Annotated in this window: 51 protein-coding genes (2 of these 51 cut by a window edge); 46 read left to right on the forward strand and 5 right to left on the reverse strand. The window is 33.6% G+C overall.

All coding sequences use genetic code 11. The features are described 5' to 3' along the window. The 34 genes from nadE to AABB81_RS14855 all read left to right on the forward strand — a co-directional run. Window positions 1-380 carry the 3' end of an NAD(+) synthase gene (gene nadE / locus AABB81_RS14690; protein ID WP_342161312.1) on the forward strand. 601 nt of this gene lie to the left of the window's left edge, so the window shows 380 of its 981 coding nt (coding positions 602-981); its start codon lies off the left edge, out of view; the stop codon is at window positions 378-380. Window positions 381-439: 59 nt separating this feature from the next. Next, window positions 440-1,906 carry a class I adenylate-forming enzyme family protein gene (locus AABB81_RS14695; RefSeq protein ID WP_342161313.1) on the forward strand — a complete coding sequence of 489 codons (1,467 nt, stop codon included), beginning with the start codon at window positions 440-442 and terminating at the stop codon, window positions 1,904-1,906. 205 nt (window positions 1,907-2,111) lie between these two features. Then, entirely contained in the window at window positions 2,112-3,080 is a 969-nt protein-coding gene (locus AABB81_RS14700) for an NAD-dependent epimerase/dehydratase family protein (protein ID WP_342161314.1), read from the forward strand. A gap of 29 nt (window positions 3,081-3,109) precedes the next feature. Beyond that, window positions 3,110-4,423: an NAD(P)/FAD-dependent oxidoreductase gene (locus tag AABB81_RS14705; protein WP_342161315.1), complete on the forward strand. Its 1,314-nt coding sequence runs from the start codon at window positions 3,110-3,112 to the stop codon at window positions 4,421-4,423. A gap of 16 nt (window positions 4,424-4,439) precedes the next feature. Further along, complete coding sequence (locus tag AABB81_RS14710) at window positions 4,440-5,411, forward strand: polysaccharide deacetylase family protein (protein WP_342161316.1); 972 nt, start codon at window positions 4,440-4,442, stop codon at window positions 5,409-5,411. Window positions 5,412-5,472: 61 nt separating this feature from the next. Continuing rightward, window positions 5,473-6,813 carry a glycosyltransferase family 87 protein gene (locus AABB81_RS14715; protein WP_342161317.1) on the forward strand — a complete coding sequence of 447 codons (1,341 nt, stop codon included), beginning with the start codon at window positions 5,473-5,475 and terminating at the stop codon, window positions 6,811-6,813. A gap of 34 nt (window positions 6,814-6,847) precedes the next feature. Then, window positions 6,848-7,720, forward strand: a complete 873-nt coding sequence (locus tag AABB81_RS14720) for a carbohydrate deacetylase (RefSeq protein ID WP_342161318.1) — start codon at window positions 6,848-6,850, stop codon at window positions 7,718-7,720. After that, entirely contained in the window at window positions 7,717-8,664 is a 948-nt protein-coding gene (locus AABB81_RS14725; RefSeq protein ID WP_342161319.1) for a glycosyltransferase family 2 protein, read from the forward strand. The genes AABB81_RS14720 and AABB81_RS14725 overlap by 4 nt, the downstream gene beginning before the upstream one ends. A 140-nt stretch (window positions 8,665-8,804) precedes the next feature. Further along, window positions 8,805-9,656: a class I SAM-dependent methyltransferase gene (locus tag AABB81_RS14730; protein WP_342161320.1), complete on the forward strand. Its 852-nt coding sequence runs from the start codon at window positions 8,805-8,807 to the stop codon at window positions 9,654-9,656. A gap of 168 nt (window positions 9,657-9,824) precedes the next feature. Further along, on the forward strand, window positions 9,825-10,880 hold the full coding sequence (locus AABB81_RS14735; RefSeq protein ID WP_342161321.1) for a glycosyltransferase family 2 protein: 1,056 nt from the start codon (window positions 9,825-9,827) through the stop codon (window positions 10,878-10,880). Between the two features lie 253 nt (window positions 10,881-11,133). Then, complete coding sequence (locus tag AABB81_RS14740) at window positions 11,134-12,456, forward strand: ArnT family glycosyltransferase (RefSeq protein WP_342161322.1); 1,323 nt, start codon at window positions 11,134-11,136, stop codon at window positions 12,454-12,456. A gap of 44 nt (window positions 12,457-12,500) precedes the next feature. Then, entirely contained in the window at window positions 12,501-13,961 is a 1,461-nt protein-coding gene (locus AABB81_RS14745) for a lipopolysaccharide biosynthesis protein (RefSeq protein WP_342161323.1), read from the forward strand. A gap of 156 nt (window positions 13,962-14,117) precedes the next feature. Next, complete coding sequence (locus AABB81_RS14750) at window positions 14,118-15,209, forward strand: O-antigen ligase family protein (RefSeq protein ID WP_342161324.1); 1,092 nt, start codon at window positions 14,118-14,120, stop codon at window positions 15,207-15,209. A gap of 349 nt (window positions 15,210-15,558) precedes the next feature. Continuing rightward, window positions 15,559-16,683, forward strand: coding sequence for a CapA family protein (locus AABB81_RS14755; RefSeq protein WP_342161325.1), 1,125 nt, complete (start codon window positions 15,559-15,561; stop codon window positions 16,681-16,683). After that, complete coding sequence (locus AABB81_RS14760; protein WP_342161326.1) at window positions 16,680-17,732, forward strand: ATP-grasp domain-containing protein; 1,053 nt, start codon at window positions 16,680-16,682, stop codon at window positions 17,730-17,732. Before AABB81_RS14755 ends, AABB81_RS14760 begins: the two co-directional genes overlap by 4 nt. Window positions 17,733-17,735: 3 nt before the next feature. Continuing rightward, a complete protein-coding gene (locus AABB81_RS14765; RefSeq protein WP_342161327.1) occupies window positions 17,736-18,818 on the forward strand; it encodes a glycosyltransferase family 4 protein in 1,083 nt (360 codons plus the stop codon). Next, entirely contained in the window at window positions 18,811-19,749 is a 939-nt protein-coding gene (locus tag AABB81_RS14770; RefSeq protein ID WP_342161328.1) for a glycosyltransferase family A protein, read from the forward strand. Before AABB81_RS14765 ends, AABB81_RS14770 begins: the two co-directional genes overlap by 8 nt. Window positions 19,750-19,795: 46 nt before the next feature. After that, window positions 19,796-20,971: a polysaccharide deacetylase family protein gene (locus AABB81_RS14775; protein WP_342161329.1), complete on the forward strand. Its 1,176-nt coding sequence runs from the start codon at window positions 19,796-19,798 to the stop codon at window positions 20,969-20,971. Next, a complete protein-coding gene (locus tag AABB81_RS14780) occupies window positions 20,937-22,280 on the forward strand; it encodes a phenylacetate--CoA ligase family protein (protein ID WP_342161330.1) in 1,344 nt (447 codons plus the stop codon). The genes AABB81_RS14775 and AABB81_RS14780 overlap by 35 nt, the downstream gene beginning before the upstream one ends. Window positions 22,281-22,306: 26 nt before the next feature. Further along, window positions 22,307-23,470, forward strand: a complete 1,164-nt coding sequence (locus tag AABB81_RS14785) for a glycosyltransferase (protein WP_342161331.1) — start codon at window positions 22,307-22,309, stop codon at window positions 23,468-23,470. Window positions 23,471-23,666: 196 nt separating this feature from the next. Further along, entirely contained in the window at window positions 23,667-24,428 is a 762-nt protein-coding gene (locus AABB81_RS14790) for a polysaccharide deacetylase family protein (protein ID WP_342161332.1), read from the forward strand. Further along, a complete protein-coding gene (locus tag AABB81_RS14795; RefSeq protein WP_342161333.1) occupies window positions 24,425-25,069 on the forward strand; it encodes a hypothetical protein in 645 nt (214 codons plus the stop codon). Before AABB81_RS14790 ends, AABB81_RS14795 begins: the two co-directional genes overlap by 4 nt. Then, a complete protein-coding gene (locus AABB81_RS14800; protein WP_342161334.1) occupies window positions 25,050-26,024 on the forward strand; it encodes a hypothetical protein in 975 nt (324 codons plus the stop codon). Before AABB81_RS14795 ends, AABB81_RS14800 begins: the two co-directional genes overlap by 20 nt. 82 nt (window positions 26,025-26,106) lie before the next feature. After that, window positions 26,107-26,391: an LbetaH domain-containing protein gene (locus tag AABB81_RS14805; RefSeq protein WP_342161335.1), complete on the forward strand. Its 285-nt coding sequence runs from the start codon at window positions 26,107-26,109 to the stop codon at window positions 26,389-26,391. Then, window positions 26,366-27,511, forward strand: coding sequence for a glycosyltransferase family 4 protein (locus tag AABB81_RS14810; protein ID WP_342161336.1), 1,146 nt, complete (start codon window positions 26,366-26,368; stop codon window positions 27,509-27,511). Before AABB81_RS14805 ends, AABB81_RS14810 begins: the two co-directional genes overlap by 26 nt. 1 nt (window position 27,512) lies before the next feature. Next, window positions 27,513-28,685, forward strand: coding sequence for a glycosyltransferase (locus tag AABB81_RS14815; protein ID WP_342161337.1), 1,173 nt, complete (start codon window positions 27,513-27,515; stop codon window positions 28,683-28,685). 17 nt (window positions 28,686-28,702) lie between these two features. Beyond that, window positions 28,703-28,921: an acyltransferase family protein gene (locus AABB81_RS14820; RefSeq protein ID WP_342161338.1), complete on the forward strand. Its 219-nt coding sequence runs from the start codon at window positions 28,703-28,705 to the stop codon at window positions 28,919-28,921. Window positions 28,922-28,993: 72 nt separating this feature from the next. Then, window positions 28,994-30,175 (forward strand): glycosyltransferase family protein, encoded by a 1,182-nt coding sequence (locus tag AABB81_RS14825; RefSeq protein ID WP_342161339.1) that lies wholly within the window; start codon window positions 28,994-28,996, stop codon window positions 30,173-30,175. An 18-nt stretch (window positions 30,176-30,193) separates the two neighbouring features. After that, on the forward strand, window positions 30,194-32,332 hold the full coding sequence (locus AABB81_RS14830; RefSeq protein WP_342161340.1) for a bi-domain-containing oxidoreductase: 2,139 nt from the start codon (window positions 30,194-30,196) through the stop codon (window positions 32,330-32,332). Further along, on the forward strand, window positions 32,307-33,509 hold the full coding sequence (locus AABB81_RS14835; RefSeq protein ID WP_342161341.1) for a delta-aminolevulinic acid dehydratase: 1,203 nt from the start codon (window positions 32,307-32,309) through the stop codon (window positions 33,507-33,509). The genes AABB81_RS14830 and AABB81_RS14835 overlap by 26 nt, the downstream gene beginning before the upstream one ends. Before the next feature lies 1 nt (window position 33,510). Continuing rightward, the gene (locus tag AABB81_RS14840) at window positions 33,511-34,209 is read left to right on the forward strand and encodes a WecB/TagA/CpsF family glycosyltransferase (protein ID WP_342161342.1); all 699 of its coding nucleotides are present in this window, start codon (window positions 33,511-33,513) and stop codon (window positions 34,207-34,209) included. Between the two features lie 45 nt (window positions 34,210-34,254). Further along, window positions 34,255-35,226, forward strand: a complete 972-nt coding sequence (locus AABB81_RS14845; protein ID WP_342161343.1) for a hypothetical protein — start codon at window positions 34,255-34,257, stop codon at window positions 35,224-35,226. Window positions 35,227-35,240: 14 nt separating this feature from the next. Further along, complete coding sequence (locus AABB81_RS14850) at window positions 35,241-36,092, forward strand: polysaccharide deacetylase family protein (RefSeq protein WP_342161344.1); 852 nt, start codon at window positions 35,241-35,243, stop codon at window positions 36,090-36,092. A 402-nt stretch (window positions 36,093-36,494) separates the two neighbouring features. Next, window positions 36,495-38,867: a GumC family protein gene (locus AABB81_RS14855; RefSeq protein ID WP_342161345.1), complete on the forward strand. Its 2,373-nt coding sequence runs from the start codon at window positions 36,495-36,497 to the stop codon at window positions 38,865-38,867. 135 nt (window positions 38,868-39,002) lie between these two features. Here the strand turns inward: AABB81_RS14855 and AABB81_RS14860 are convergent, their stop codons facing one another. Next, window positions 39,003-43,004, reverse strand: a complete 4,002-nt coding sequence (locus tag AABB81_RS14860) for a T9SS type A sorting domain-containing protein (RefSeq protein WP_342161346.1) — start codon at window positions 43,002-43,004, stop codon at window positions 39,003-39,005. A gap of 804 nt (window positions 43,005-43,808) precedes the next feature. Here AABB81_RS14860 and AABB81_RS14865 point away from each other — a divergent pair. Together AABB81_RS14865 and AABB81_RS14870 are read left to right on the forward strand one after the other, a co-directional pair. Beyond that, window positions 43,809-44,117 carry a hypothetical protein gene (locus AABB81_RS14865; protein WP_342161347.1) on the forward strand — a complete coding sequence of 103 codons (309 nt, stop codon included), beginning with the start codon at window positions 43,809-43,811 and terminating at the stop codon, window positions 44,115-44,117. A 206-nt stretch (window positions 44,118-44,323) separates the two neighbouring features. Then, window positions 44,324-45,853, forward strand: coding sequence for an SDR family NAD(P)-dependent oxidoreductase (locus AABB81_RS14870; RefSeq protein ID WP_342161348.1), 1,530 nt, complete (start codon window positions 44,324-44,326; stop codon window positions 45,851-45,853). A 329-nt stretch (window positions 45,854-46,182) separates the two neighbouring features. Here the strand turns inward: AABB81_RS14870 and AABB81_RS14875 are convergent, their stop codons facing one another. Then, window positions 46,183-46,974, reverse strand: a complete 792-nt coding sequence (locus AABB81_RS14875; protein WP_342161349.1) for a DUF2797 domain-containing protein — start codon at window positions 46,972-46,974, stop codon at window positions 46,183-46,185. 228 nt (window positions 46,975-47,202) lie between these two features. On the opposite strand from AABB81_RS14875, the gene AABB81_RS14880 reads away from it, so the two are divergent. Beyond that, window positions 47,203-48,345 (forward strand): hypothetical protein, encoded by a 1,143-nt coding sequence (locus tag AABB81_RS14880; protein ID WP_342161350.1) that lies wholly within the window; start codon window positions 47,203-47,205, stop codon window positions 48,343-48,345. Between the two features lie 115 nt (window positions 48,346-48,460). Here the strand turns inward: AABB81_RS14880 and AABB81_RS14885 are convergent, their stop codons facing one another. Both AABB81_RS14885 and AABB81_RS14890 read right to left on the reverse strand, forming a co-directional pair. After that, on the reverse strand, window positions 48,461-49,603 hold the full coding sequence (locus AABB81_RS14885) for a 5-(carboxyamino)imidazole ribonucleotide synthase (protein WP_342161351.1): 1,143 nt from the start codon (window positions 49,601-49,603) through the stop codon (window positions 48,461-48,463). Window positions 49,604-49,618: 15 nt separating this feature from the next. Beyond that, complete coding sequence (locus AABB81_RS14890) at window positions 49,619-50,044, reverse strand: Rieske (2Fe-2S) protein (protein ID WP_342161352.1); 426 nt, start codon at window positions 50,042-50,044, stop codon at window positions 49,619-49,621. A gap of 227 nt (window positions 50,045-50,271) precedes the next feature. Between AABB81_RS14890 and greA the strand changes: the two genes are divergently transcribed. Continuing rightward, window positions 50,272-50,745 carry a transcription elongation factor GreA gene (gene greA / locus AABB81_RS14895; protein ID WP_342161353.1) on the forward strand — a complete coding sequence of 158 codons (474 nt, stop codon included), beginning with the start codon at window positions 50,272-50,274 and terminating at the stop codon, window positions 50,743-50,745. Between the two features lie 39 nt (window positions 50,746-50,784). Beyond that, window positions 50,785-51,180, forward strand: coding sequence for an HIT family protein (locus tag AABB81_RS14900; protein WP_342161354.1), 396 nt, complete (start codon window positions 50,785-50,787; stop codon window positions 51,178-51,180). A 621-nt stretch (window positions 51,181-51,801) separates the two neighbouring features. Here AABB81_RS14900 and AABB81_RS14905 read toward each other — a convergent pair. Further along, window positions 51,802-52,995, reverse strand: a complete 1,194-nt coding sequence (locus AABB81_RS14905) for a sensor histidine kinase (protein WP_342161355.1) — start codon at window positions 52,993-52,995, stop codon at window positions 51,802-51,804. Between the two features lie 100 nt (window positions 52,996-53,095). On the opposite strand from AABB81_RS14905, the gene AABB81_RS14910 reads away from it, so the two are divergent. The 7 genes from AABB81_RS14910 to AABB81_RS14940 form a co-directional block, all read left to right on the forward strand. After that, window positions 53,096-53,953, forward strand: a complete 858-nt coding sequence (locus tag AABB81_RS14910) for a flavin reductase family protein (protein WP_342161356.1) — start codon at window positions 53,096-53,098, stop codon at window positions 53,951-53,953. 22 nt (window positions 53,954-53,975) lie between these two features. Next, a complete protein-coding gene (locus AABB81_RS14915) occupies window positions 53,976-54,347 on the forward strand; it encodes a DUF3127 domain-containing protein (protein ID WP_342161357.1) in 372 nt (123 codons plus the stop codon). Window positions 54,348-54,417: 70 nt separating this feature from the next. Further along, entirely contained in the window at window positions 54,418-55,053 is a 636-nt protein-coding gene (gene aat, locus AABB81_RS14920; protein ID WP_342161358.1) for a leucyl/phenylalanyl-tRNA--protein transferase, read from the forward strand. A gap of 664 nt (window positions 55,054-55,717) precedes the next feature. After that, window positions 55,718-56,044 (forward strand): nucleotide pyrophosphohydrolase, encoded by a 327-nt coding sequence (locus AABB81_RS14925; protein WP_342161359.1) that lies wholly within the window; start codon window positions 55,718-55,720, stop codon window positions 56,042-56,044. 1 nt (window position 56,045) lies between these two features. Then, window positions 56,046-56,282 carry a hypothetical protein gene (locus AABB81_RS14930; protein WP_342161360.1) on the forward strand — a complete coding sequence of 79 codons (237 nt, stop codon included), beginning with the start codon at window positions 56,046-56,048 and terminating at the stop codon, window positions 56,280-56,282. A gap of 1 nt (window position 56,283) precedes the next feature. Beyond that, window positions 56,284-57,492: a 3-phosphoshikimate 1-carboxyvinyltransferase gene (locus AABB81_RS14935; protein WP_342161361.1), complete on the forward strand. Its 1,209-nt coding sequence runs from the start codon at window positions 56,284-56,286 to the stop codon at window positions 57,490-57,492. Between the two features lie 43 nt (window positions 57,493-57,535). Continuing rightward, a protein-coding gene (locus tag AABB81_RS14940; RefSeq protein WP_342161362.1) for a mechanosensitive ion channel family protein crosses the window boundary here: on the forward strand, window positions 57,536-57,671 show its 5' portion. The gene runs 695 nt beyond the window's last position; only the first 136 of its 831 coding nucleotides appear in the window; it begins with the start codon at window positions 57,536-57,538; the stop codon falls past the right edge of the window.

Raw genomic sequence — 57,671 nt, forward strand, 5'->3', positions numbered from 1 at the left:
TTGGTACTCCTAATAAACATGAAGTAGAACAGGGATTTTTTGTAAAACATGGGGATGGTGCAGCCGATGTGATGCCAATAGCGCATTTATATAAGACCCAGGTTTATCAGTTAGCAGAATTTCTTGGTATCCCACAAGAAATCATTGAACGAACGCCAACTACAGACACTTTCTCTGCTGAACAAACTCAAGAGGATTATTTTTATCAAATGCCTTTTGAAAGTATGGATTTAATTTGGTATGGTTGGGAAAATGAATACCCCGCAGCTGAAGTCGGAAAAGTAATGGATAAAACTGAAGAAGAGATTGAAAATATATACAGGAATTTTGAACGTAAAAGAAAAACAACTGATTACTTAAGAATGAGGCCCATATTTTAATAAATTTATTTAATTGACAGTTAATTGATGATAATTTCTAATCCCAGACATAATTTATAGTGAACGTTTTTGATTACTTTTTTAAAGAAACAAAAGGTCTTGAAAAAGATTTTGTTCTTGGGAATAAGGAAACTATTTCGTTTAAAGAACTGTATAATAATAGTTTGAAGATTGCATCCTTTTTAAAGGAGAATTATGGGACGAACCAGAATATTATATTAATCAATCAAAATTCGGTTTTTTTTATAACCGTCTATTTGGGGATTATTAAATCAGGTAATGTTTGTGTCCCATTAGATTTTTCTATTGAACAAGGAAATTTTAATTTTATCGCTAACACAACCGAAAGTTCAATTATATTTTGTGGCAAACGAATTAATTCAAAACTAGAATTAAATATATTTAGGAGTATTATTGATGAAGACTCTTTTGAAAAGATTGTTAAAAATAATTCAATAAGCGATTTCTTAATTGATTTTGACAGTGAAAATCTGGCAGAAATAATTTTTACTTCCGGATCAACAGGGAAACCAAAAGGTGTGATGATTTCTCACCAAAACATTATTTCAAATACAGATTCTATATTAGGCTATTTGGATTTAACAGAGGATGATATTTTACTTGTAGTATTGCCGTTTTATTACTGTTATGGATTGTCACTTTTGCATACACATTTAAAAGCAGGAGCATCTATAGTTTTGAATAATACATTTATGTTTTTAGGAACAGTTTTCAGTGATTTGTCAGCCTATAAATGTACCGGTTTTTCTGGAGTTCCAAGCCATTTTCAGATGATGTTAAAAAAATCAAATATATTTAAATCAAGGGATTTTCCAGATTTAGTTTATGTGACACAAGCAGGTGGCAAACTAAATAATGTTTTTATTGAAGAATTTGTTTCTTTGATGCCAAACGTTAAGTTTTTTACAATGTATGGACAAACCGAAGCAACTGCTCGCTTGTCATATTTACCTCCTGAAATGGTTCTGAGAAAAATAGGTTCGGTTGGAAAAGCAATTACAAATGTAGTTTTGAAATTGATGAATGAGGAAGGTGAAGAAGTTAAAATAGGTGAAACTGGGGAAATTGTAGCAAAAGGTGGAAACATTATGTTAGGATATTATAAAGATCCTCAAGGAACAAACGAGATTTTGAACGATGGTTGGTTGAGCACTGGAGATTTAGGAATTATAGATAGTGAAGGGTATATTTATATCGTAGCTCGTAAAATGGAGATTGTTAAAATTGGCGGGAAAAGAATAAGTCTTAGAGAAGTAGAAGAAGTTGTTCTTTCTGTGGCTGAGGTTCAGGATTGTAAGGTTGAAACTATAGAAGATGACTTGTTAGGCGAATCGCTCAAATTAGTTGTTGTTATTGATGAATTATTAAATCAAAAATCAGTCGAAAAGAAAATATTGGCTAGATGTAGGAGTAAGCTTGCATTATTTAAGATTCCAAGATTAATCGAATTTGTTGCAAGCATATCAGTTTCAAAAACAGGTAAAAGAATTCGGTCAACAAATTAAATGGGCATGAATATGATCCATTTTTAGATGAATTATTTTAAATAAAGATATGGTCATTTTTCAATTTTCGAGAATTGTATAATTAATATTGAGGAACTTACAATATTTACAAGAGCTCCGAATTTAAAAGAAGAATTATAGAATATTTAAAAATGGGAATTATATTTTAAGTCCTGATTCCAATATAACACTTAATAAACCCCTCATGAAAATACTTATCACAGGTGCTGCCGGATTTATTGGTTCAAATTTGGCTGCCAGACTATTAGAAGGAAACCATTCCGTTATTGGAATTGATAATTTGGCTTATGGTTTTATGCGAAATGTTGAACCACTTATGAATAATCCAAAATTTGAATTTATATTGGGAGATATCGCAAATCCTCTTATTTTGAACGAAATAAAAGTAGATATTATTATTCATCTGGCTTCTCAAAAAATTCCCAGATATTCAAATGCTTTACGCACTCTCGACGAAAATTATCTTATGCTAAGAAATATAGTTCAGAAATGCCTCTTGGACAAATCAAAATTAATTTTCGCATCAACATCAGATGTTTATGGGAAAAATCCTAAAATTCCATTTAGTGAAAAGTCTGATTTATTATTGGGTCCAACAACAGTAAAAAGATGGGCATATGCGCTTTCAAAAATGTATGGTGAACATTATATTATTGCTAATCACGAAGAACACAATTTAAATTATACCATAACCCGCTTTTTTGGGTCATATGGACCAAATCAAAATCTCACTTGGTGGGGAGGACCACAGTCAGTATTTATTGAAAAAGCGATAAAAAATGAACCAATAGAGTTACATGGTGATGGATCTCAAACCAGAACATTCACTTATGTTGAAGACACAGTCAGTGCATTGGTTTTATGTGTTGAGAATGAAAAATCAAATAACGAAATATTCAATACTGGTTCAAAATCCTCTGCAGAAATCACAATAAGAGATCTAGCAATATTAATTTGGAAACTAATAAATGGCGAAGATTCAGAACCAAAATTAAATCTTATTCCTTATTCTCAATTTGGTAATTATGAGGATGTAATGCGTAGGGTTCCTGATATATCAAAAATACGTAAAACCCTTAATTTTAAATCTTTATGGGAACTCGAAGAAGGATTGAAAGTTACCATTGACTGGCAAAAAAAGTTCTACCAATAAGCGTATAATCTAAATTTTAAATGGCACAAATGAAAATTGGTATAGTTGGTGGTGGTTTTATGGGCCTTGTATTAGCACACAAAATCTCAAAAACCAAAGCTAAGGTCAAAGTTTTTGAGCGCGATATTCAACCCGGTGGATTAGCTACATACCATAACTTCGGATCTTTTATCTGGGATAGGTTTTATCATGTTATTTTACCTTCTGACAGTCATTTGATCGACTTACTGGAAGATTTGGGATTAGAGGAAAAATTGCGGTGGAGACGTTCCATGACCGGATATTATGTGGAAAATAAATTCTATTCGATAAGCAGTTCTAAGGAATTCTTACTTTTTCCGCCCTTAAGTCTTTTAGACAAATTTAGGTTGGGGTTTACCATCTTCTACGGCTCAAAGATCAAAAATTGGAAAAACCTTGAAAAAATATCCGCCAAGGATTGGTTGATCAAAATTGGTGGAAGAAAGACATATGAAAAATTTTGGTCTCCCTTATTACTGGCAAAATTAGGAAAAAACCATGAAAGCGTCTCCGCAGTATTTATCTGGTCATATATTACGAGACTCTTCAAGGCCCGCAGTTCCGCCGCTCAAAAAGAGCATATGGGCTACGTTTCAGGAGGTTATAAAACTGTTTTCGACCGATTGAAAGAGATACTACTTCAAAAAGGCTCTGAATTGGTATTAAGCTGTTCCGTGGTGAAAATAGTTCCGGATGCATCAGGAGGAATAAGAATTTTTTATAACAATAAAGAGGAACATTTTGACAAGCTAATATTTACTGCTCCTTTAAGTGTTTTGGGAAAGATAGCTTCACCTGATTTATTTGAAATTTCTAAAAATAACCAAGCCGTGGAATACCTTGGTGTAATTTGTATGGTGATGATTACAGATACCCCTTTAACACCTTATTATGTATTAAATATTGCCGATAAGGAAATACCATTTACTGGTGTAATTGGAATGAGTACAGTCGTTGACCTGGAAGAGACTAATGGCGAGTACATCACTTACTTTCCGAAATATGCCACAGCAGATGACCCGTTTTGGTCACTTACTGATGAAGAATTAGAAGTAATATTTTTGAAAGGAGTACAAAAATTGTATCCTGATTTTGATAAGAAAGAGATACATTCAATCCATATTAATAAAGCATTTAAAGTACAACCACTGCAGGTATTAAATTATTCCGAAATTATCCCTGAAATTAGGACCAGACATCCTGATTTTTATGTGCTCAATACCTCACAGTTTGTAAATGAAACGCTTAACAATAATACGGCAACACAACATGTCAACCATTTTATGACTAATTTCAATATAGAATTGCAAACCGAACTGTAAAATAATTAAAGCCAATATGAATAAACCACTTGCCAGCATGTCACTAGACCTTGATGATCAATGGTCGTATATGAAAGTACATGGAGACGATGGCTGGGATTTATATCCTTCCTATTTAGATATAGTTGTCCCATTTTTTCTCGATTTATTGGATGAAATGGATATCAAAATCACCTTTTTTATTGTTGGACAGGATGCTGTATTTGAGAAAAATCAAAAAATACTAAAAAGTATTATTGATCGTGGACATGAAATTGGCAATCATTCATTTCATCACGAATCCTGGCTAAAAACTTACACAAAAGAAAAAATAGAGAAAGAAATTATTCTTGCCGAGGATGCAATTCTGAAAGCTACCGGTCAAAAGACCAGGTGTTTCAGAGGACCGGGATTTAGTTGGAGTAATGATTTGTTGGAAGTATTAGCGAAAAGAGATTATATTTTTGATGCATCTATACTTCCAACTTATATTTCACCGCTTATGAGGAGGTATTATTTCTGGAAATCTAAATTGAGTAAAGAAGAACGTGAAAGCAGGAAGGAACTTTTTGGTTCTTTTAAAGAAGGATTTTATTCTCTGAAACCATTTAATTGGAAATTGGAGAATGGGTCTAGTTTACTCGAAATTCCCGTGACGACAATACCTGTATTTAAAATTCCATTCCATTTGAGTTATTTAATTTTCATTAGTGGATTTTCAATGTTGTTGATGAAAGCTTATCTGAATTTTTCACTTTTAATGTGCAAAATCACTAAAACATCGCCAAGCATTTTACTTCATCCCTTAGACTTGATAAGTGGAGATAAAGTTCCGCAATTGGCATTTTTCCCGGGAATGAATCTTCCGACAGAAAAAAAAATTGACGTATTTAAGTACACACTGAATCGAATCAAGAAAGACTTTGAAGTTCTTCCAATGTTAAATTTTGCTGATGGTTTAATCAGACAGAAATTAAATATTAAGGACGTGCCCGCAGGGAAAAGTTAATTAACTTATAATTACAAAATTCTTCATAAGTTAAATATAATTTCAAAAAACTAAAAATAGTATGTATAAGTATTTGAAACCAACTTTTGCACATATCACCTTAGGACTTATACTTATTCTTGGATTTGGTTATTGTAGACTTTTTAACGCAGATAGTTTTATACCTGTATTTACACTAATTGCATATGTTAGCTTTCATAAATTCAAGAATGAAGGTAAGATAGGTAATTTATCAAGGGTTTCATTAATTTCTATATTCGCTGCTTCGATATTTGCTTTTATAGCCTTTAGTTATATACAATATGGGCCTAGACATTGGGATTTTACTTGCTTTTTTCTTTATGGTAATGTTGCCGCAAAAGGAATGAATTTTTACAATCCAAGTGATTACCATACCATACTTACAACTCTTAACATACCTTTTCAGCTAAATGCCGAATTTATTCGAGAAGTAATTGACGTTGGTTGTCCTTATCCACCTCCAACTCTATTATTATTCTCAATACTAGGATCCTTTTCTTATGATAATGCTTTGATAATTTGGACTTTAATAAACAATCTTTTTTTATTGGGAAGTATTTTTTTAATAAGAAATTTATTTTTTAAAAGAATAGGATTCGAAAGTATTATGATATCAACAATCCTGGTTTTGACATACAGTTGGACAGCTAATATTATTTTTTACACCCAAATTTTATTCATTCTTTTGTTCTTTCTTTTGCTTTTTTATAAATACAGGGATCAGCCATTTGGGGGTGTATTTCTTGCTGTTGCTATATTTGTCAAACCATTCGCAGCAATACTTTTCATGTATCTGATTATCAAAAGACAGGATAAGGCCATCTTGTTTTTCATTCTAAGTTGTTTGATTATTTGCTCAATAACAGCAATGGCTTTTGGAATTGATCCATTTATCGAATACTTTTTAAATAATCCAACACTTAGAGAACCTGCGTGGCTTTTTACGGAAGGTAATAATCAGTCATTACTTGCTCAATTATTTAGGGCAATGCCTGAAAATAAGTCATTTGCCAAAATCATTTATTATATTGCATCAGGGGTGTTAGTATTTATTTTTGGTGGCATTATCTATCAAAATAAAAATAGTCAGAAAATGTTTGGAATATTTTTCGTGATATTACTCACTGTTGCGCTTATAATATATCCAAGTGGGCAACGTAATTATGCTATTGTGCATTTATTAAGTATTTTAATTTTGCTTAAATATTTAAAAAAATTAGACACTTCTGCTTTATTGATTTTTCTCTTTTATCTTGTCAGTTACGCAGGATTGTTTTATATAAATATATTTCTTCTTATTACCTGCTTAATAATAATTTACTGGGAAAGGGTTGATTTTATTTATTATGACCTAAGAGATTCAATCAAAACGGGAACCTGAATTACCTCAGATAAGAAGAGAAATATTCAATTCAATGAAGTCGATTATAGTTACTGCTGATGACCTGGGATTAGACCCTTCTATAAACAGGGGAATATTAGAAGCATATAAAAATGGGTTAGTTACGTGTTCAGCTTTGCTTATGAACGCACCTTCTACAGATGAAGGTATAGCAATAGCTAAAGATAACCCTGGCTTAGAAGTTGGCATTCACCTTTCAATTGTTGAAGGCTTCTCTTTAAGAAATATTCATTCAACTATAACTTCTAAAACCGCATATTTTGAAAATGGAATTTGCCTAAGGCGAGATTGGCATGATTTCTTAAAATGCTATTTAAAAGGGAATATTAATTTCAAAGAACTGGAGGAAGAGTTTGAGCTTCAAATTGGCAAATTTAAATCACATTTTAATACGATACCATTTCTTAATTCTACTCAGCATCTTCATTTGCTTCCCGGAATATGGAAAATCGTATTGAAATTATGTAAGCGTCATGAAATTAATTATGTTAGGCTACCTAAAATGACCTTTCCTGACCGTTTATGGTTAAACAAAAGGATGTTTTATCTTCTGCCGTTTTCCATTTTAGGATCTTATTGCCGTTTTTCACTTAGAAATACGCAGATTCAAACTACTGATTTTATGGTCGGAATGCAGTTTTCAGGAAGTGTAACTGTTGATAGATTAAAATTTATACTTTCAAATTTAAGAACTGGAACGAGTGAAATCATGTTGCATCCGGGATATCATAGTGATTACCTGGTTAAGCAATTACCAACTTCATATAACAATTTCCTCTGGGAAGATGAACTCAAAGCTGCAACATCTTTAGATACTAAATTCTATATCGAATCAAACAAAATTAATTTACTTAAATTTTCCGATGTTAATACCACTGAAGTATGAAAACAATTAGCATTGTAATTCCTGCATACAATGAGGAAGAAAGTCTGCCCTTTCTTTTGGATTCATTATTAGCACTATTTGAAAAGAAAGAATATATATTAGAAATAATTGTTATTGATGATGGGAGCAAGGATAATACATTTGATGTAGTCCGGAAATATAACAAGGTCAACAATTATATAAAAGGAATAAAACTGTCAAGAAATATGGGTCATCAAGCAGCATTAGATTGCGGGTTACGTCATACTATCGGTGATGCAGTAATCAGTATGGATGCAGACATGCAGCATCCACCGGAAATGATTCCCAAAATGCTTGATTTATGGGAGAATGAAGACTTTGAAGTTGTCTTAACTTCTAAGATGGAAAATAGAGATACAGGTCTTTTTTATATGATATGGTCAAAAACATTTTATTCTGTTTTTAATAAATGGTCAGAAGTAAAATTGACACCTAATGGATCTGACTTTAGATTAATGGGAAGAAAGAGTTTAGATGCTATCCTAAAAATGCCTGAATATCATAAATTTTATCGGGGATTAGTCCATTTTGTAGGTTTTAAAACAGTCACGATTCCATCACATGTAGATAAACGAATTGCCGGTACAAGGTCTTATACTTTCAGTAAATCACTTCGTCTTGCTTCTGATGGATTATTTTCATTTTCTAACTTCGCTCTAAAGCTCCCTTTTTTCTTTGGGCTGATACTTTTATGTATCGTTATTTTCTACTTGGCATATGTGGTCATAGGCATGTTTGCATTTAATTTCCAGTTTGTCAAAGGCTGGCCTTCAACAATAACACTGATTATACTGTCTATGGGCCTTCAACTTGTTTTTATGGGAATTATTGGTTTGTATATCGGAAAAATATTTAATGAAGTTAAGAGTCGCCCTCAGTACTTTAAAGATGAAGAGGTTGGAATTGGCAAAACCAGTGACTGATTATTTGTTTGAAAGTTCTAGACTTCACTAGACAGCAATATGACAGTTAAGCTTTTTAACTAATTCGTCTTTATAATCACTTAAATAGAAAGTATCCAAAATGAAATTATGGATTAGTAAAAATATTAAAACCTGATAAAATGAATTGTCCCGTTTGTTCGAAAAATAATGCAGAATTCAGGTTTATTAAAAATGGCTATTCAATTTTACACTGTAAAGATTGTGATCATTTGTTCACTGACTATGAGCCAACAGCTCAGGGAGTGGATCATATATATTCAGATGATTATTTTTTTAAAGGTGGCGTAGGATACGATGATTATACCTTAGAAAAGGACATGCTGATAAAAAGAGGTGAATATTATGCGGATAAAATTAGTAAACATATTGCTCCAGGTAAAGTTTTGGACGTAGGTTCTGCCGCAGGCTTTATTTTAAAAGGCTTTGAAAACAAAGGGTGGAATGGGACTGGAATAGAACCAAACAAATCTATGGTAGATTATGGGAGGCAAAATTTGGGATTAAACTTACAACAGGGTACAATTGAAACCATAGAACTAAAAGAAAAATTTGACTTAATTATTATCATCCAGGTAGTGGCACATCTTTATGACCTTAACTGTTCAATGAACAAAATTTCCAATTCTCTTAATCCAGGAGGCCTCATACTCATTGAAACATGGGACAAAGACAGTTGGACCTCTAGAATATTTGGAAAATACTGGCATGAATACTGCCCTCCGAGTACCTTAAACTATTTCAGCAAAAAAATTTTAAATCATTATATGAGTAGTCATAAGAATTTACTTATTGATCAGGGAACACCGAAAAAAAAGATTCATTCTAAACATGCAAAATCACTAATAAGTCATAAACTTATGGAAGTTAAAGGAATGAATTGGGCTACTGTATTTTTAAAATTAATTCCTGATAATGTGATGCTACCCTATCCTTCAGAAGACTTATTTTGGGCGCTATATAAAAGATATTAAACCTCAGAGCAAGCCCTGAACTCAATAACAGGAATCGACCTAAGGGACGTGATATTCACCTAGATCCCGCTAAAAAATGCAGGATTACTTCAACTTACAATTTTGAGGAGTTTTTAAAACGAGCTCAAAATTGAGTTTCACTAATAAAAAAATAATAAAATCTTTATTATGCAACAAACACTTCTTAATAAAACGACAATACCGTTTATATCAATAATCTTACCCTGTTATAATGAAGAGGCCATTCTTGAGGTAAATGTTAATGCTATTATCAATTATTTAGAAACCAATACTAAATACAAATGGGAAATTGTTATTGTTGATGATGGGAGCAATGATAAAACAGGAGAAATTGCGGATAATCTTGAGAACAATTATAGCAACATAAAGGTAATTCATCACCCATGCAATTTAAATCTGGGCAGGGCATTACAAACCGGATTTTGTAATACCAAGGGAGATATTATAGTTGTGATGGATATTGATCTTAGCTATTCTGTTGAACATATTGGCAGCATGGTTGATAAAATTATGGAGACTTCCTGTGATATGGTTTTAGCTTCACCTTATATGAAAGGGGGCAAAGTTACCAATGTTCCGTTTCTTAGAAAAGTAATGAGTTTATGGTTGAATCGTTTCATGCGTTTTTCTGCACAGCAGAAGTACCATACTTATACTGGAATGGTAAGAGCTTACAAAGCTGATTTTATTCGAAATATAAACCTAAAAACGACAGACTACGAGATAAATCCTGAGATCATGTATAAAGCAATGATTGTTCGGGCCAGAATAATAGAAATACCGGCACATCTTGACTGGACAGAACAGAATAAATTTTTGGACAAAAGAACTTCAAGTATTCGAATAATTAAAGCGTTCTTTTCTGGAATTATGGCTGCCTTTATTTTTAGGCCATACATCTTTTTTCTTGGTATTGGAAGTGTTTTAATGTTTCTCTCTTTGTTTGAACTTATCTGGTTACTTATTGATACTCTAAAAGATTTTAAACAATCAATTACTTTAGAGGGTTCAACATTAAATTCTTTTTCTCTTAGTTTGGCTAAACAATTTGCGAATAATCCTCAAACATTCATAGTTGGAGGAATTACATTTCTGGCTGCTATACAAATGCTATCCTTAGGTTTTCTGTCACTTCAAAGCAAAAGATATTTCGAAGAACTATTTCACTTGTCGACATCGATAAAAAAAAACAGCGATAATTGAGCGATGATAAATATCTTATTAGTGCCGACAAGAAAACTACATAATTTTCAAGTCTTTGATAAGAAAGCTTCAAGTACGAGGATTGTGAAGTTTTGAATCCCGATTATTCTCGGGACAAGGTTCCGATAATAATCGGAATCACTTTTGTAAATGACTGTTTTTAAAACGAGTATAACAAAGTAATTGACTTTTTCTTGCAGAGACTAATTATAAAAATAAATCAAAGATATTTTAACTTTAATATATTAAAATAATGAGAAGCATAAAATTCCCTAAAAACCCATATGTGCTTTTTTTCCCTTTTTTAATTTTGTACATTATTTATGTATCGGTATTTTCTAGAGATGTCAATTATGGGGATCAAGGTATGTACTTAAAATGGGCTGAGTATCTTTTAACCGTTGATTTTAAAGAGCCATTGAACGATAATGGATCGATCCCCAATGGTCCTGGATATCCAATCATATTAATACCATTTGTACTTTTTAAGTTACCTCTAATTTGCATTACTCTCCTTAATGCATTGCTTTACTATTTTTCTATTATTCTAATATTTAAATCTCTGCAACTGCTTGTTCAACAAAGGATTGCAGTTTTAACAAGTCTGTTTTGGGCTTTTTATATTAATTCTTTTATTAGTATGAGAGCAATTAGCCCTGAAGTATTTACTTCATTTCTTGTGGCATTGCTCACCTATAGTGTGGTAAAGACTTTTACTTCTATTGAAGTAGAAAAAGTCAAAAAATATCTTATTATTTCAGGAATCACTTTAGGTTTTATAATATTAACAAAAGTTATTTTTGGTTATGTTGTTTATTTTTTGCTTTTTGGTTCAGTTATTTTATGGTTGATAAACAAAAAGTCTGCTAACTTATCCAGGGTGTTGATGATTTTATTGATTTCAATTGGATTAACTATCCCGTATTTAACGTATACTTATTATCACACAGGCAAGATTTTTTATTGGGCTACTTCTGGGGGTGTTAATTTATATTGGATGAGTACGCCTTACGAAGGAGAATATGGAAGTTATATATCCTTTGAGAGCTTGAAACAGAAATCAACTTTTGAACAAAACGGAATATATGTATACAATGATTCAAATATTTCCAATCATCTTAAAGTTTGGGAGGAAATTGAGAATTATAATAGAATCCAACAAGATGATAAATTAAAAAGTATAGCGATTAACAATATAAAAAAACATCCGGTGAAATTTTTACAAAATTGGATCAGCAACGTTGGACGAATACTTTTAAATAATCCATATTCTTACAATTTGCAAAAGCCACGTTCACTATTCTTTACTCCATTAAATGGAATTATCATCGTCCTGCTTTTATTTTCTCTTGTTCCAACTTATAAATATTGGCATAAAATAAATTTTGGAATTCGTTTTTTAATACTCTTTTCTTTGGTTTATTTGGGAGGAAGTACTTTAGGATCTGCAGAATCCAGGATGTTTGCAATTACGGCTCCAGTATTACTTTTATGGATAGCATTTATTTTGCAAAATACAATAAAGATTAATCTCAAATTTAATACAGTATTGCCAAATACCCATGAAAATCATTAGAAAGTTTCAGGAACCAAATTTGGTAAATTTCTTATTGGATAAATATGTCAGAGCTTAATAAAAAGGTTGCCAATGCCACAAAATGGTCATCATTAACTGAAATAGCGGCAAAACTTATAGCACCAATTACAACCATGGTGTTGGCTCGTTTGCTAACGCCGGAAGCTTTTGGTGTTGTAGCAACTGTAACCATGATTATCAGTTTTACTCAAATTTTCAGTGATGCTGGGTTTCAAAAATACTTAATCCAGTACGAATTTGAGAATGATGATGATAAATATAAAACAACTAATGTTGCATTCTTGTCCAACTTGGCCATATCTCTGATTTTATGGGGAATAATTATTGTTTTTAGGGAATCACTTGCTAATATGGTTGGGAACCCGGGATTAGGAAATGTAATTGCAATAGCATGTGTTTCCATTCCACTTGCGGCATTTTCAAGTATTCAAGTTGCTTTATACAAACGGAGTTTTGATTTTAAAACATTGTTTTATGTGAGGTTAGCAGGAATTTTAATTCCCCTCGTAATAACTATCCCTTTGGCCATATTTTTAAAAAATTATTGGGCTTTAATTATTGGAACAATTTTAGTACACACATCAAATGCAATTATATTAACTATAAAATCAAAATGGAAGCCAAACGGGTATTATAGCATTAAACGATTAAAAAAGATGCTTTCATTTAGCAGTTGGGTGTTATTTGATACTGTATTGGTTTGGGCAACAAGTTATATAGACATCTTTATAATAGGTGTTACCTTAAACGAATACTACTTAGGCCTATACAAAACTTCAATAACAACTGTTGGCCAAATTACAGCCATTATTACAGCAACTATTCTACCCATAATGTTGCCTACTTTGTCCAGATTGCAAAATGATAAAGAAGAATTAAAAAAAATGCTGCTTAAATTCCAAAAAATGACAAGTATAATTTTAATTCCATTGGGTGTTGGGATTTTTATGTTTAGCGATTTGATAACACTGATTTTGTTAGGAGAGCAATGGACTGAGGCATCTGACTTTATTGGCATATGGGGTTTAATGAGTGCAATAACTATTATTTTCTCTCGTTTTAGTACAATTATTTATCCAGCTGTAGGAAAACCAAGAATGTCTGTTGTTGCTCAGTTATTACATTTAGTCGTATTAATTCCAGCAATCATTTTTTCAGCAGATTATGGTTTTGAAGTTCTATTTTGGGTGCGTTCCTTGGTAAGATTTGAATTAATATTCGTTAACCTAATAATAACCTATTATCTGGTAACACTTTCACCTTGGAAGATGTTAAGAAATATAGCCCCTGAACTTTTGGTTTCTGTTTTTATGGGGATAGTGGCATATCTTTTACTACAAATTCATAGCTCTATTGTTTGGTCATTCTCAACAATCTCGATATGCATTGTTGTATATTTCATGAGTCTAGCTATTTTCCCAAAAGAAAAACAAATAATATTAAAACTAGTTAATCAAGTTTATAAAAGAATTGGAAGAAAATGATTAAAATAATTGTAGCAGGTGATTTCTGTTCGAGAAAGACTTATTTATGTTCTTAAAAATATGAAGTAAAGTATGCGAAACTTAACTTATTTGCTTAATTATTTTTATATCATATTTGTCCTTTTATGGGGACCAATACATGAAACCATATTCACTTTGGATTCCAAAGGACGTCTTGTTGTCTATTTAACAATCTTTGTTTTTCTCCTAAATTTTATTACAAATTCAAGATTTCAACGATTTTCTTTATCAAAGCCAATTATTTTCTGGGGTGTTTGGATTATTTACTCAGCTATTAATTTAATAATTACAGGTTATAATGGAGATTTACCTTTTTTATGGTACCTTGTCTTAAGACTCTTTACACCCTTCACAGTAATGCTAATCGTTTCTGTCGAATTGTACTATGCTCCCAAGAAAATTTTATATGTTTTACTAAGCACATTCATAATATACGGACTGTTCATATTAATATTGGTTGATAATTATTCTGGATTTAGTGGAGAACAAAATGTTGGTGCCTTTGGTAATATGGGACCTTTAAATATCATGTTTATTATTTTTTATTCGGGTTTGCTATTTGCACATAAATGGTTAAAACAACAAAATCTATTTTTTTGTATTCTCTTTGCATTTCTTATAATCGTGTTAAGTGCCACTCGTAAAGCTTTTGGTGCAGCAGTAATAATGTTAACATTCATAATCCTTTCGCAAATTAAACTATCACCTAAGAAACTTGTACAAGTAGCGGTTTTGAGCTTAATTACAATCTGGAGTATCAATTTTGCCTTGAACAATACAACTATGGGTAAACGCTTTACTACCATTGAGGAATCAGGTATGGAATATAATACAACTGATAACGAAACACTAAATTTATTGGGGGATAGAGCCTATTTTTATATTAAAGGTTGGAGCATCTTTCTTGAAAAACCAATTGCTGGAATTGGATTAAATAATTTCCCAAAAATAGCAGAATCTTCTTATCGTATTCATAGTGAGTATATTGTTCAAATTACCGAGGGAGGCATTATTGGGAGCTCACTGTTTTTATTTTTCTATTTATGGATTTCACTAAATCTTTACAATAGTTGGAGAAAAAATAAAAATAATCGAAGCATAATACTTGTATTAATCGGTGGGTTTGTTGCAATTATTTTTATAAACATAACAGCTTGGACATATGAATTTTCTCATTACTTCGCTTGTTTTGGGATAATTATAGGGTATCTAAAAAAGATGAAATAATTCAGCTATGGTGCAAAAACTTCTGAAGAACATTCGGTGATAGGTTTACGTAATCAAAATGAGTATTTTAAAATACGGCTCAATTCCCATTCTGAAAAGATATCTATGTTCGCTGAAACTAGAGCTATGGGTTTTATCTTATATTTCTTAGCTAACATACTTATTACAAAAGAATTAATTAAGGAAAGAAGAGGCAAATCAAAAAGGGAAAAGGGCATATATTTTGTATTGATAGCATCAATGATTATAATATTATTAGTAGGTTTTGGGAGATGGAATTATGGTTTGTTTTTGCATTGGGTGTATTTGGGATTTGTTACATCTTTTATAAAATTTAAATAGTTAAATTATGAGTGATATTATAATAGCCGGAGATTTGGCTCCTTTGTCAAAAAACCAACCTCTTTTTGAAATAGGGGAGGTTTCGTCCATATTAAATAATTTAGAAATTCATTCAGATTTTTTTGTAGCCAATTTAGAATGTCCATTAACAAGTTCCAATAAAAAACAATTGAAGTCTGGACCAAACATAAAAGCTTCATTAAAAACCATAAATGGTATAAAAAACATTGGTATTAGTCTTGTTAACTTAGCAAACAATCATATTCTTGACTTTGGTGAAGAGGGCTATAATGATACTCTTACAGCCCTTGAAAAAAATGAGATCGATTATTTTGGATCAGGTAGCTCGTTAAATGAAGCTAATACAATTTTCGTTAAAAAAATTGCTGGGTTAAAAATAGGGTTCTATGGAGTGTCTGAGTTTGAATGGAGTATTGTTTCCAATTCTAAGTCTGGAGCAAACCCAATTGATAAAATTGGGTTTTTAGAAGCTAAGGAAAAGACAGAATTTGATCACCTTATAGTTTTCATCCATGGAGGAAAGGAACACTATAATTTGCCGACACCGAATTTACAAAAATTAGCACGATTTTATGCAGACTACGGAGCTTCGGTGGTCATATGCCAGCATACCCATATCATAGGTTGCCAAGAAACTTATAAAAACATTCCGATTTTTTATGGTCAGGGGAATTTTATTTTTAATTACGGGAATAATAAAACTAAAGACTGGAATTCAGGCTTTTTGATTAACCTGAATTTAGCTAAAAATAAAATAGATTGGAAACTTATTTTTTTTAATCAATTACCCGAAGGAGGTGTGATAAAAATGTGTGAGGACGAAGAAAAAGAGTATATGGAATTATTCAATGTGAGGTCAAAGTTAATTTTAAGTGAAGCTAAAGTTAAGGAGAAATGGATTATTGAATGTGCTAGAGAAGGATGGAAATATGAACGTCAATTGGGTGGAATTAACAAAAGAATTTTCAATTTATTGAACAAACTTAAACTTGATAGATTTATATTTCAACCAAATAAAACAAAAAGTCAGTTAAGTATGTTACGATGTGAAACACATAGGGAGGTTATAGAGACGTGGTTAAGTAGTAAAATTAAGGAATTTGAAATATGAGAGTAGGTATACATTTTGAACCAAAATACAATTTTTCATTACGTCATAGCCGTTATGAAAAAATACTTCAGCACAACAAAATTGATGTAATAAGATTTTGTTCTAGCGATCCTGATTTTATGCTTAAGCTTAAAAGCTTCGATGCAATAGTTTGGTATGTTGGTTTAGCAGATGTCAGCAAACAACCAGCATATGATATTTTACCGGTTATTGAAAAACAATTAAAAATACCTTGTTTTCCAAGTAGTAATATTATATGGTCTTTCGATAATAAACTAAAACAATTTTTTCAAATGAAAGCGGCAAATTTTCCAATTATACAAAGTTGGATTGTTTACGAAGAAAAAGAAGCTTTAAGGCTTGCCAATGAAATAAAGCTCCCAGTTGTTTTTAAATTAGGGGGAGGAGCTGGGTCATCAAACGTTATTTTGATTAAGAGTAGGAAGCAATTACTCCAACTTACTAGAAAAATGTTTAAAAGAGGTATTGCTATAAATACTTTTAGTAAGACGTTTGAACTTTCTAAACATTTATTAAAAATTCAAAGATATCTTGTAACAACAAGAATGAAGTTATTTAAGAGAAAAGATATCCGCTACCGATATTTAATAAAAAATTGGAGTATTCAAAGAAATTATTTATTTCTTCAAAAATATATGCCAAACAATGGTTTCGATACTCGTGTTACTACAATTGGAAATAGGGTATTTGCTTTTAGACGTATTAACAGGCCAAATGATTTTCGTTCTTCAGGTAGTGGGAATATAGATTATAATTCAAAAGCTATTGATATCCGTTGTGTAAAAAAGGCACTCGAAATTTCAGAATATTTTGGATTTGAAACGATGTCTTACGATTTCCTTTATGATGATAAAAATAACCCCGTTTTTTGTGAATATAGTTATGGTTATAACGATGAAGCGATATATAAATGTTCGGGGTATTGGGATGAAAATTTGAATTTTGTTAATGGAAACTACTGGCCTCAATATCTGCACTTGAAAGATTTATTAAATTTGTCTATTCTAAAACAACCTGAATCATTATAAATTATGAATATAGGGATTGTATTAGGACAAACCTTTGTAGGTGGAATGGAAAGGCAGGTTGGACATTTATCTAAAGGCTTTATAGATAAAGGACACAATGTCTTTGTTTACACTATATCACCAAATATTTCTTTTGCAGGAAGGTCAAAAGTCGAAATCTCTTCCAAAATTATTTATCCGCTGTGGGGTATAAAGTATGCTTACCAATTTTCTGAGTGGATTTTAAAGATATATTGTAAAAAACATAAAATTGATTTTTTAATTGCATTTCAAATTGGGTCAATAGAAATTTGTAATCGGATTAAATCGGAATTGGGATATCCGTTTGTTATTGGGAATATAAGGGGTATTCAATATGCTTCAAACGAAAAATTAAAAAGAAGATATCAGAAGGGATGTAATCAGACAGATGCTTTAGTGTGTAATTCAAAAGCTGGGTTAGTTTTATTACAACAACATGTAATAGACTCAGCGCTAATTCCGGCTGTTATGATTCCAAATATAGTTTCGGTTCCTGAAACAAGTTATAAAACAAAACAAGATAGGTTTATCGTTCTTTTTGCAGCTTCATTAAAAGAAGTAAAAGATCCATTAACTTTTTTGAAAGGTGTTTATCTAGCAATTAAACAGAATCCAAATATTGATGCGATTATAGCAGGAGATGGTGATATGCGGGAAGAATTAAAAGCGTTTGTTTTAGAGAAAGGACTGCAAGAGAATATTTTATTCCTTGGATCTGTAAAGCCAGAGGAGGTTCCCTATAATAAGGCAAGTCTTGTTGTTTCAACTTCATTACGTGAAGCTTCCAGTAATACCATTCTTGAGGCTTTGGCAAATGGAGCATGTGTAATAGGGACAGATGTGGGAGGAACCACAGAATTATTGAAGGATAAGTCTTTTGGTAGCTTAATAGAAATTGGGGATACTGATGCTTTGGCTAAATGCATTTTGTTTTATTCACAATTAAAATCAGATAAATTAGAAAGCAAAGCAAATGATGCCAGAGATTTCATTATATCAAATTTTGATAGAGAGAAAATTCAAAACGCGTATATTAACTTATGTAAAAGCTTTACACATGAATAATTATTATTTTACTGTTTTTACACCTTCTTACAATCGAAGGCATACATTAACAAGACTTTATAAAAGCTTAGAAGAACAATCATTTAAAAATTTTGAATGGTTAATTCTTGATGATGGTTCTGATGATGGTACAAAAGAATTGATTGAGGGATTAAAGAGAAATGCAACTTTTCCGATAAGATATAAATGGGTTACTAATAGAGGAAAGCATAAAGTTAAAAACATAGGCGTTAAAGAAGCACATGGATTGTTCTTTTTTAATATCGATAGTGATGACTGGCTTGAGCCACATACATTAGAGCGATTTAAGTACCATTATGAGTCTATACCAGAAGAATCAAGAAGTCAATTTTCTGGAGTTGCTGGTTTAACCAGATTTGCAGGAAAAGGTGTTACTGGGAAAGCAGGGGATTTGAATGGAATTAAAAACCCTGAAGATATTATGGATACAGACATGATTTCAATAAGGGAAAAGTATAAAGTTCGTGGTGAAAAATGTGGTTGTCATCTAACGTCTGTAATGAGAAAATTTCCATGGCCTGAGTTTGATAATGAAAAGTTTAGCCCTGAAGCACTTATTTGGAGACGGATGGCGAAAGAAAAATATTTAGTAAGATATGTCAACGAAATTTATAGAAATCAAGAAATTCAGAAAGGTGGGTTAAGTGACCCTAAAATGTTATTAAAGAGAATTGTGTATAACCCCAAAGGAGAGGTTCTAAGACAAAATGAAGAGATTCCTATAGTAGCAACCTTCCAGAAACGTATAAGGGCCGTAATAAGTTATTCTAGATGTTCCTTTCATGCAAGATATTCCTTACGAAGAATGGTTACACATTGTAACAATAAGAAGCTTCTTGTTGTTGGGATTCCAGTAGGTTTTTTAATATATCTAAATGATAAAAGAAAGCTTGGAAAAGAACATATTTGAATCTTTTAATTATAACCCAATCATTAGGTAAGGTATGGTGTCAATAATGTTTCATTCTATAGGTCTTGAAAATTATCAATGGCGTTCTAAGTATATATCAGAACCGATTTCATTGATGAATGATAAACTAAGCCAAATTCATAAAGAAGGTTACAAGTCATTATTCATGCATGAAGCACATGAGAGTCGATTTAATAAAAAGGATAATCTAATTCATCTTAATTATGATGATGGTTATTTGGATAATTGGGTTCACCTTTTTGCTTTGCTGAAAAAATACAATTTGAAAGCAACAATTTTTATGACTTCAGACTTTATAGATCCTAGAGAGATTAGAAGAAGTCAAAATTCATCAGAATATCATAAAACTCATTGTGCTAAAGATTGCTGTGCAGGATTCCTGTCTTTTCCTGAAATGAGAGAAATGGAAGCGTCTGGGTTGGTTGAGATTCAGTCACATGCTAAAACACATACATGGTACTTTAAAGGGCCAAAGATTGTAGACTTTTGGCATCCAGGGGCAGCAACCAAAGTAGGGGGGCCCATTTGGATGTTATGGAATAGGTTTCCAGAATTGAAACCCTATTATTTGACACGAGCTGAGAAATGGGAGAAAAAGATACCTTATGGTACTCCAATATATGAGCATGGTAAATCATTAGAAACACATCAGTATTTCCCAAATGATGAAGCACTCAGTATTAAGTTAATAGAAGAGGTAGCATTAAAGGAAGGCTTTTTTGAACAAGATAATTGGAGAGAAAAGCTATTAGAGTTTGCGACTGCTAATGCAGATACCAGTAAAGGGAAATATGAAGATAAGGAGGAATACTTAATTAGGGTAAAAGAGGAGCTCCAGGTTTCAAAGCAGGTCATTGAAGAAGGATTAGGACATCAGATAGATGGTATTTGTTGGCCAGGAGGAGGAATCGAAAAAGAAGTTATAGTTATCGCTAAAGAATTAGGATATACTTATTTTACTTTACCGAGCAAATGGAAAAAAGCACCAAGTAAGCTGTTCTCAGAAATGATACCTCGTATCGGTCCAATGAGTCAACTTGCTTTTCATGGAAAAATACTTGGGACTCCTAGTGAAAGGGATTTTTCAAATTATTTAAAAATATCAAATGGGTATAAGTTGTACTCTGTTAATTTTTTCTTTTTAAGAGCATTAAAATTTATAAAGCATGAATTATCGCTTATTCTTAATAAAAATTTATAGAAACTTTTTTACTCCGGCCAAGGGTTTTAAAAAATGGGAGAAACATTTAAATAAAACACAGTGGCTTTCTTTAACAGAATTGAATGAACTTCAAGAGGCGAAGCTTAAAAAACTGTTGCTTTATTCAATTAAAAATGTTGCTATTTTTTCAGACATTGTGGGTAAAATGGATTTAAACTGGAGTGCGAAAGAAATTTTGGATAAGTTTCCGATAACGGACAAGAGCTTTTATCGGAAGGCCAACGAGAAATGCCTGAGTAAGAATGCTCCCACATATGAATACCATAAGAGTTCTACAAGTGGCTCAACAGGAGAATCATTTTATTTCTATTTAGATGTAAATAGACAGGGATGGGGAGAAGCAGCAAAATACAGAACAGATACATTCGCAGAAACGATGCCACATCATTCACGAGCAAGCTTATGGGGTGCCTCATTTGATAATTATGGAAATAAGGGAATTAAAATAAAGATTCGAAATTTTCTAACACCATTTATCTTTTTATCATCTTATGATTTATCTATTGAAAGCATAATGAGGTATGTTGCTATTTTGAAAAAAGAAAAACCTAGAATGCTCGTTTCATACCCTACGCCTTTAATAGAGCTTGCAGATTATTGCAAAAAGAACAATATTCACTTCCCCTTTTTAAGGTCAATAATCTGTTCTTCTGAGCAATTGTTTGATTTTCAGAGAAAAATTATTGAAGATACTTTTGTTGTACCTGTATTTAATAGATATGGAAGTAGGGAATTTGGTAGTATTGCACAAGAGTGTAATTGTCACAATGGACTTCATGTGAACATTGAAAGGATGTATGTGGAAATTCTCAATGATAAAAATGAACCTTGTAAAGAGGGAGAAATAGGGCAGTTGGTTATTACTGATTTGGACAATAAGGTAATGCCATTAATAAGATACCGAATAGGTGATTTGGCAGCATGGAGTAATATGAAAAAGTGCGCTTGCGGTAGAGGGCTTCCTTTGCTTGAAAAGGTTGAAGGAAGAGCTTTTGATGTGATCAGAACACCCAATGGTCAAGTTATCTCAGGAACATTCTGGACTTTGTTAATCAGGTATGTTTCTCACGAAATTAAATCATTTCAAGTGGTACAAAATGAAATTGAGAAGATTAACATCAAAATTGAAATGATTAAAGGAAGGGAATTGTCAAAAGAGAAAATGGATATTCTATTATCCAAAATCAAGGAAAAGGATAATGAACTAAAAGTGAATGTTCAGTTTTGTGAAAAAATTGAATTAACCCGATCAGGGAAAAGGAGGTTTGTGGTAAGTAGTATTAAATAGGTTTAAAGTTTATTGCTGATTTGAGAATGAAAAGAAAGGTTCTATTTATTTTTGGTGCTCTTGGAGGCGGGGGAGCACAAAGGCAATTTGGATGGTTGATAGAAGGGATTGATAAACAATTATTTGAACCAGTAATTATCACCATTGGACCAAATGAAAATAAGGCAAAGAACCATTTGATAAAATACCCAGATACTGAGACTCTTGATGAATGTGGAAAGAAAGAGGAATTTGAAAAGTTTTTTTTATATCGAAAGTTATTGAATACTGGAGTTAAAAAGCACTTTATTGAAAGGAAAGGGTACTTTTATATTTTCAAAAATATTCGAAAGATCTTAAAATTGGAAAAGCCAGGTGTGATTCTTAATGTAACTCCTATGGCAATGACTTATAGCTTTTTACCATCCTTGTTTGGTTCTGCAAAAGTAATTCATGGAGTAAGAGGGAATGGTATCTTGCTGTCGTATAAGAAGAATATTTATAATGTGTTTCACTTCTTATCTCAAATGGGGATTAACTATTTTGTATGTAATTCAAATGGTCTTGCAAAAAACATTCAACGTAATGGGTATCATAAAAATAAGATTAAGGTAATCTATAATGGAATACCAACATTTTTTGATAGTTCATTTAATGATGAAAATACGTCACCTCCTGAGATGATAAGAATTGGTTTGATTGGTCGATTTACTAAAGTAAAGGATCATGAAATGTTTATTGATGCAATACATAATTTGAATACAACTCGCAATTTTTCAGTTCACCTTTATGGCTCAGGCGAATTGGAAGCTGTTTTGCAAAATAAAATTAACGAATTAGGTCTTGAACGAAAAGTTATTATTGAAGGGTGGGTTTCAAATGTTTCCGGAGTATTGAAAACAATAGATATTGTTTGTTTAACTTCTAGATTCGAAGGTTTTAATAATGCTATATCAGAAGCACAAATGCATGGGATACCTGTGGTTACGACCAATTGTATAGGGAGTGATGAAATTGTTGCTGATGGTAAAACAGGTTTTATTGTTCCAATAAAAGATGATAAAGAATTCTCAAAGAAGCTTCAATTATTAATTGATGATGATGTTCTTAGAATTAATTTTTCTAAAAATGCATACCAAAGAAGTCGAGTAGAGTTTGGTATTCCTAAAATGGTAAAACGGTATGAATCATTTTTTACAGAAATACTTTAAATAATTATTTATGAAGTAAACTTAGACTATGTGGACTATAAGATATATTTTAAAGCAAATAGTAGGGATAATATTTTACATAGTAGGGGGTGTTTATATTCTCAAAATATTGTTACGTAATAAAAATAGCCTAATCATTTTAAACTATCATAACTTTTCGAAATACAATAACTTCAAGATAAATAGAGGGAGTATTTTGAAAACGGGCTATGTTGATAATTTTGAAAGGCAAATTAAATTTTTGAAGAAACATTTTAATTTTTGTTACCCCGAAGATTATTTCTCTGGTAATTCTAAAAAAGGAATTAATATCTTAATAACTTTCGATGATGGCTATAAAGATAATTATGACCTTGCGGCTCCAATTTTGAAAAGATTTGAAGCCCCATCAATCTTTTTTTTAGCAACAAACTATATAGGTGTTAATGATTGGTTATGGCACGATAAGGTAAGGTATTTAATTCAAAATGGAGCTCTTAAATCGTCAGAAGCAGAGGGACATCTAAGGACTATGAATTTGAAAGGAACTATAGATCCTAAATTTAAATTGTTTGTTGATTCTAATTTTCCAAAGGAAGCTCCTAAGAGAATGATGATGAACTGGGAAGAGGTCAGAAAACTAAATGAAATGTCTTTGAGAATTGGAGCTCACACGTGTAATCATTTGATTTTGACAGAATTGAATACTCTTAAACAACATGAGGAAATAGACCTTTCAAGTAAGAAAATAGAAAGTATTACTGAAAAAAAATGTGACTATATTGCATATCCTAATGGATTGTATAATACTGATACTATTAGTGTTTTACATTCTTTGAATCTAAGTTGGGGATTTACAACTGAATCAGGTGTAAATATGATTAATACCGAAAAGACTGGGTTAAAAAGAATAGGAATGAATGCCTCTGACAATATATGTACTCTTCTCTTAAAAATAACTTTAAATACTATTAGATGAGTATTCGTGATAAAGTAAAACAATATGGTTGGGAGAATAGCTTAAAGCTCTTTTTAAAAGGTATTCTTAGAATAGTTAGAATAGAATTTGAATCATATTGGCTTCTCGAAAACAATCTTTGTTCGGATGAAATAAGTCAAAAAATGAAAGATTTTGATTATTCTGATGTTAAGGAATTGAATCTGGAGGATTTTAAAAAGGGTGATCCAACTATCTTTAATGAGGTCAAACTTAAATTAATAGAAGAAAGATTTGAAAGTGGCCAGTATTGGAGTTATGGTGTTTTTAGTGGCTCGGAATTAATTTATTCATGTTGGATTACAACTCTAGAAATTGGTTTTAGAAAAAAGTATAACACATCTATTCCTCTGTTAGAGGATGAAGGTTACCTTGAGGATGCCTATACTCATCCTGACTATAGAGGAAAAGGACTACATTCTAAAATGAACCTGTTTAGGATAATGTCACTGATTAAGAAAGGTAAATCTCGAAATTATGTGTTAGTTCTAAGTGAAAATAATCCAGCAATGAAGTCACAATTAAAAAGTGGATTTGTTAAAGTTGAAAAAATGACATTTTTGATATTGTTTGGAAAGCATTTTTTTTTAAAAAAGCATATAAATGATACAAATAAAAACTGACAAGGAATTCTTTAGTTTACAAAGTAATTTTGATTTTATACCCTATACTCAATCACAAAGTTGGTATGACTTTAAAAAAGGCTCAACAGACATCGCTTTTTTTGTTGATGATATTTCAAGTGTGAAAATTGCTTTTTGGGGAAGGGAATATAAAGTCCCATTCATAGACAAAAAGGTTCTAATTGTCGAAGGTGAGTGTTTTTCACCAGATTTAACTCTTAAATCGATAAGAGCCTTTTTTATTGAGTTAACTAAGCTAAAATACATTGGTGTTGAACTAAATAGTAATAATGTTTATAATGTTAATTATGAAATTGGTATTAGGCGTGCTGGGTTTATCAGACCTATTAGTTTTTTTTCTTGTCCCTTAACTTTAGTTGTAAATATAAATGAGCCAATTAATTTTAATAGTAATTGGAAACGAAATTACAAAAAGGCTGTTAAAAACAATCTGATATTTCAAGAGGTATCAATGCCTGATAAGGAATGTTTAAATGACTTTTGTGATATATACAATTCAATGTCTCAAAGAAAAAATCTAGAACATAAATTACAGTCATCTGATTTAGAAAAATTAGTTAACAATACTAACATGAGGTTGTTTATTGTTAAATCAGAGGGTGGAAGTCTTCATTCTGCTGTTATAATGTATGTTAATAATGGGAAAAGTTACTATGTATTTGCTACAAATTCTCTTGAATCTCATGGTGTTGGAGCTTCTCCCTTTTTAATTGAAAATATCTTAAACATTTTAAAATTAGAGGGGAATAGCGAATTTGATTTTGGAAGAATACCTCCTAGTTCTCATTCCACTGACAATGTTTATTTATTCAAAAACGGAATTAAAGGTGAGGGTATACAGTACAATGGAGAATGGAGCTTTTATAAAAGTGAGATGATCGAATATCTTATGCATTTATATAAAAAATATGTCCAAAAAAGTCAGCGCTATTAATTAATGTGAATTTATTTTTGGATTCATTGCATCTCTCTTTATCTATTACATACGATTTTAAAACCGAATAATTCGATATTTCTTGAGCTATCAATTCAAGAAATTAGGAAAAAATGTAAGGTTCGATATTTATAGTAAATTTTCTTATAAACAGATTTCTATTGAAGATGATGTTTGGAAAGGCACAAATATTGTTAATTTAAAAGGAATAACAATTGCCGAAGGTTCAATTAGTGCTGCAGGCTCATTAGTTGCAAAATCAACTTATTTTTATCCCATTTATAAGGGTGTTCCTGCTAAGTTTTATAAATTCAGATGGACAGAAAACGAAATTAAGGAGCATGAGCAAATTCTCAAAAAATATTAATGTGAAGCATAAAGTTTTAATAACTACCAACCCTTTAGATCACGAAGGAGGAATGGTTGAATTCAATAAGGGTTTGATTAATGCAATAAATAAAAAGGAAAACAACATAAATTTAGAACCTTTTAGTATTGGCTCAAGAATGTATCTTTTTTATTATCCTACATTAAAAAAATTACTTTATATTTTTTTTTATTTATTTGATCTATTTCGTCTCATTACAAAACTTAGCAATTATAAAGTCAAAGTAATTCAAGTAAATCCATCTTTAATTCCAGTTCCACTTTTTAGAGATGGTATAGTATTAATAATTAACAGGTTCTTTTTTAAAAAGAAATCGATAATTGTTCTTCATGGTTGGAAAGAGCATGTTTATAAGTCAATAATTAATAATAAATTATTAAAATATTCAATAAAAAAATATTTTAATTCTGTTGATATTATTTATGTCCTGTCAGGTGAATTCAAAAATAAACTAATTAATATTGGAATTTTAGAAAGTAAAATAAAAACGACGACAACGTTTTTCTATAAAGAAAACATATCAAAAGAATCGAATCCAGGTTCCAATGTAAAATTAGTAAAGCTTCTTTTTTTAGGACGAGTATCAAAATTAAAAGGGATAGAGGAGTTAATAGAAGCTCTTAAAATTATTGCTGAAAACCATAATGATTTTCTATGCAATATTATAGGACATGGTGATAAGCCAAATACAATTGAAAACTATAAAAATGTTGTAGATAGTTACAACTTGTCAGATAAGATTAAATTTTTAGGTAGGATAACTGGTAAAGAAAAATTTGAAGCATTTAGTAATTCTGACATTTATATATTCCCTTCATATATGGAGGGATGTCCAACATCTGTAATTGAAGCTTTAGCAACTGGTTTATTTGTGATTTCATCAGATGTAGGTGCTTTAAATGATATTATTGATTCATCAAATGGAATTAAAACAAAACCTAAAAATATTAAAGAATTAGTCTTTGCATTGGAAAAAGGGCTTAAAAATATCAATCAAATAAGAATACAAAGAAAAGATATTTCAAAAGATGCATTTCAAAAATATGAAGTTTCATTTATAGCAGATGATTTTTTACAATCATATAAAGCAATCTTATAGCATGTCAAAAAAGAACAAGTTATACTTAATAGGACCGACTGAATCCATTCTCACCAAAAGAGGGAATAGATTTCCTAATATGGCAAAGTTTTTTGTTGAAGAAGGAGAAGAAGTGCTTTATTATACATCAAATTTCTATCATGCCGAAAAACGTTTTTTTTCAATACAAGAAGTTAATGAAGCTGCTGAAACCTTATATTATAAACTTAAGGTCTTGAATGTTTTGGGATATTACTCAAACGTTTCACCAAGACGTGTAATATCGAATTTTCTGTTTTCAATTCAGTTGTTTTTTATTTTACTCTTTAAAATTTCAAAACAAGATAAAATACTACTGCCTTCTCGACCAGTAGAACTCATATTTTTTATGTCTGTTCTTAAAAGAATAAAAGGAGTTAAAATATATTTAGACATTCAAGATATTTGGCCAGATGCCCTAGAAATTGAAAATAAAAGAAAGAAAAAGATTTTTGAGATTTACTGTAATGCTTACCTAAAACCATCATTAAAATATTACACGGGCACACTACATGTTGCACCTTCTTTCAAATTATGGTTAAGACGATATGCGAAAAACACACCGTCTAGTTTTGTGCCTTTAGGATGGGAAAATGATAGATGGTCTGACGTTAAATCAAAAGGAAATAAAGAAAGTAGCGTCCTAAAAATGGTTTGTGTCGCGCAGTTGCAACATCAAATAGATGTTATGCCCGTATTAGAAGTATTAAAAAATAATGATAAACTACACTTAACAATTCTAGGTGAAGATGGAACAGGTGAGCGTTATGATGAAGTCATTAAATATATAAATGCGCATCATATTACTAATGTTGAGATTATTGGAAAAATTGGAAGAAAGGAGATGGTAAGTCATTTAGAAAATAAAGACATTGGTATTTTACCAATGATTACATCATCAATACCAAATAAGATATTCGATTATATGGCAGCAGAATTACCAATCATTGTATTAGGTGATAATGACAGTTCTGATTTTGTGATCCAAAATGAAATAGGATGGTCCTGTGGTTTTGATAGTAATGAACTTATGTTAATAATAAATAATTTAACTAAAGTTAGCCTTATGGCAAAAACAGAACAGACCAAATTAATTAAAGACAAATTCTCTAGAGACAAGTTGCATATTGAAATAAAACATATACTTTTTGATTAAGGTTTAAAAGACGCTTTATGAAAACAAAATTAAATCATCTTAAAGATGTAAATATTGCCATTGGGATTGCAATAATACTTGTAGTTCACGGTCATTTATTGTTTAATTTTAAGAATTTATATTGGTTTGTTAACTCAAAAAAACTCATTTATAAATTTCAAATGCCATTATTTATGTTCTTTTCTGGGTTTTTAATGAGTTATGCTTACAAACCAGTAAAAAACACATATCAGTAACTTTTACAAATAGGTTTGATTTATTAAAAAATTACAAGAGATTTGAGAATATGTATATTAACCTAACAATATATGAGTAGTACTGTTTTTATTATTAGTCCAACAGAATCCATTTTGACGAAAAGAGGAAAAAGACATCCAAATTTGGCTTCTTTTTTAGTAAAAAAAGGTGTCAAAATCGAATACTACACATCTACAATTAATCATGCAGAAAAGAAAAAAATATGCGAAGAGGAGATTAATAATGCTTTAAAAAAATCCGATTATCCAATAACGTTTTTTGATGCTGGATTATATAAAACTAATATTACAGTAAAGAGAGTTTTTTGGAATATTAGGTTTGCAAATAAAGTATTTTGGAAATTAGTTAGAGAATCTAAAAAAGGGGACATAATAGTTTTCCCTTCTAGACCTTCAGAACTTCTTTTAGTTGGCTTTATACTGAAAAAAATTAAACGTATTAAATTATTTCTTGATGTAGAAGATCCTTGGCCTGATGGTTTTTTAATAAATAATAAGATTATTAAATTTTTGTTTTTTTCTTATTGTAATATTTTAAACTATATATCAATTTCGAGTTTTGATGATGGTGTTCATGTTTCTCCAAGTTTTTTAGATTGGTTAAAGCGTTATAATCATAAATTTGATTCAACCTTTACACCTTTGGGTATTACGCCAGATGAAGATAAGCCAGAGTTTATCAAAAATTATTTAGAGGAACCTAAGATAATTAAATTCTTTTATGGAGGAACTCTTTCTCTTGCATTTGATATACTTCCAATTTTAAAAGCGTTTTCTAATAACAAACAGAGATTTGAACTTATTTTGGCTGGAGATGATGGGAGTGGTAATAGATATAAAGCAGTTCATTCTTTTTTAATCAAAAATGATATTAAGCACGATTCTTTAGGTATACTTAGCAAAAAGGATTTAATAAATAATTTAGGTAAGTGTGACATTGCTATAGTTCCAATGGTCGTAGGAGGTTTGCCTAAAAAATTCTTTGATGCAATTGGATGCCACAAACCTATATTAAGTTTAGGTAGTGGAGGGACCTCTATAGAAGTTAAAGAAAAACAGATGGGATGGACTTCGTCCTTTGATTCTAATGAGATTATACAAATACTTGATGAAATTAACAAAGAGTCATTAAATAATAAAATAAATAATATTAGAATTAATAGAGACTATTATTTTGAACAAAATTCAATTAACATTATTACAAATAAATTAAAAATTATGATGAATAATTGAATCATAAAATAAAATTAAATGCAACAACTCACACAAAAATTAGGTTCAGGGGATATGGTCATACAGGAAATTCCCTATCCACAAGTCGGCAAAGGAATGGTTATTGTAAAGAATCATTACTCTATTATCAGTGCCGGAACTGAAGGCTCAACAGTGCAAGCTGCACGTAAAAGTTTAATGGGAAAAGCCAAAGAGCGGCCACAACAGGTAAAACAAGTGCTGGATACTTTAAGAAAGCAAGGTCCTCTCCAAACCTATAGGGCAGTCATGAAACAGTTAGATGCTTACTCTCCCCTGGGATATAGTTGTTCCGGTGAAGTTATAGAGGTAGGAGAAGGCGTTACAGAGTTCAGGGCTGGTGACAAAGTGGCCTGTGCAGGCGTTGGCTATGCCAATCATGCCGAAGTGGTTGCTGTTCCAGTTAATTTATGTGTAAAATTAAATGATACTTCCAACTTAAAAAATGCAGCCTACAATACATTAGGGGCTATTGCTATGCAAGGTGTACGGCAGGCGGATATGCGTTTGGGTGAGACATGTGTGGTTATTGGGTTGGGTTTATTAGGGCAATTAACCGCCTTAATGTTGAAAGCTTCTGGTGTGACTGTTATTGGTATTGATGTATCTGACAGTGCTGTTAAAACAGCTGTAGATAATGATGTGGTCGATTTAGGCTTCACCAGAAACGCAGCAGGAATAGAAGGACAAATACAAAGAACAACCAATGGCCATGGTGCAGATACAGTTATTATCGCAGCCGCAACTTCCAGTTTAGATCCTGTTAATTTTGCAGGAGCCATTGCACGCAAAAAAGGAACGGTTGTTATTTTGGGAGCCGTCCCAACCGGTTTTGATAGAGATCCTTTTTGGTATCGAAAAGAATTGGAATTAAAAATGGCTTGTTCCTATGGTCCTGGACGCTACGATCTGAATTATGAAGAAAAAGGGATTGATTATCCTGTGGCCTATGTGCGTTGGACAGAGAAACGCAATATGGAAGCCTTTCAAAACTTACTGACGACTCAAAAAATTAATATTGATTACCTAACCACTCATGAGTTTTCTTTTAATGAAGCACCAAAAGCTTTTGATTTGGTGGTCAATAAAACTGAACCTTTTATAGGTATTGCATTGAAGTATGACTATTCTAAAACACCAAAGCAAGAAAAAATCATCACGAATGAAAAGAGTGCTTCCGGTACATTAGGAATCTCATTTATTGGAGCAGGAAGTTATGCGCAAGGTAATTTACTGCCTAATATTCCAAAGAAAGAAACGATAAGTAAAGTCGGGGTACTGACAAATTCTGGTACTTCGTCTAAAAGGGTAGCTGAAAAGTTTGGATTTAACTTTTGTGCTTCCAATGATGCCGATGTTCTGGATGAAAAGACCAATACATTATTTATTGCCACCAGACATGATTCCCATGGAAGCTATGTACTGAAAGGATTAAAAGCAGATAAGAATATATTTGTAGAAAAACCTTTATGCCTTAGAGAATCAGAGTTAACAGAAATTATTCAGGAACAAGAAAGGTCTAATAAAGCTGTGATGATTGGTTTTAATCGACGATTTTCTCCTCTTACTCAAGCTATTAGGGTAAAGTTTGGAGATGGACCTAAGTCGATGATATACCGAGTTAATGCGGGAAGCATTCCTGCTGATAATTGGATTCAAGATTTGGAAATAGGAGGAGGTAGAATACACGGTGAAGTATGCCATTTTATAGATTATTTAACGTATGTATCTGGTAGTATGCCAGTTAGCTTAAGCGCTCAAGCTATGCCTGACGTAAATGGTTTAAATGATACGCTTAATGTTTTATTGAAATTTGAAAATGGCTCAACAGGTGTTATCGCCTACTATGCTAATGGCTCAAAGTCATTATCTAAAGAGTATATTGAAGTATATTCTCAGGGAAGTACTGCCATATTGAACGATTTTAAAGAATTAAAGATTTACGGAAAAGGTAAGCCTTCCAAAAAGAAATTAATTAATCAGAATAAGGGCCAAAAAGAAATGGTGGAAGCCTTTGTTAACGGCTTGCTGTCTAATGGTAAAGCACCAATTTCATTTAATGAGATCACAGCAGTCACTCAAGCTACATTTAAAGTTTTAGAATCTATAAAGCGTGGAGGAGAGCAAGTTGAAATTTAATGTTACATCAAGCTTTTTAAAACTCAAGAGCTATTGTGAATCTGAAAGTTTTAAAGGATGGGATCCCTATGATGGCTTAAACTCTAAGGTGTTTCAATGGACCCCACTTAAATATTGGGATTTAGCTCGATTGGCATGGATACAAGGGTTTAAAAGGTCTCCTATTAATTTTAGAATACTATTAGGAGTGCCAAAAGAATACAATGCCAAAGGTGTTGCATTATTTTTAACAGGATATTGTAATTTATATCATATCGCAGAAACAGGAAATTTTAATTTTGGCACTAAAGAGGAAATAAAAAAGCATATTGTTGGACTAGCTGATTTATTGTTGAAAATGCAAAACAAGAACTATAGTGGTGCTTGTTGGGGATACAATTTTGATTGGCAGGCAAGACGTTTATTTTTATTTCCTAAAAACTTACCAACGGTAGTAGCAACTTCTTTTTGTGTGGAGGCTTTATTAAAAGCCTACGAAATCACAAAGAATGAAGAATATTTAGAGACATGTAAGTCGACAACTAATTTTATTTTAAAAGATTTAAACAGATCTGATTTTAAATCAGGGTTTCTGTTTTCTTATTCCCCCATGAATGGTAATAACACAGTTTTAAATGCAAGTTTGTTAGGAGCAAAAGTATTAAGTCAGTTGTATTATTATACGAAAGATGAACTTTTGAAATCAACAGCAGAAAAGACAGTAAAAGCGTGTTGTGAAGCACAACAGGAAGATGGCTCCTGGGTATATGGTTTATTACCTGTTCAAAATTGGATTGATAGCTTTCATACAGGATATAATTTAATTGCAATTCAAGCATATCAAGACAATACTGGAGATCTTCAATTTCAAGGTCATATTAAGAAAGGGTTTCAATATTATATCAAGAATTTTTTTCTATCAGATGGCACCCCTAAATACTATCATAATAAGACATATCCGATAGATATTCATTGTCCGGGTCAACTTTTTGTAACCCTGGCCAAGACCAATACGTTTGCAGAAAATAAAGATTTGGCAGCAAATGTTTTAGAATGGACTCTGAACAATATGCAAGATAAAAAAGGTTATTTTTACTACCAGTTAAAAAAAGGCATAAGCTCCAAAATATCCTATATGCGATGGAGTAATGCTTTTATGTTCAATGCCTTTACGGATTACCTAAAAGAAATTACCTAAGATGGAATCAAAGCTTTTAAATGGAGTTAAGGCCTACGCACCTCAATCGCGAGATGAATTAATTGGATTCGCCATGGCCAATAAAAGTATTTTGGTAGCATTGAACGCTGAAAAAATAATACATGCCACGGACACTACCCGCGCCATCATTGGCCGAAATATAAGCTATCCGGATGGTGTTGGTGCCGTTTGGGCTCTGCGAAAAAAGGGATGTAAAAATGTAAAAAAAATCCCAGGTTGTGAACTTTGGTTGGATATTGTAAAGACCTATTATAAGTCTAAAACCTTTTATTTGGTCGGTGGCAAACAGGAGATTATTGAGGCCACCGTAACAGAATTAAAAAAGGAGTTTAAAGGCATTCAAATTGTTAATTATAGAAATGGTTATATCAAGACTGACCAAGAACAAAAAGAATTAATAGAGGATATTGTTCTAAAAAAGCCTGATATCGTTTTTGTGGCTATGGGCTCTCCAAAGCAAGAATTGCTCATGGAGGAAATTCAAAAACAACACGCTGCTCTCTATCAAGGCTTAGGTGGAAGTTTTGATGTATATATTGGGGCAGTAAAACGTGCACCAAAGTGGTGGGTGACAAACAGTATGGAGTGGACTTACCGTTTAATTAAACAACCAACACGCATAAAGCGCCAAATTCATTTGGTACGTTTTTATATACTTTTACAATTAGGTCGATTGTAAAATTATAACTGGCTGAAACATTTATATTGATTTGAGCACAATCTAATGGAAATAAAAGTTTGTACAACCCTTGAATGGACCGATAAAATATGGGAAACATATTTGCAGAGTTTTAATACAGTCTTTAAAAAGGATTTTGATATGAATCATTTTAAAGAGAAGTATTTAAATGTATTAGATAATTCTTCTTACCATGCCTTATTATTAGACGAAACCAAAAATGTTGTCGGGGGTTTATCTGTAATGCCTTTTAAATATAAGAATGATTTAAAAATTATCAGATTGGGGCAAGCTGTTGATTCTTTTATTATTGAAAAGTATAGAACGGATCCATTAATGCTCAGAAAAATGTATGTACAACTTAAAAAACTTTTAATAATCAAGGATATTAAAGCTGTTTTAAGCGTACCTAATGAAACTTCATATCCATATTTTAAAAAAATTGTGAAATGGAAAGACGTTGGTGATTTAAACTATTGGATACTGCCAATTAGAATTGGTAACATGATAAATAAATGGCATTTTTTAAATTTCCTTTCATTGCTATTTGTGCCTATTTGGTTAGGTTTTAATTATATAATAATGCTCATTGCAAACAATAAGGAAAAACGTTCCAATTACGAGTTAGTGTTAGATGACAATTTTTATCAAAACAAATTTACATCTGAGTATACTAAAATAACCTTAAAAGATATTGTTTTCTATTTTAGAATCTATAATGAGGAAGGCGTAAAAACAGCATATTTGATGGATGTAAAACAAAATAACATACTTACCTTTAAGTCTATATATAAGGCTGTTAGCTATATATCTAGAAAGACTAATTCAGATATGGTATTGTATGTTGGTTCTATTAAATTGTTTCAGACAATATTGATAAAAAGTCCAAAAAGGTATGAGCCAAAACGCTTACCGCTGACATGTGATATTCTAAATAAGGATGAAATTGATCAATATTCAAATATGTTTGAATTGGACAGTTGGAATTATGGATTAATAAATTTTGATGTTCGATAAATGATAAGATATAAATGAATATTTTAACCTTTGATATTGAAGAATGGTTTCATTTTTTGGACAATGCTTCCACTAAGACCGAAAACCAGTGGAAAAATTATGAAATTCGTATCTATCAAAATATGGATCGAATTTTTGAGGTGTTAGAAGCTACGAATACCAAAGCTACTTTTTTTGTATTGGGGTGGATTGCTGAGAGATATCCGGAAGTTGTCACTGAAATTTGTAATAGAGGTCATTCTATTGGTAGTCACGGCACTTCCCATCAATTAGTATATGAGCAAAGTAAAGAAATCTTTAGGTTGGATGTGGATAGGTCTATTAAAACGCTAGAGGATATTTCTGGTAAAAAGATTACCATGTTTCGGGCACCTGGTTTTTCAATTACCGAAAAAAACAAATGGGCCTTTGAGGTGCTATATGAGCTTGGTATTGAGATAGATTCTTCGGTTTTCCCTGCTAGGAGGGCCCATGGCGGTATGCCGTCTTATCACATTGCACAACCTTCAATACTGAAATACAATGGTATAGAATTAAAGGAATTTCCTGTTGACACACATAATGTTTTTGGTAGATCCTTCGTTTATTCCGGAGGTGGTTATTTTAGATTAATGCCATATAGCTTGATCAAAAAATGGACAGCTGCAGATAATTATGTGATGTCATACATGCATCCCAGAGATTTAGATGCCAATCAGCCCATGTTGAGAGGTTTGTCAATGGCTAGAAAATTTAAGGGCTATATCGGTTTAAATTCATCACAACAGAAATTTACAAAATGGCTAACGGATTTCGAGTTTATAGATTTAAATACAGCATCAAAAAGAGTGGATTGGAACAAAGTAGAAATAGTAAATTTAGATTAAATAATGGTGTTCAGTCTTTTTAGGATATTCTTCTAAAACTGGTCTTATAGGTATGATATCAAAACAAAAAATAAATTATCTTTGTTTATTTTAGCGTATAATGTTAATGCCAGCAATAAAAGGTGTTAAATCTCAGGGTATCCCGCACAGTTGTGGGGACTGAACCCAATATTAGGAATCGACCCAAGTGTTGAGGTATTTAGCCTAGATCCCGCCGAAAAAGCGGGATTAGTTCGACAGACTAAAAAATGAAAATGGATTTTTCAGGGTCTCACGAATAAAGTTTCCGGTATTGTGCCCGATCGTAAATAAATCCATTAAAACAAATTGTAATTAAATTAGGTAAGAAGAGGTTGCTATTAGACAAAATAGTAATTTCATTTCCATTAAAGTATCAAGGATATGCGAGACAATAATAAATACAAAAGCGTTAATATTGATAATGGTGATCAGCAGGCTGACGAGATTAATATCCGTGAAGGCCTTGAAAAATATGGTTACTATTGGAAATGGTTCTTGCTGGGAGTCATAATAGCCTTGGCGACGGCCTTTGTATACCTGCGTTATGCTACCTATCAATATGAAGTGTCTTCCACCATCTTAATTAACGATACAGAAAATGGGGGAGGGATAACCTCAGAGCTCTCGGCTTTTCAAGACCTGGGCTTAATTGCCGGTTCAAAAAGTTCACTGGAAACTGAGATGGGCGTCTTAAAATCGCGTACCCTCATGGAGCGGGTCATCAAGGAGCTGGGCTTACAATTAAGCTATTATGCAAAAAGCCGCATTGGTATTGATGAGGTTTACCAAAAAGAGATGCCCTTCAATATCAATTTATTTGTAAATGATTCCATCCTCCACCGGTTAAATACTACTTTTACATTAACTGCAAGATCTACCACTCAGTTTATCTTGGCTGATGTCAATGGTGATGAGGTAAAGGAATGCGTTTTTGGCGAAACCATTAAATTTAAATTTGGCGATGTGGTGGTTACCCCAAAGAATATCAATAATGTGAATATAGGCCAAGAGATCATCGTAGAAATAAAACCCGTGGAAACAGTAGCCATTGGCTATAAAAACCGTATTGAAATCTCCCAGGAAAGTAAAAAGTCAGGCCTGTTGGTAATCACCCTGAAGGATCCTGTAATAAATAAAGCGAAAGCCATTCTTGATAATTTAGTGAGCCAATATAACAGAGATGCTATTCAAGACAAGATCCAGATAGCCGAGAGCACTGAGACCTTTATCAATAACAGGATAGACGATATTTCTGTAGAGCTGACCAATCTTGATCTTGGGGTGCAAACCTATAAAATCGAAAATAGGTTAACGGATATGGCTTCTGAAGCGGGCATCGTGTTGCAGTCAAACGCTGAATTGGATAATCAGATCGTTAATCTCACCTCACAGATCAAACTCATTGATTATGTGATCGATTATATGAAAACTAATAAGGATGACCTGATACCTGCCAATTTGGGCATGTTGAATGAAAACACCAGCCAGAACGCCCTGGATTATAACCGTTTGTTGCTGGAACGCAACAGACTGTTAAAAGGGGCCAATGAAAACAATCCAACTGTGATCAATTTAAATGATCGGATTGTTCCCTTAAGGCAAAGCATAGAGCAAAGCCTGCTCAACGAGCGTTCGTCACTTAGCATTTCATTGAATGAGGTGAGGATCCGGGAAGCGGAGTTGAGTTCCATAATGTATTCAGCCCCTAAAAAAGAAAGAGAAATCAGAGATATACAAAGACAACAACAAATCATAGAGACATTATATTTGTATTTGTTGCAAAAAAGGGAGGAAAATTCTATTACACTAGCCTCAACAGCACCCAATGCCAAGGTTATTGATAGAGCGTATGGTAATAATTACCCGGTCTCACCTAATAAAAGAATCATTTATTTGGGGGCGTTTTTACTGGGCCTCATTGTGCCCTTTATTATTATTTTTGTCAGCATGTATCTTGACAATAAGATACACACCTTCGAGGAGTTAGAAAAGATTGTAAAAGCGCCTATTTTGGGCGATATCCCTAGCGCTAAGTCTGAAAAGGTTGTGGTTATTTCTGGGCAAGACAATAGCAATGTGGCAGAGGCATTCCGCCTGTTAAGGACCAACGTTAATTTTATGTTGCCAGGAATTGCCAAAGAAGGCAAAACGATTTTTATTACCTCAACCATTAGCGGTGAAGGCAAAACATTTATAGCCATTAATTTGGCATCAGCCCTGACCTTGCTGCACAAAAAAGTATTGCTGATAGGGGCTGATATTAGAAAGCCAAAAATTGCCACCTATTTGAAAGTCAAACAAGAAAAAGGGCTTTCCCTTTTTTTAATAGATAACAGTTTGAAGGTATCAGATGTTATTGTGCATCATGATAAAACGAATTTGGATATCATCCATTCGGGTATCATTCCGCCAAACCCGTCAGAATTATTGACCAATGGCCGTTTTGATGAAATAATGAGCTATGCAAGAGCCAATTACGATTTTGTGGTGGTTGATACGGCTCCTGCAAACGTTGTTACGGATACGCTGCTGCTGAGCCATCATGCTGATCTATTCTTGTATGTGGTCAGGGCCAATTTTCTTGACAAGCGATTGTTGAAAATCTCGAATATGATATATGAGAATAATCGCCTGCCTTATATGTCCATCCTGATCAATGATACCAATTATGAGAAGAGAGGATATGGCTACGGCTATGGTTATGGTGAACAGAAAGTTAAAAAATCATGGTTAAAAAGAATATTTACATCCTAGTATCAAGTCAAGCATAATCTTTAAGGCCAAGCCTTATTCCTTGTTACTTCGAAACTTTTTAAATAATATCAAAATGTCCTAAATAAATGAAAGATTTAGTTTAAGTTCCAAACTCTGATATATAAAATATATTAATTACTGCACCATCACTTTCTTTACTAAATATTGCTCAGCAGTATATAGGCGCACAAAATACAGTCCATCATTATACCTTGAAAGGTTAATTTGTTTCTCAAATTGTGTCTTCTCTCCGGTTATGTAATCTGAATAAATAAGACTTCCATTAGTGTCATTGATTATGAAATTTGCGTCTTCATCCAAATTATTGATCAAGATAGTAAGCTTTCCTTTTGTTGGATTTGGATATACAGCCATTTCCAAAATAGCCATATCTTTTTCGTCACTAATAATTTGGTTTTCACAATTTTCTACAGTTATCGTTACAGAATCTGTATTTGACACGCCTCCACGAGTTGCCGTCAATTCATATGAAGTCGTTCTATTCGGGCTAACTGAAATACTACTTGACGTTTCTCCATTACTCCACTGATAGGTTTCACCTCCGGATCCATTTAAAACAATAGTTTCACCAAGACAAATCGTCATGTCTTCCCCTGCATCCGCTTGCGCTGGAAGAGGTCCTGTATCAATTGTTGGTTCAACAACAACTTCAACATCATCAATATCATAACAAGATCCTTTATATGCTGTTACAGAATATGTCATCGTAGAATTTGGGCTTACATTTATTGAATTTGTTTTTTCTCCTGTATTCCATATATAAGTATCTCCACCAGTTGCCACAAGGGTTATGGTTTCACCTTCTATAATTGTTCTATCTGAACCGGCATTGGCAGTTACACTGTTTACTGTAACATTCACATCATCCGAATCTGAATTACCATTCGAATCAGAAGCAGTCACAATATAAGTTTGTGTAGAATTAGGACTTACTCTAATACTGTTTGTAGTTGCTCCGGTGTTCCATAAATAAGTAGATCCTCCAGATGCTGTTAAAGTAATACTCTCTCCTGAACATATAGACATATCGGGACCTGCATTCGCTGTAACCGAACCTGTATTGGGATTTACCGTCACCTTAACTTCATCTGTAGCTTCACATCCATTTTGTGTAATAGAAACTGAATAGGTCTGAGTTGATAATGGACTTACAGTTATACTTGATGTTGTTGCTCCTGTGTTCCATAAATACGAATTCCCACCACTAGCTGTTAATGTAACACTATCTCCCTCATTAATAATAACATCTGACCCCGCATTGGCATTAACACTGTTTACCGTGACTAGTACATCATCGGTATCTGAATTACCATTAGAATCTGATACTGTAACTGTATACGTTTGTGTAGAATTAGGACTTACAGTTATACTCGATGTTGTCGCTCCCGTACTCCAAGAATAATTAGAACCTCCCGAGGCTGTTAGTTTAGTATTTTCTCCTTCACATATCGAAACATCTGAACCAGCATTTGCAGTAACGGAGCCTGTTGTTGCATTAACATTAACCCTGACTGTATCTGTATCATCACAACCATTTGAACTCGCTGTAACAGTATAATTCTGAGTTGATAATGGACTTACAGTTATACTTGATGTTGTTGCTCCTGTGTTCCATAAATACGAATTCCCACCACTAGCTGTTAATGTAATACTATCTCCCTCATCAATAGTAACATCTGACCCTGCATTGGCAGTAACACTGTTTACTGTAACTATTACATCATCCGAATCTGAATTACCATTAGAATCTGATACTGTAACTGTATATGTTTGTGTAGAATTAGGACTTACTGTAATACTATTTGTTGTCGCTCCTGTACTCCATGAATATGTTAAGCCGCCTGAAGCTGTTAAGGTCGTGCTCTCTCCTGAACAAATTGAAACATCGGATCCTGCATTAGCTCTTGCTGAACCCGTAGATTGATCTACATTCTTGTTATAAGTATCTATATTTAATTTTACAGATGTATTCGCATTGAAAATTTGATTAAAACCCAACTCTGAAGTTCCATTATTATTTGCAAATCTTATTTGAGTAGCAGTGTTATTTGTACCTGAATTAACTACTTTTACAAATGTACCATTACCATCAGTTTCTCCATCATTATTATTCGCTCTAAATGTTCTTGGTGTATCTCCAGAATCTATAAAAGATACTTCCCAATGATCAGTATTATATGACAGAGTAAAGTCAAAATAAAATATCTCCTCTCCATCATTTACATTGTATGTTCTTCTATAAGTAGTATCGGGTACAGAAGGTTCTCCTTTTGCTAACACCATGATTCGTCCATAAGCGAGACTTGGAGTTCCGTAAAAAGTTATATTTTCATCTATATTATATATTGGTGAATATTCATTTGTACCAATAAAATAATTATTTGAATTAAAGGTAATTTCATTATTACTAATATTAGATTCTCCATTATATGATTGATATGAAAAATAAGGAACGGAGGTTGCGTCTGGATATAATTGAAGATCATTATCAGTCATTTCAAAATGGGCAGTATCATGTTGTCCAAAAACCATATGATTCTTAAGTGTTCCTGTATTATTATTAAAAGCAATAGAACCTATTTTATCTGTATTAGTCGTCCTAAGATCAGTAACTCTAACCATAGCAGGCATAAAATCTTGTTGATTTGTATTTAAAACATTAAAGGTATTGTTACTAAACACAATACTTTTAGGAACATTAGCGTCTGTCATCGGTAAAGTTTCCGTATATATATTATTAGAAAAATCTAAATTAAAAGTGTTCCCAGAAACTTCATAATTAGTTGCATGAGCCTCAAAAGTTTTTCTCCCCCTAAAATTATATATATCAAATACGTTATTTTTAATATATGTTGCAACTGGGTTTTCCCGTTCAACACCTGTTTGAGCAAAGTAAACATAACCGTATGCTTTATTTGCACCTTCAAGAACAACCTCATCAATCCAACTTTCTTCAACAATAAAATGATTATCCTCTACATTTCTAACAGGCAAAACATAATCATCAGCCGCACCTTTCATTTTGATTAATGTGTTCATCTCATCATTAGAACCATTATCAAATTTAACATTATTCTTATTTACATTGTTTTTATAATTAACGATGTTGCAAGATAAATACGAGTCATAAACAGCTTTTTCGGTTAGTGTTGTCCATATACCCTCTGTATGATTTCTTAAATAATCTACTTGGTGAGCTTCAAAAATACATGTAGTAAGGTAAGAACCTAAAGAACCTTCACATTCCCAATCCACATCATTGTGTGTATAGTTATCAGTATAAGTAAATAAAGGTCTTAAAGCATATATGTCAGATTCATATGTATGGTCATTACTTGCGCCTATTCCATATATAACACCATCAAAGTTATGAGTATAATTATTAACTATCTCACAAACATCAATAGGAAAATCATTCATTTTAATAGGAGCCTTCCTATTGTTAGTAATAGTGTTATTTCTAAAAATAAAACTACCTATTTTATAAGTAGATGGATCAGTTGTTTTCCCTGGATTTTTATAATATATATAAATGTTTCCATTAAAAGTGGAGCTATTAAATTTTATTATTCCAGATGAAGTACTTGATAAAGGGTAATAATAAAACAAACGTAAATCTCCACCACCAGAATATACATCGCTGAACGTAACACCTCCTACTTCAATATTTTCAATATCTTTTATATTGAATAATGTTGTAATGCTCTCATTTGACTTTAATTCCCCTCCGTTGACGCTTGACAATCTTATATCGGATGAGGTTAATTTTGTTGAAGGGGTTTGTATATAATAAACTCCATCTATATCTATACCTTCTGGATGTGCATTTATTCCTGCTATTAATTTATTGGCATTATTAAGAGCTTCCGATTCATTATCTTCTACTAAACCAAGAGAACTTGTGGTTGTTGCGTATGCGACTACTGTTTCTGCTCCTGTGTCGACTGACCATGGTTGCCCATTTGTTCCAACTAAATTTATCTGACCTATGGTTAAAAAAGGCAGTAAAAAAAATAAGTATATTAGTATTCTCATTAGTCTAAAATTACTTTTAATAGTTTTTTCATTTTTTAGCATAATAACATAGGGTCCTAAATGGATTAAAATTTTAATCAATCAGGGGAGCATTAATAATAAAATGAATAGATTCTTTTCTTAGCGTTCTTTCTTTAACGATAATTTTAATATATTATTGCACTAGTAAAATATATCATTCATTTGAAAAACTAAGCAAGAGTAATTGCAAAAACTAAAGAGAATCTAAAGATTTTAGGCAATTTTATGGTATTGTTAATAAAAAGTATTCTATTGTAAATAAGTGGTGAGGTTTGTTCACAAAGAACTAGTTTTAAGTCAAGCATAATCTTTAGGACCAAGCCTTGTTCTTTTTGTTTTTTGCTTTGCTAAAAAATGACTCACGTAGCTACGGCTATGCTCACTTTTTTTAGCTTTCGAAAATTCCAAAAATGACTTTGACTTACCCGAAATCTCATACATGACGTAACACTAGTGGTTTTCAATGATTGGAAAGATCATTAGTGAAACTCTTTTTTTGAAAAGCCTAAAAAGTGAATTCAAAATAGCTAGTTGAACTAATCCTGCTTTTTCAGCGGGGTCTTGGTTTAATACATCGACTCTTGGGTCGATTATTATTATTGGGTTCAGTCCCGACAGCTGTACAGAATGCCCTAAGGTTTAATGCCTTTTGTGTTAGAATTGATAATAAGTTACAAATTAAAAATAAATACTTGTAAATATTATTATTTGTGGTTTATGAAATATGAAAGACAATAATCTTAAAAAATTGAAATATTTTTACATAAATTTACGTTTTTACAGTTGAATATATAAAATATTAGAGATATCGAATTCATCAAAAAATTAATTGACTATTATGACCGGTTCCGAGTGTTGTTTCACGTGTCTAAGGATGGGTATTTTGCACATTTCAATGTAGGATTTTTAATCGGTGGTCTAGTCTTCTATTTAATCTTTAAGAAGACCGGTAATAAAATAAAATCTTTAGTTTTCGGAATATTGATAGCGGCCTTTTTTGGCGTTGGTAAGGAGCTTATTGATCCTTATTTGGGACGTAATGTAGACATATATGATTTGATTTATACTGTTTTAGGAGGTGTTGTTGGGTCAGTTATAATTTTAGCTATAAAGATTTTTTGGCGAAAAAAGAAAGGTCAAGATAAAAAAAGCACCTCAATGATTGACCCCTAGTGAATGGAGGGGTTTTTAATTTTTTATACCTTGCTCATCAAGAACCAAACAAATATTTTCATTTACCTATTTGCATGATCAATCATGGTTTGAGTGTTTAAATCTATTGCAAAAGATCATGATTTTTTGATGATTTTGTCGATTAGAAGACAATATTTAACCAAGTTGGCTGTAATCCATAGACATAACTAATTACTTAAACGGAAATGGTAAAATCTGCAAAAAAAATCGTTATAATAGGAATTGGAAATATTGGATTTTCAATATTGAAACAATTAAATAACACTAATGATACCGTTGAAATAATTGCCATTGCCAGAAGATACCCTACTTATTTAGAGGATTATTCAAGTCAAATTAATGATAATATCAAACTAACATTTATAGAAGCTGATGCCACTGATGAATCTAAGTTTCAAGAAATTGTCAATGGTGAAAACCTAAACGATATAAATGTATTGATTTCAACGGTTGGGTTTTCTTCGCAGTCATATGATTTCGATGAATACCAGAAGGATTTTAATAGTAATTTCTATGGAAATGTTATCCCAATTAAAGCATTGCTTAACAAAATACCCATTCACTCCGGTAGCAGGATAATAATCATAAGTTCAACATCTGGTAATAAGGCTCCAAAAACTGTTAATTCATATGCTCCTTCAAAATTTGCACTAGAGACTTTTTCAAGCGCCTTGCAACAAGAATTAATAGAAGATGGAATATTTGTTGACATTATTCGTCCAACAAATATAATAAATGAATTTTCGGATGTTTTTAAAACTAATAGAGGAATTAGCGCAAATCTTGTAGGAGCGAGAATATTAAAGCTGATACAACTAACATTAAGAGGTTCTCAAGTATCAGGAAAGAAAATCTTTGTTCCTTATTATTTCTTTGGACTTAGAATTTTGGAAAGAGTATTTCCAAATATATTAAACCATATTTTTGGTTTAAATTCTAAGTCTAAAAGGCGAAGAGAATATAAAAAACATTTTGTAAATAAGGTTTTAATAACCGGCGGATCTTCTGGTTTGGGGCTTGAATTAGCTAAAATATATGCCAAACATTCTGGTGAAGTTATTATTACAGGCAGAAACGGAGAAAAATTAGTTGAAGCACATAATCAATTGAAAAAAATATCCAATTGTAAAGTAATAACCAAACAAATAGATTTTATATCAATCCATGATTTGAAAGATTTCCTAAAAGAAATTGGAAATGTTGATTTGCTGATAAATAACGCGGGTCAACATTTATCCAGGTCCATAAAAGAAACGAGTATCAATGAATATGTTGAAATTTTAAATGCGAATTTTTTTAGCCCGTTGTTATTAGCTAATCATTTAATATTCAATTCGAATACACGAAAGGTAATTAATATACTTTCAACAACTGCAATCTGTGGAAGAAAGAATCACAGTGCATATTCTTCCTCAAAATCAGCTCTTTGGGCATATTCCAGATCTTTAAGAAGACATAAAGGAAATCGTATCCAGGTTTTAGAAGTCATACCATCAACATTCAAATCTGACCTTAATCGTAATGCTCGGAAAAAAGTAAATGAAGCGATAGTCAAGTCAAAAAATGATTTATTGGAATCAAAAGAAGTTGCCGAAAGAGTTGTAAAGGCAGAAAAGTCGGGGAAAGATATTTTATTTATTCCTTTTAAGTCTCGATTGTTCTTATTGTTGGAAAGTCTATGCTATCCAATATTCAGAAAGATGTTCTTAAAATAAAAATTTGGTGAATATCTTGCAGAGTTTGAATGTCTGTCAGTGTTCGAATAAGGAGGCTGATATCTGGTATTTGGAAAATTGGAATTTGATACTAGATATTAAAATAATATTTCTAACTGTTTGGAATATTGTAGTGCGTAAAGATGGGAACGCGTTTTAGTGGGCTTTCCGTCTTATAGCTTAAATTTTGAAAATTGAATATCGAATGTCGAATGAGGAATTTCGAATATAGAACTTATATCAGTGACGCACACTACTTCGAAATTCAGCATCCCTTGTTCGGAGTTCAACATTTAAACCTGCCTGCTGTTAGGCAGGAATCTCAATTCTCAAACCCCAACCTCCACAACATACCCCTCCCAGTTCCTCACATTAAAAACGGTTCCATCCTCAAAGATCAGGTATTGACCTTTTATACCTTTTAAAACACCTTGATACAATTGTGTTTTGTCCAGGTTCAGGCTTTTGATCTTCTGTGGATATTTTTCAACCGGAAAGGAAATTTCCGTTTCCTTGTTGTTTTCGATCACATAAGGTTTTGCTTCTTCAGGTACAAAAGCAAAGAGTTTGTCTCTTTCCTCAGCCAGATTCAGGTCCTTAACATTATTTGTCAGCATCCTTCGCCAGTTAGTTTTATCTCCTACATGATCCTTTAAGGCAACTTCCGTGATCCCGGCTAAATACCGATTAGGGACCTCTACAATTTCAATGGCTTCATGCGCTCCCTGATCGATCCATCGGGTAGGGATCTGTGCTTTTCGAGTAACGCCTACTTTTACGTCGGAACTATTTGCCAGATAAACCACGTGAGGCTGTAATTGCGCTTGTTTTTCGAATTCAAGGTCTCTATCCTCAATATCAAGGTGTGCGGTGCTTAATTCGGGCCGCATGATCCAATCCCCGGTTTGGGGCATTTTATAAAAGCAGTCATAACAGAACCCTTGCCTGAAAATCTTTTTATCCTCCCCACAGGCCAGACACTGGTATTTGACAAACCCGATCGAAATGGTTTTGTTGATCAATTGATTCATGTTCAGAAAATCACCGCCCATATCGAGGTAATAATTCACTGGTGAAATGAATTCTGTTGTCATTTTCTTTAGTACTCCTGAGTATTTCATATTTGTTTAAAATGCTTGAATTCAACTTCATCTTGTTTTGTCAAAATAGAACAGAATTTAATAGATTATGTATTAATTTCTTTATTGGAATAGTAACCTCAACTTGGTCGTAAAAGGCTAATAGGCAAAAATAATGTAAAAGTCACTAAAAGAGTCATTTGCATGAAAAATTTTTGTTTTACCAAAAAAAAATCATAAGTTTACATTAATTTTAAAACCCCTCAAGCTATGAAGAAATTATTTTCACTCATTTTAATGTTATTTATTGTCGCTTTTTATTCCTGTAATGAGTCAGGAAATTCGGATGAATTAGAAGCGGCGCAAGCTGACTCGAATGCCTATAAAGGAGGCCCGAATCAACAAGATCATGTTTACGATTTTACTGATGTAATGCAAGGTGAAAATGTAAAAGACGAAGGTTGTTATACGGAAACCAAGGAATTGTATGGCGGTCAATCTATAGATGTTGGTGGCCTGACTTATTCCAGTGATAACGAAAACATTTACATAACGTACACGACGGAAGGAGATTGGTATTTGGAGGAGACCCATTTATTTGTGGGCTGCCCTAAGGATGTTCCATTCAACAATGCCGGAAATCCTGTAATCGGTGCTTTCCCGTTGAAAGCGGAACATGATCCTATGGTTCAATCTTACACCTACATGATTCCCAGAAGTAATTTTGACAACTTGACATGTTCAAACGCTCCATGTGAAGGAGGCCTTGCTGTTATTACCCATGCTTCTGTAAATAAATTGAACAGCAGTAACGAAGTGATTCAGCAGGAAACCGCTTTCCAGCAATGTACGCCGGATACAGTGGATTTCCCTGGCAACCGTTGGGGATGCTGGGATTGGTTCTGCCCTCAGGACTGTGAGTTAACTGAAGCTTGGTTGTATAAGGAAGGGTATCCATCGCGGATTAAGTGCTTCGAGCGAACTGAATCCGATGGGGACAAAGATTTTGGCTTTAGTAATAAATTTCAATATCCATATGGGGGCACTTATCCGGTATACACAAATGTTGGTGAGGATTGTGATGTTAGTTCAAAGATAAAAGTAGGCACCCTTAGACAAATTTTTGTGAATAAGGGAGAACCTGCAAATAAATGGGTTAGATTTATTTTCACAAGTGAAGGTGATTATCTAAATGCCAATGGAGTTATGTCGATATGGATAGGTTGGCCAGACCCCGTTGACAATGGCATTTTTGTTGGTGATAATTCGGGTCTGTTTTTGACAGATGTTGTTGATGGTGAGTCGGTTTTTGATATTGAAGTAGATTCTTGGCCTGGAACTCCTGGAGATGGAGGTTTTACCACTGGTAACCCACAATATTTTGTGGTTTCGAAATTCACTCTGGAGAATTGATTAAATTATTTAATTTTGATAAAAAACCGCCCATCATGGCGGTTTTTTTTGAGTCGAGTATTACTGATTTTGAAAGGATAGCTTGATCTGGACTTGCGAAACTTATCTGAAAGAATTACTTCGCCACAACCCGAATCGTCTTCTTCACCATCTCCGCAACCCTCCTTGCTTCGTCAAGATCTTGATTTACAATCGTTACGTGCCCCATTTTGCGAAAGGGGCGGGTGTGTTTTTTTCCATAGATATGAGGAGTAACCCCAGAAATATGCAAGATGTCATCCATACCTTCATAAACAACGTCTCCCGAATAGCCTTCTTCTCCCACCAGGTTCACCATGATGCCGGCTACTTTATTATCAGTATTGCCCAGGGGCATATTCAAGATAGATCGCAGGTGCTGTTCGAATTGGCTGGTATAAGAAGCTTCAATACTGTAATGACCGCTGTTATGTGTTCTTGGGGCAACTTCATTGACAAGGATCTCATCATCCTTAGTCTGGAACATTTCCACGGCTAAAAGGCCAACGATGCCGAGTGCATCTGACACGTGCAAGGCAATATCCCTTGCTTTTTCGGCTACGGCGTTATCAATCCTTGCCGGGCACAATACGTATTCTACCTGGTTGGCCGTTGGGTGAAATTCCATTTCAACCACCGGATAGGTTTTGATTTCACCTTTTTCATTTCTTGCCACAATCACGGCGAGTTCGTTTTTAAAAGGAATCATGTCCTCAGTAATGGAATCCACATCCGGTAATCCTTGCAGATCCTCTGCAGAACGGATCACCTTTACTCCGGTTCCGTCATAACCAAACTGAGCTGATTTCCATACAAAAGGAAATTCAGTCATATCACCTAATTGCTTAGCCGATGCATGACGAGTATAATCTGCAGTAGGGATGTTGTGATTCCTGAAAAAGTCTTTTTGCCTGCCTTTGTGCTGAATGATCTCAAGCACATTAGGCTGAGGATAGATCTTTAGGCCTTCTTCCTCTAATTTTTTGAGGGCGTCGATATTGACATGCTCAATTTCAATGGTCAATACATCGACGGTTTTTCCAAAATCATAAACGGTTTGATAATCCATCAAACTTCCTTGATGAAACTCATTGCAGATCTCTGCACAGGGGGCATGCTGGTCCCCGTCGAGAATCACGGTAAAAATATCATATTTCTGCGTTTCGGTAAGCAACATGCGGCCCAGTTGGCCGCCTCCGAGGACCCCTAGTCTAAAATCGGATGAAAAGTAATTTTCCACAGGATTAAAATAGAATTAAAAGTTGGTTATTTGAAGGGTATTGGGACCCGTTGTCAAGACCCGGTATTGCCTCGCCGCATAATTGATCCCATCTGTAAGCGGCGCTCCGTTCAGGATATTAAACCTGCTGTCATCACAAGAACACTCCATGGTCAGGCCATTATTTACCGTCATTTGTGAACAGAGCTGCGGTTTGAGATGAGGTGCGCTTCTTTCATAGGCCAGATAGGTATCAACCCCATAATGATAGATAATGATACCGCTTATGCCGCCTTGTGAATACGCCCATCCACCCACAACCTGAAGGTCAATAAATTCAGGATTGTTCAGAAATATGGTCTGATTTACAGGCTTATTCGGTAGGAGATCATTAAAGTCATTTCCATCATCATTGCAGGAAACGAAAGTCAGTATGACCAAAAGCATTAGGAGTTTTTTCACGATCTGAATTTTTCCGCAAGGTACAAATAATTTGTCTTGTGCAAAGACCGTATTCATTGCCTTGAATGGCGAAATAATTGAAATAAATTCGACTAAATCGGCCCATAATAAAATAGAATTTGGTACATTTGTAACTAGATCTCATTCCATATTCTTTGGTTTCGAGATTTTTTTCTTTATATGTAAACGGAACAATCCAAGGATTTTTAAAATTAAATTGTTGTAAAATGAGTGAAGTAGCCTACTATTCTGCCGAAGGTTTGAAAAAATTGAGAGATGAACTTGAACAATTGGAACACGTTGAACGTCCGAGAGTGACTAAGGAGATTGCAGACGCAAGGGATAAAGGGGATTTGAGTGAAAATGCCGAATACCATGCTGCCAAAGAAGAGCAGTCAATGCTGGAATATAAGATAGCCCAGTTAAAAGATACGCTTTCCAAAGCGAGATTGATCGATGAATCATTGCTCGACACCTCCAAGGTGCTGGCTTTGTCAAAAGTAAAGATCAAAAACCTTGACAATAAAATGGAATTTGAATATACGCTTGTGGCGGATGCGGTTTCTGATCTTTCACAGGGGAAGTTATCGGTCAGTTCCCCAATCGGGAAAGGGCTTTTGGGCAAAAAGGTAGGAGATGTTACGGAGATTCAGGTGCCCAGCGGTATCATGAAATTTGAGATTTTGAATATCTCGAGATAAGGCTTAAGCCAATTTGTCTAATAGCAACCAAACCGGATTATGAGCAGTATTTTTACAAAGATCATCAAAGGGGAAATTCCAAGTTACAAAGTAGCTGAGAATGAAGATTATTTTGCTTTTTTGGATATCCATCCAAATTCAAAGGGTCATACGCTTGTTGTGCCCAAAAAGGAAGATAACCGTTTGTTTCACCTGAGTGAAGACGAATACCTGAAGCTCATGCGTTTTTCGTATAAAGTTGCCAAAGCCATTGAAAGAGCCGTTCCTTGTGAAAGGGTAGGGATGAGCGTCATAGGGCTCGAAGTTCCTCATGTACACGTTCATTTGATTCCCTTGCACAGCATGGCGGATGCCAATTTCTCTAAAAAAGAACAAGTTTCTCCTGAAATGTTCAAGGAGATAGCCCATGAGATTAGCAGGAATATGGTGTATTAAGATTATTGTCCTTTTGCCTTGATGCAAAAGAACGAAAAGATCAAGGCTGATTTTATTTTTCTATGTATCTGGCTAATAATTTTTACGCCCCCATAGCCCAAGCCGTTTCACTTCGGTGGCTATTGCTTCTCCCATGCTAAAATTATTAGGATACAAGACGAAAAATAAAATAGGCCGCCCCCTCAAATGCCACACTAATCTTTCAAACGAAAATGTTGTTTCGATCGAATCTTTTACGTCAGTGTAGTTTGAAAAGAGCGTTAAAAATTTTTGAAGCCTTGGAAAAAATTTAGCTCTTTTTAAACGGTTTTTAGGAGTTCGATAGAAAAGCCTAAAAAACACCTCGTAAAAGTTACCTCCTTTTTTTTGGTTCGTTTTTTTTGGAGGAGCAAAAAAAATTGAACAAAATGAAATTAAATATGGGTTTCGTTTTTCCAATCATCCATTTATATTTGAATTAAGGAATTTCGTGAATTTACATTTGCATCAAGGCAAAAGGACAAAAGAAAAATATTTCACGATACGTTAGTTAATAAAACAATCATGAACTCAACAAAAAAATAAAACAATTTTTTAAGAATAGAATTTTCTGGTCAAACTAACTGGAAGGAAACTTAATACTTAGTTTTCCGAAACCTTCAACTGAATCAAAAAAGTGGTCCCGACTCCAATCTCTGATTTTTTGACATAAATGCGTCCTTTATGGTAGTCGTTGATGATTCTTTTGGTAAGTGATAAGCCAAGTCCCCAGCCTCTTTTCTTTGTCGTATAGCCGGGTTCAAATATTTTTTTTTGCAAGCGTTTTGGAATACCTTTTCCGGTATCTGAAATGGTGACAATCGCATTGGAACCTTCCTGGGTGACTTTGATCTCGATCCTTCCTTTTCCCTGCATGGCGTCAATGGCATTCTTTACCAGGTTCTCAATCACCCAGCTGTAGAGCTGCAGGTTGAGATCGACATAAATGGGTTTATCGTTTTCGGTTGTGAAGAAAAATTCAATTTGTTTAAAACTTCGCGAGCGGATATAGTCAAAAGCCGTATCAGTCTCTTCAACAATATCGTGTTTGGTGAGTTTGGGTACCGATCCTATTTTAGAGAACCTGTCGGCAATTGTGTTGAGTCGCGAAACATCTTTTTCGATCTCCTTCACCGTGTCTTCTCCAACGTTTTCCATCCTCAAAAGCTCCATCCATCCCAAAAGGGAAGACAAAGGCGTTCCAATCTGATGTGCTGTTTCCTTGGCCATTCCGGCCCATAATTTATTTTGTTCGGCAATTTTATTCGATTTGAATGCCAGATAGATGATCGTTCCAAAAAGAATCAGGATCAGCAATAAGGCAAAAGGATAATACTGCAGGCGATTCAGGAGATCCGAATCACGGTAATATATTTTTTCGGTGATATCGACATTGTCCAGCTTAAAATTCACCACCAAAGGCTCGTTTTCATCCATCATGATCTGTAACTGACGACTCAGGTACAGTCGATCATCCACATCGAGTTTGGTAAATTTTTTGCTGTTATCGACTTCAAGGTTTGCCCAGCGATTGATATCCCCATTCTCAAAAGTGATGATCATGGGGATGCTGCGATTGCTTTGAATGATCTTTTCTTCCAAAGACACATCAATGTCAAGATCGGCATTGTTAAAGTTCTCATAGGCCGTAGCCAAAACTTCCATTTTGATGCGTTCTTCGTTCTTAAATTGCTTAAAAAACTGGTTAGTATTCCATAAGATGGAAGAAACAATTAAAAATGACGCCAGTATCAGCGACCATTTGATAAGAGTTTTGCTACTAGGGAGGTGATTCATTGAAAGCAAATATATAATATTCTGGAATTATAACTTAATATTCGCTCTCTTATTATGTGGAAAATAAATAATGGCTATTTTTGTTAAAAAATAAGCACAATTGTTAACAATTCATCCTTCGGATACGCCAACAGCAAAGCTGCATGGTTATCTATTGTCCACAGTAGCACCGAGACCCATTGCCCTGGCCAGCACCATTGATGCCGAAGGTAATCCGAATTTGTCTCCTTTCAGCTTTTTCAATGTCTTTAGCGCCAATCCGCCAATATTGATCTTTTCGCCTGCCAGAAGGGTTCGGGATAATACTACAAAGCATACCCTTGAAAATGCCATGGCAACGGGAGAAGTTGTTATCAATGTGGTGAGCTATGATATGGTACAGCAAACATCCCTTTCGAGTACCGAATACGGACAAGGTGTAAATGAATTTGAAAAGGCAGGGTTTTCTATGGTTTCATCCGAAAAGGTAAAGCCTTTCAGGGTAAAGGAGTCGCCGGTTCAATTTGAATGCAGGATAAAGGAAATCAAGCAACTGGGAGATCAGGGAGGTGCAGGAAATCTGATCATTTGTGAGGTGGTTTGTATGCATATTGATGAAAAAGTATTGGATGAAAAAGGGAATGTTGACCAGGTAAAACTGGATCTGGTTGCCCGTGCGGGAGGCAGTTATTACAGCCGTGCCAAAGACTCTTTTTTTGAGATCCCCAAACCCATTCTGCAAAAAGGAATTGGCATCGATCAATTACCTGAAAAAGTTAGAAACAGCGAGGTGCTGACAGGAAATGATTTGGGTCAGTTGGGAAATGTGGAAGGGCTGCCCGATCTTTCGGATGTTAATAAGTTTTTACAGGACTATCCCCGATATATGACCTCAAAAATAAATGAAAAGCATAAATTTGCTCAGGAATTCTTGAAAAAGAATGATGTAGAAAGTGCCTGGAAGGTGCTTTTAAGTTGAATAAAAAGAAGACAATTAAGAAATGGAAGTAACTGGAAAAATCAAAAAGATTGACGAAACCAAGACATTTGGTAACAACGGATTTAGAAAAAGAGAAATGGTAATCACAACAGATGAGCAATATCCTCAAATGATATTGATCGAATTTGTTCAGGATAAATGTGATCTTTTGAATAGTTTTAAAGTTGGGGAAGAAATCAAAGTAAGCATCAATCTTAGAGGAAGAGAATGGATCAATCCTGAAGGTGAGGCAAAATACTTTAATTCAATCCAGGGTTGGAGAGTGGAAAAAGTCCAGGCAGGAGCCCCGGGTGAAGTTCCACCAATGGATGCCGCCAGTTTTGAACCGGCTGCCAGTATAGATGAGAATGAACCGGACGATCTTCCTTTCTAGGGATTAACCGGTTTTATAAATATTCAAGACCATCAGTCATTAGACTGGTGGTTTTTTTTATTTTTACAGTATGGTATTATTAGGGAAAGAACTCGTATTTCCGCCTGTGGAATCTGCAAGCCCCGAGGGTATTCTTGCCTTCGGTGGCGACCTCCGTCCTGAAAGATTGATTCTTGCCTACCGATCGGGAATCTTCCCCTGGTACAATGAAGGAGAGCCTATTATCTGGTATAGCCCGGCTGAAAGAATGGTATTATTTCCGGATGAACTCCATATCTCGCACAGCATGCGAAAAGTGATGCGTGACCATGAATTTGATCTAACCTGGAACACGGCTTTTAAACAGGTTATTGATCAATGCCAGAAAAGCCCCAGAAACGATCAGCTAGGGACCTGGATCACTGAAGACATGAAAAATGCCTATATCAAGCTGCATGAACTGGGCTTTGCCAAATCTGTTGAGGTATGGAAGGGTAAAGAATTGGTGGGAGGCCTTTATGGCATAGATCTGGGACATATATTCTGTGGAGAAAGTATGTTCAGTAAAGTGAGCAATACCTCAAAACTGGCTTTTATTCATTTGGTTAAGGAGCTTCAGGAAAAAAAGTATAAGCTGATCGATTGTCAGGTGTATAACGAACATTTGGAGAGCCTTGGGGCGAGGGAAATTTCGAGGAAGGAGTTTGTGAGGATGCTTAAGGCTTAAGTGTTAAGGACTAAGGCTTAAGTGAGAAGTGAGAAGTGAGAAGTGAGAGGGGAGAAGGGATTGGAGATTTTAGAATGAAGATTGAAGATTTTTGAAGCTGGTTGAATTTCGAATATTGAACAAGGAACTTCAAATTTCGAACTGATTCTATTTAACCAAAATTTTACTTTGACCGAATCTTTTACGTCAGTGTAGTTTTAAAGCAGAATTAATAATTAAATGGTAGCACTGCACCCAGCAATAATGAACGAAGCAACGGAAGTGCTTTCACGCTGAAAGCGGGAAAAGGCATGTAGTTGCGGGAGAGAATGGTGCGCAGCAACTGCGAAGCATATCACGAATACTTAATCCAATAGAAAAGGGATGAGTAATTGCCTTGTGCAGTGAAGGCGGTTTTTGGTTCTTTTTGGCGCGTCAAAAAAGAACAAATAATACTATTTTACGAATCTTTATTCTTAAACAAACACATTATCCATCAGGGCAGAAGAAGAAAGAATATAATATCATAGAATTTTAAGGTAAACCATATCAGGGAAGCACAAAAATCTGAAATCTGAAATCTCCAATCTGAAATCCAAAATCTTCAATCTAAAATCTTCAATCTGAAATCTAAAATCTCCAATCTCCAATCAAAAAACTATATTTGTTGCTGTAAACACTAGTTATGGACATAAAGAATGCTCAATTGGAAGTTGATCAGTGGATCAAACAGCACGGCGTAAGGTATTTTAATGAATTGACCAATATGGCGCAGCTTACTGAGGAGGTTGGCGAAGTGGCCCGTATCATTGCCAGGCGCTATGGCGAACAAAGCGAGAAAGAGAGCGATAAGAACAAAGACCTGGGCGAAGAATTGGCGGATGTGCTATTTGTATTGCTGTGTTTGGCGAATCAAACCGGAATAGACCTGCAGGACTCTTTTGACAAAAAGCTTGACCTGAAAACAAAAAGGGACCATGACAGGCATCACAGTAACAAAAAACTAAAATAGCATGAAAAAGAGTTTTAAAGACTGGTCCTTTGTACAAACTTTTTTAGTCATCGCCCTAATATTTCTCGTCATTGTAATTCTTCTTGAATTTTTATATGGCCTTACACGGGTGTCATTTGACGAAGCATTGGCCGGGTTGACCAATCCAAAATACCTCATTCGTAAACTGGCCGGATCAGCGATCTATGCCTTGATCATGACTTTTTATTTTAAACGAAAGCGAAAAAAAACTGCATAAATTGATCAAAAAACTAGCACATCATACAGGGCGTATAGCGGGAAAAGTAAATATTTCAGGTTCAAAAAGTGAATCTAACCGCTTGCTTATTTTACAAAGTGCATTTCCAAACCTGAGTCTGAAAAATTTATCAAATTCGGATGATACCAGGTATTTGGCCAAAGCTTTAAAAGGAAATGAGAAGCTTGTCGACATCAGTCACGCAGGTACTGCCATGCGATTCTTGACTGCCTTTTTTGCGGCCCAACAAGAAAGGGAAGTGATTCTTACAGGCTCGCAAAGAATGCAGAATCGACCGATCAGCATCCTTGTGGATGCCTTACGCTCTTTAGGAGCGGATATCAGTTATGAAAAAAAAGAAGGCTATCCGCCGCTAAAAATAAGGGGGAAGAAAATTGACGAAACAAGGGTTCGCATTCAGGGCAATGTAAGCAGTCAGTATATTTCAGCCTTGTTATTAATGGCACCCGGCTTGCCTCATGGATTGGAAATTGAACTAACGGGCAAGGTAACTTCGGTTCCCTATATCAAAATGACGCTGGCTTTGCTCGGTGATATTGGCGTTGCTTATTCATGGGAAGATAATTTGATCACTATAGCGCCCAAGCCGCAAATTCAGGACCGTGTGATTACAGTGGAATCCGATTGGAGTTCAGCTTCGTATTTTTACAGTCTTGTGGCCCTTAGTGAAGCGGGAAAAGTAACCTTGAGCTCCTATAAAAAGAATAGTTTGCAGGGGGACAGTTCTTTGGTCGATATTTACAAACATTTTGGGGTAAGGACCTATTTTGAAAATGACAGTATCACCCTGGAAAAGGAAAAGACCCAGCTCCTTCCGCTGGAACTGGACCTCAGTGACTCCCCGGATCTTGCCCAAACCATAGCAGTAAGCTGTTTTGGCCTGGGAATTGCATGTGACCTGACGGGTTTACATACCCTGAAAATAAAGGAAACAGATCGTTTAGTAGCCTTGCAACAGGAATTGGAAAAATTGGGTGCGGATATCAGCGTGACCGAAAAGAGCTTACATCTTAAAGCAGGATCGTCGATCAATAAGGATATACTGATTAAAACCTACGATGATCATAGGATGGCCATGGCTTTTGCTCCTTTGGCACTTAAGGTTCCAATTCAGATTGATGATGCCGAAGTAGTAAGCAAGTCATATACTGACTTTTGGGCCGATTTTGAATCGGTATTGGTTGATTAACGAATTGACTTGTGTGTTATCAAAATAAATAAAAACGAGTTTTATGGAAAGCATTCAGAAATTTTTAGAATTTGAACTACTTCACATAGGTACCTATGTGATTTCAGTGTTTACCATTGTAAGAATAGTGATAATCATCCTCACTGCTGCCATTTTACTATGGGTCATCAAAAAGACCC

The sequence above is a fragment of the Lutimonas vermicola genome, assembly GCF_038433205.1.
In the GTDB taxonomy this organism is placed as follows: Bacteria; Bacteroidota; Bacteroidia; order Flavobacteriales; family Flavobacteriaceae; genus Lutimonas; species Lutimonas vermicola.

Excerpts from the sequence above, each read along its gene's own strand:
- AABB81_RS14700 (WP_342161314.1), top strand. The coding sequence starts at position 2,112 with ATGAAAATACTTATCACAGGTGCTGCCGGATTTATTGGTTCAAATTTG.
- AABB81_RS14705 (WP_342161315.1), top strand. The coding sequence starts at position 3,110 with ATGAAAATTGGTATAGTTGGTGGTGGTTTTATGGGCCTTGTATTAGCA.
- AABB81_RS14710 (WP_342161316.1), top strand. The coding sequence starts at position 4,440 with ATGAATAAACCACTTGCCAGCATGTCACTAGACCTTGATGATCAATGG.
- AABB81_RS14715 (WP_342161317.1), top strand. The coding sequence starts at position 5,473 with ATGTATAAGTATTTGAAACCAACTTTTGCACATATCACCTTAGGACTT.
- AABB81_RS14720 (WP_342161318.1), top strand. The coding sequence starts at position 6,848 with ATGAAGTCGATTATAGTTACTGCTGATGACCTGGGATTAGACCCTTCT.
- AABB81_RS14725 (WP_342161319.1), top strand. The coding sequence starts at position 7,717 with ATGAAAACAATTAGCATTGTAATTCCTGCATACAATGAGGAAGAAAGT.
- AABB81_RS14730 (WP_342161320.1), top strand. The coding sequence starts at position 8,805 with ATGAATTGTCCCGTTTGTTCGAAAAATAATGCAGAATTCAGGTTTATT.
- AABB81_RS14735 (WP_342161321.1), top strand. The coding sequence starts at position 9,825 with ATGCAACAAACACTTCTTAATAAAACGACAATACCGTTTATATCAATA.
- AABB81_RS14740 (WP_342161322.1), top strand. The coding sequence starts at position 11,134 with ATGAGAAGCATAAAATTCCCTAAAAACCCATATGTGCTTTTTTTCCCT.
- AABB81_RS14745 (WP_342161323.1), top strand. The coding sequence starts at position 12,501 with ATGTCAGAGCTTAATAAAAAGGTTGCCAATGCCACAAAATGGTCATCA.
- AABB81_RS14755 (WP_342161325.1), top strand. The coding sequence starts at position 15,559 with ATGAGTGATATTATAATAGCCGGAGATTTGGCTCCTTTGTCAAAAAAC.
- AABB81_RS14760 (WP_342161326.1), top strand. The coding sequence starts at position 16,680 with ATGAGAGTAGGTATACATTTTGAACCAAAATACAATTTTTCATTACGT.
- AABB81_RS14765 (WP_342161327.1), top strand. The coding sequence starts at position 17,736 with ATGAATATAGGGATTGTATTAGGACAAACCTTTGTAGGTGGAATGGAA.
- AABB81_RS14770 (WP_342161328.1), top strand. The coding sequence starts at position 18,811 with ATGAATAATTATTATTTTACTGTTTTTACACCTTCTTACAATCGAAGG.
- AABB81_RS14775 (WP_342161329.1), top strand. The coding sequence starts at position 19,796 with ATGTTTCATTCTATAGGTCTTGAAAATTATCAATGGCGTTCTAAGTAT.
- AABB81_RS14780 (WP_342161330.1), top strand. The coding sequence starts at position 20,937 with ATGAATTATCGCTTATTCTTAATAAAAATTTATAGAAACTTTTTTACT.
- AABB81_RS14785 (WP_342161331.1), top strand. The coding sequence starts at position 22,307 with ATGAAAAGAAAGGTTCTATTTATTTTTGGTGCTCTTGGAGGCGGGGGA.
- AABB81_RS14795 (WP_342161333.1), top strand. The coding sequence starts at position 24,425 with ATGAGTATTCGTGATAAAGTAAAACAATATGGTTGGGAGAATAGCTTA.
- AABB81_RS14800 (WP_342161334.1), top strand. The coding sequence starts at position 25,050 with ATGATACAAATAAAAACTGACAAGGAATTCTTTAGTTTACAAAGTAAT.
- AABB81_RS14810 (WP_342161336.1), top strand. The coding sequence starts at position 26,366 with ATGAGCAAATTCTCAAAAAATATTAATGTGAAGCATAAAGTTTTAATA.
- AABB81_RS14815 (WP_342161337.1), top strand. The coding sequence starts at position 27,513 with ATGTCAAAAAAGAACAAGTTATACTTAATAGGACCGACTGAATCCATT.
- AABB81_RS14820 (WP_342161338.1), top strand. The coding sequence starts at position 28,703 with ATGAAAACAAAATTAAATCATCTTAAAGATGTAAATATTGCCATTGGG.
- AABB81_RS14825 (WP_342161339.1), top strand. The coding sequence starts at position 28,994 with ATGAGTAGTACTGTTTTTATTATTAGTCCAACAGAATCCATTTTGACG.
- AABB81_RS14830 (WP_342161340.1), top strand. The coding sequence starts at position 30,194 with ATGCAACAACTCACACAAAAATTAGGTTCAGGGGATATGGTCATACAG.
- AABB81_RS14840 (WP_342161342.1), top strand. The coding sequence starts at position 33,511 with ATGGAATCAAAGCTTTTAAATGGAGTTAAGGCCTACGCACCTCAATCG.
- AABB81_RS14845 (WP_342161343.1), top strand. The coding sequence starts at position 34,255 with ATGGAAATAAAAGTTTGTACAACCCTTGAATGGACCGATAAAATATGG.
- AABB81_RS14850 (WP_342161344.1), top strand. The coding sequence starts at position 35,241 with ATGAATATTTTAACCTTTGATATTGAAGAATGGTTTCATTTTTTGGAC.
- AABB81_RS14855 (WP_342161345.1), top strand. The coding sequence starts at position 36,495 with ATGCGAGACAATAATAAATACAAAAGCGTTAATATTGATAATGGTGAT.
- AABB81_RS14870 (WP_342161348.1), top strand. The coding sequence starts at position 44,324 with ATGGTAAAATCTGCAAAAAAAATCGTTATAATAGGAATTGGAAATATT.
- AABB81_RS14875 (WP_342161349.1), bottom strand. The coding sequence starts at position 46,974 with ATGAAATACTCAGGAGTACTAAAGAAAATGACAACAGAATTCATTTCA.
- AABB81_RS14880 (WP_342161350.1), top strand. The coding sequence starts at position 47,203 with ATGAAGAAATTATTTTCACTCATTTTAATGTTATTTATTGTCGCTTTT.
- greA (WP_342161353.1), top strand. The coding sequence starts at position 50,272 with ATGAGTGAAGTAGCCTACTATTCTGCCGAAGGTTTGAAAAAATTGAGA.
- AABB81_RS14900 (WP_342161354.1), top strand. The coding sequence starts at position 50,785 with ATGAGCAGTATTTTTACAAAGATCATCAAAGGGGAAATTCCAAGTTAC.
- AABB81_RS14905 (WP_342161355.1), bottom strand. The coding sequence starts at position 52,995 with ATGAATCACCTCCCTAGTAGCAAAACTCTTATCAAATGGTCGCTGATA.
- AABB81_RS14915 (WP_342161357.1), top strand. The coding sequence starts at position 53,976 with ATGGAAGTAACTGGAAAAATCAAAAAGATTGACGAAACCAAGACATTT.
- aat (WP_342161358.1), top strand. The coding sequence starts at position 54,418 with ATGGTATTATTAGGGAAAGAACTCGTATTTCCGCCTGTGGAATCTGCA.
- AABB81_RS14925 (WP_342161359.1), top strand. The coding sequence starts at position 55,718 with ATGGACATAAAGAATGCTCAATTGGAAGTTGATCAGTGGATCAAACAG.
- AABB81_RS14930 (WP_342161360.1), top strand. The coding sequence starts at position 56,046 with ATGAAAAAGAGTTTTAAAGACTGGTCCTTTGTACAAACTTTTTTAGTC.